Here is a 57,057-nt window from a genome sequence, read left to right as displayed (position 1 = left end):
CGAAGAAGGTGAAATTGCCATGATATTGTTTGGGAAAGATATTAAGCACGGGTATAAAATTCAGCAGCAGGTATACACATATGATCTTGCAGCTACCATTGCCTTTGCTTTTCATCTTACACCTCCCTATGCCTGGATAGGCAGGCCAATTAAACCCGCATTTGAAGGTTTTGATGAACCTGCCAATCTGTGGAAAGGAAAAGAAGTAATTGCAACACCAACAATATATCCTAAACGAAATTTATACCAGCAGGCCGGTGGCTTATATATTAATGAGTCCGCGAAAGTGAGCATGAAAACCTGGGTGGAAAACAGTGCTATACATTATACGCTGAACGGCGGTGTGCCTGATAGCAGCTCCCCGGTATACAAAGCACCATTTACCATTGACAGTACAACCGTTGTGCAGGCAAAGGCATTTGATAATAATGGCAATGAAAGTGCAGTAAGCACAGCGTATTTCAGGGTTTTGAAACCACAGGCGAATTCCGGGTTGTCGGTTGCTTTTTACAAAGGCGCCGGCTGGAAGCAATTGCCTTTGTTCAGCAAGCTGTCTCCTGCAACGCGATGGAATAGCAATGAATTTTTTATTGATACCAAACGCACCGATAGCTTATTAAGCAAAGACAATAGCTGCTTCGGGCTTGTATTTACCGGTTATATACAAATAGATGTGGCTGGTGAATATAAATTTTACACACAGTCAGACGACGGTAGTGCATTATACATTAATGATAAGAAAGTGGTGAACAATGATGGCGATCATGGTGTGAAAGAAGCCTCCGGTGAAATTACACTTGAAGCAGGTAAACACCCTATACGTATAGATTTTTTTAATGCAGACGGCGGTTACTGGCTGGATGCATTTTACAAAGGCCCCGGAATATCAAAACAGCTTATACCTGCGGATAAGTTGTTCCTGACCCGTTGAAGAAGTGTGCATTCCAAATTAACCCTGCAGGCGCGTCCGCAAAACTTGGCATATACATTTTTTAGTGCAGATGCACAGATTTTATTTGCACATCTGCGGCAATTTTCCATATTGGGGTATATATAATTTTCGCACAGAGGTACTCCTGCTACGGCAGATGCCTCGTGCCTCGGCATGACAAGCAGGAGAATGTGTGTTGAACAGTAGTACAAATATTCAGCAATAGCACTAACGCCGAACGCTGCACTGCCGTTTGTCATGCCGAGGCACGAGGCATCTGCACATGATTACCATACACGCGAACATTTGGAATGCAACGTTGAAGAACGGGCTTAATCCACTTTTCAAAAAGTACTTATCTTCGGCGTAATATTTTTGATTATGAGCAATGATATTTTTGGTTCGGTTGACAATTTTATTGACAGGCTTTTTGCACAGGAAGACGATGCACTTGTATCTGCTAAAAAAGCGATCATTGATAATGGACTTCCGCAGATAAGCATTTCGCAAAACCAGGGAAAATTTTTACATATACTGGCCAGATTGCGTAATCCTTCAAAAATTTTAGAGATCGGTACATTAGGTGGTTATAGCACTATCTGGCTTGGCAGGGCGCTTAACGCAGGAGGAAAGTTGATCTCTCTTGAAATTGATCAGCATCATGCTGATGTAGCAAAAGAAAATATTGCAAAAGCCGGTTTAGCTGAGAGCGTTGCTGTTCGCATAGGTAATGCACTGGAAGAACTGCCCAAAATAAAATCAGAAAACGCCGGCCCGTTTGATGTAATTTTTATTGATGCGGATAAAGAGCCTTATGCTGAATATTTTAAATGGGCTTTGCAATTATCGAAGCCAGGCACATTAATTATTGTTGATAATGTGGTGCGCGAAGCGAAGATTCTTGATGAGCATACAGATGACAAAGACGTAAAAGGAGTTCAAAAATTTATAAAGCTGTTATCCGAAACAACCAGTGTAACCGCAACCATTATTCAAACAGTGGGTAGTAAATACCATGATGGTATTGCATTGGTAATTGTGAATTGATAAGAATAACATAAGTTCAAAAAATAAGCCGCCCATTGAGGCGGCTTTTATGTTTTCGTTCACAAAAAATATCAGTTCTTAATATTAAATGCTTTTTCAACAGCCTGCATATCTTTCAGGTTTATATCTTTTTTCAAGGCTAACCTGGTAGCATCAATTAAAATAATTTTTGCAGAAACGGGCTGACCCGGAGGGTTAATATTAGCGCCATCTATTGCGCTCATATCTATACTTACATAACCACTACCATGAACAGCACCATAAGTAATGCCATCAAACACCTGGGGAAGCGCTTCATAATATGAGGTTCCACTGAATGAAAGATATACAAGCACCGCGCCATCCTGGTAAATTATATTATCTAATTCAGGCACATCCAGCTCTGCAGAATATGACTTACCATTATTGGTTGTTTTCCAGTCTGAAGCATTAATGGTATATACTGCGGAAAATGCCTGGTCTACCTGTTGAACTTCTGTGACTTCTTTTTTGCAGGACGAAAATATAAACACCGGGAGTGAAAGGAGTAAAAATAGCCTTTTCATAAATAATACATTTTTGGTTTTAACGTAAATGTGCAGCATTTTGTTACACATTAATTTCAGACAAATATTATTCCTGAATGTTTAAAATAAAATGTTAAGATATATTGAAAGCTGCTGGCAGAATCACTGTCTTTGTGATTCTTTGTATAAATCTTTGTGCAGCTTTGTGGTAAAAAATCCTTCTTAAATGCCGGCAATCTTGCCAAAGGTCTCATTTGCTGATAATATTTTTTCTGCATTTTTAAATATCTACTTTTACAGTATATGGCTAATAGTAAAAATACAGCAGATGTCAATGTTGCTTCTGAAATAGGAACGTTGAGAAGAGTTTTAGTACATACACCAGATGGCGGGCTCGGAAAAGTTGTTCCTTCAAAGGCACAGGACTGGCTTTTTGAAGATATTGTTCATCTTGAAACCATACGCAGGGATGAATATGATCATTATACCAAATTGCTCTTATACTTTCTTGATGAAAAAAAGATAAAAGGCCGGCTCAGCAATATTGATGATGTGAAAAACAGCAGGAACTTTTATAAGCCTGAGCATGCTGATTTTTTTAAATCGGACAAAGTAGTGGAGTGGCAAAGTTTACTTTCTGATATTTTAAATGATGATACCATTAAAGCTAAGCTTGTAGCAAGTGTGTGCGCTGTGGAAAATTGCTCCTACCTCATTCAAAAAGATCTTTTGAATTTGCAACCGCTGCAACTGGCAAAGGTTTTTATTACAGGCAGCCTGCCTGATAAAACAATGATCTTTCCACCTGTGCCCAATCTTATTTTTACCAGAGATATCGGCATTGTTGTTAAAGATCATATTATTCTAAACAAGCCAGCGAGGGCTGCGCGGATAAGGGAAGCGCTGTTAACCAAATATATTTTTTTCAATCACCCGCTTTTTGCCAGCTACCAGCATAAAGTAATTGAGCTGGCTGGTATTCACCGTCATTTTCTTATGCCCGATTCCGACGAAAGACGTGTAACGCTCGAAGGTGGTGACGTGATGGTAGTAAGTAAAAATCATTTACTGGTTGGCGTGAGTGAAAGAACCAGTATGGAAGCCGCCCAGCAGGTGATAAAAATTGTTTTTGAAAAAAATCTTATGGAAAAAGTAAGCGTGGTTAAAATTCCACGTAAGAGAGATTACATGCACATTGATACCATATTTACACAGGTAAAAAAAGATATGTGGGTGATGCTTGGAAACTTTTCCCGCAAAACCATACGGCATGAAAGCTCAGACCCGGTACAGCGTATACTTGAATTAAACGGTAAGGAAGATGGCCTGGCAATTACCCAGTTTCATAAGGATAAAATATCAGAACCCGTATATTTTGACAACCTGGAAGACCTGCTTATTGATGTAAGCAAAAATGATTTGGGCTGCAAAGGCAGGGTATCATTCATCTACTCCGGTAATAACCAGTTTCCATTTGATGTGAGGGAGCAATGGACAGATTCCTGCAACCTGCTTGCTTTAAAAGAAGGCGTGGTATTGGGATATGACCGCAACAATAAAACGGCAGAGGCCTTTAAAGAACACGGATTTACAGTAACCGGGGTTAAAGAAATAATCAATAGTATAGAAAGGGGAGATGTGATTGTTGATGACATAAAAGATACCCTGATTTTATTTCCGTCTGCTGAATTGTCGCGTGCCCGTGGCGGGTTTCATTGCATGAGCATGCCTTTGCTGCGTGATGAATTGTAATGAGTATGCCCGGATACGCTAATTTTTATAAACAACACAATTGCTGATGCAATCAACGGCTCATATACTAATGATTCAACCGGCTAACTTCAGTTTTAATGCGGAAACTGCGGTGAACAATGCTTTCCAGGTTGAAGGTAATGCTGATAATGCTCAGCAAAAAGCATTGGAAGAATTTGAAAATTTTGTATGTACACTGCGTCTTCATAATATTAATGTAACAGTTGTGAGGGATGCGCCTTTCCCTGATACACCTGATTCAATTTTTCCTAACAACTGGATATCTTTTCACGGGCATACCATTTGTCTTTATCCTATGTATGCCCATAACAGGAGGCTTGAGCGTAAGCCCGAATTGATAGAAATGCTGAAGCATAAATACAACATTGAAAGGATAATCGATCTCACGCATTATGAAGAAAAAAATAAGTTTCTTGAGGGAACGGGAAGCATGGTGCTCGACCGTGATAACAGGATAGCCTACGCCTGCTTATCACCAAGAACCGATATTGCTGTGCTGGATGATTTTTGCAGGCAAATGAGCTATTTACCGGTTGTATTTACTGCAACCGACAAAAATAATACCCCAATTTACCACACCAACGTAATGATGTGTGTGGCAGACAGGTATGTGGTGGTTTGTTTGGAAAGTATAAGAAACAAAAAGCAGGCGGATGACCTTAAAAGCACCATCAGTATGACAGGAAAAGAAATCATTGCTATTAAATTCAGCCAGGTGAAACATTTTGCTGGTAATATGCTGCAGGTGCAGAATACCAAAGGAGAGCAATTACTGGTGATGTCATCGCAGGCCTATCATTCATTAACAAAAGCACAGATAAAAAAAATAGAAAAGTTCAACCCGGTAATTCATGTGCCGCTAACCACCATCGAAACCAATGGCGGTGGCAGCGCAAGGTGTATGATGGCAGAGATATTTACTGACAGGAACCACGTTTAGTTCGTAAAAAATAATATCCGTTTTGTAAAAACCATTAAGAAGTCTAGGTACATTAAGGCTTTTACTTAATTTTCTTAATTCCTTAATGGTTTAATTTATAAGAACTAGAAGTTAAACAGTGCAGCAATACCATATACCGAGGTTTTACTTTCACTGATCGCTTTCATATAGGATAGCCTCGCTTCAATATTTTTTTGATGACTGCCTACCGCAAAACGCAGCCCTATATTAGCTGCGGGGCCGTAAGAACCGCCGTATTTCTCTTCATAGCTGATATAATCCCCGTCAATATATTTTTGCGCATAAGTACCATAATGATAACCAAATCCGCCACCCACAAAAAAACCAAATCGCTTTTCATTTTCTTTTGTTGAGCCTGCACCAACATTTAAATTAATAATAGCCGGCGCGTTGAGCATAAAATTTAGTGTATTGGTTTCAGAGCCCCCGTAATAACTATTGTAATCATAATTATAGCTGCCTGCAAAACCGATACTAAAAGGAATGCCTATAGAAACAGAAAGCGCTTCTGTTTCCACAAAATTTACCCTTGGAGAATACGTAAGTACAAAGGCAGCGTTTGCATCGGCATTTGAAGCTTTTGCAACAAATACACCCGCACCTGCGCCATGCATAAAACTTTGTGAAAAGCCAAACGTAAATGAAATAGAAAACAGGGCTAAAAGAAATATCTTTTTCATAATAATGGTTGAAACTGTAAATAAATTAAAGCAAGTAGTATAACGGAGCAAATATTATATTATTTCTCCAATGAAAAAGATAGGGGTAAATACGTATTCTGCATTTTCCGCAATAAAATCAGCTTCCCGTATATTCTATAACCATAGCGCTTGCACCACCGCCACCATTACAAATACCTGCCGCACCATATTTTGCATTATTGGCTTTAAGCACGTTTATAAGTGTAACAATTATTCTTGCTCCGCTTGCCCCCAACGGGTGACCAATGGATACCGCGCCACCATGCACATTCACTTTTGCAGGATCAAGTTTCATTCGCCTGCTGTTTTCAATGCCAACTACGGAAAATGCTTCATTCAATTCCCAGTAATCAATATCGCTCATTTTAAGTCCTGCTTTTGCAACAGCTTTTGGTACAGCAATAGCAGGCGTTGTAGTAAACCATTCCGGCGCTTGTTCCGCATCTGCATAAGAACGTATTTTGGCTATAGGCTTAATTCCTGACTGTTCAGCTTTATCCTTACTCATTAAGACCAATGCTGCAGCCCCATCATTTAAAGTAGAAGCATTGGCTGCAGTTACAGTGCCATCCTTTTGAAAGGATGGGTTAAGTGTGGGGATCTTTTCAAACTTTACATTATAAGGTTCTTCATCTTTAGCAAATACCATGGGGTCACCCTTGCGTTGTGGTATCTCCACAGGAACGATCTCATTTTCAAACAAACCTTTTTCCCATGCAGACTGACTGCGCTTATAGCTTTCAACAGCAAATTCATCCTGCTCCTTTCTGCTGATACCACATTCGCCTGCGCATAGTTCAGCGGCAAGCCCCATTGCTTTGCCGTCATACACATCCGTCAAACCATCTTTTGCCAGGCCATCTGTCAGTGTTGTATTGCCATATTTATTTCCCCATCGCACACTATCCGCATAAAAGGGAATATTGCTCATGCTTTCCATGCCGCCGGCAACTACTATATCAGCATCTCCCAGCATTATACTTTGTGCACCCAAAGCAATTGACTTCATTCCGCTTGCGCAAACTTTATTAATAGTTGTGCAAACTACTTCATTGGGTAAGCCTGCAAATTTAGCTGCCTGCCTTGCCGGGGCCTGCCCAAGATTTGCCTGTATTACGCATCCCATCAAAACCTCCTGCACATCCTCAGGTTTTATTCCTGCTTTTTCCAATGCTCCTTTTATGGCTATAGCACCAAGCCTGGTTGCGGTAACATCTTTTAAGCTTCCTCCAAAGCTCCCTATTGGCGTACGAACAGCGGATACAATTACTACTTCCTTCATATGCAAATATTATGAGTCAAATGTAAAGAAATGATGTTATAGTTACATCTTAAGATTGTCATGTGATAAACATGCATGAGAAGTGAGGGGTAGGAGATGAGATGCTCACATTTTGGTGTGTTTGTGGGCTGGTTATGTGATTTAGCCCCATCAACAACATCCTACGAAAAGAGGTATTTAAATATCCCATCATTGTTGGTGAGGCCGATGCACATTGCCTGTAATCCAACACCAACAACGGCGTTAAACGATATAAAAATATACCCAATGTATGCATTGTTGTTGCCAATTTTCAAGGCCTTTGCCTAAAATGACTGGCCCGCATATTTTGCTGGCCAATTTAATATGCTTTAAAACCTTATATTTGGAACAACTAAATCATAATGCCAACAGTTTTATTTATTTACGGATGGAGATTGTTCTTTTATTCAAATGAAGGTACAGAGCCTATACATATTCACGCCGAAAAGGCTGACATGGAATGTAAATATTGGTTATTGGTTGAAGATGTTGAAATACGGGAAGCCTTTTCACATAATTTAATGCCTTCTGCAAAAAGAGAAATAAAGAAAATCATCTATAAACATTTTGACTTAATTATTGAATCCTGGAATAGTCATTTTAAAAAATAAAATTATGATCGCGATACATAATATTGAAAAGGTAACTTTTGACGCCAATCATATTTTTTTGCTGGTGGACGGTAAAGAAGTGAAAGTTAGACTTGATAAAATTTCGCCTAAGTTAAAATCGGCTGACGAAATTCAAAGAAATATGTTTACTATTTCACCATCTGGTTACGGAATTCATTGGCCTTTAATTGACGAAGATTTGGCAATAGGCTCACTATTGACGATGGCGAAAGATTAACTCCAACTAAAACAGGCGGTAACAATCAGGCATAGTAACCAAAGCATTTAAGATAATGCGGTTTTTTTGTACAAGAAAGCGTAAGCTGTTTACTATAATATCTTTGTATTTATCAGGCACCAGCAGTTTTTTCCACTCCAGGATTGTTGCAGTAAAGAACATTGGGTATTCTGTGATGATGTTTTCCATGTTAGCATGAGGTTATAAATGTAGGCTAATGTATGCATTATCGTTCAACTATGCAATCGTTGTTGGTGAGGCCGGAGCACATTGCCCTGCGCTCAACACCAACGGCAGCAAAGAACTATTTTTATTTTTTATTGGATTTTTTTCAAAAACTCCCCGTATCCCATTGAATCGGTTGTATCGAATCGGCTATGTTCCAAAATTTCTGTTGATAGTTCACTAGGTAATTGAAGCTCCTTTTCACCAAACCACTCCAAAGCAAACGTATAGTACGTTTTGGAGCCAATGACAAGATGCGTGTATTCTATTTGGCACCCGAAAGGGATATGGTCTTTAATGGAAACCAGACTGGTTTTTCCACTTTCATCCAAAGTGAGTTTTAGCCCTATGCGGGTTTTGATTGTTTCTATCCATTCGTATTTTCCGGCCTGGATAATTTCCTTTACAAGCTCATCATCTTTGTCTGCATTGAAGCTCCACTTTACCCAGTTTTCAAAATAACCCTCTGCATTTTCACGCAGTTTACCCGGCTCCGGGCTTCCTATTCTTTGTTTGATCTCAATGTTGCCTTCGCGGAGCTTAACGGTGATGTCGTCTTTGCCCAGCCGAAGGTAATAGTCTGCTCTTGCATCCGTATTTTTAAAAGAGAGGTCTTGACCGGCAAACCAGTCGAGAATGTTCTGATCTGAATTATCTTTAAACCATCGTATTTCTCTGCTTTTGTACATATTTCTCTGATGTTATGAAAACATGGGTTTATTGGTCATCATTATTATCTGCTTTTTGAGGTATAGTAACAGAAAACTCTCCGGGCATAGCAGTAACCACGGCGCGATAAGCGGATTCTATTGACTTGACTCGTCTGGTTATATATCGAATAAGTGAAAAAATAAGCAACAAAACGCTAAAGCAGGCAAAGTGACATTTCCCTGGGTAGACAGAGAAAATGACACTTGCTATCAAAAATACCATAACAAGACTTCGGAATAGTTTCGATTCGGCAATGAAACGTTCCACTTCGTTGTATAGCTCCGGTTTATTGGCAATCAGCCACGCACAACTCCATTTGAAAGCATTTAATTCCTGAGGGGTAGTAATGCCAGTCAACTTGTCCTTGATCTTTATAACTTTTCTTTGAAGTCCATTGTGATGTTGCATATATCTTTTCATGTAGGGCTCATATACCACTTTATCCAGAAAGGAACCGAAGAAAAAAGCAAATTGTCCGGCCACATAGGAAGTTACTAAAAAGCATACTAATTCGACCTTCTTTACCTTCAATATTTCAGGTAACACAACACTATTTGTAGCTTCACGCACTTCAGGTATCTGGTAGAGTACAACGAGCAATAAAGCACCTGGTACCAACACAGCCAGAATATCAACGGTGTAGGTCTTTAATGTTTCGAGCATGGTCATACATTTATTCGTCCTGATTTTGATAATTACCTTTGCGGAGCTTTATGGAGATGTTGTCTATGTTCAGGGAGAGGTAGTAGTTTGCTCTTGGCAGGACTATCTTTAAACCATCGTATTCCTTTGCTTTTGTACATGGCGTATAATACTTCACTTGTATGCCCAAACATTCATTTGCGGCACGAGAAATTCATTGTTATTTGAAATGTTGGCACGGAGTAAGGTGCGTCAAAAGATGTGAATGGATTGGATATATTAAATGTAGAAATGTTTTTTTTAATTTGCAACGTTCCCTGGGAAATTATTTCTCACCCGCTCCTTTTCATTCCTCTTGCTGCTGCACAACGTTCCAGCCACTCTTCACTGAAAGCATCAATCTTTCCAAAGCGTTCAATACTGAAATGAGAGAAATCGAATGGGTTGGGTTTGCCTGCAGCAAGTTCGGCAAAGGCCAAACCAACGCCGCCGCATACGGAAATGCCGGCGCCAACGCAGCCGGTTGCAAGTAGCAGGTTGTTAACACCTGCAGGAATACCCATGCTCAAATTGTTATCCGGCGTGTATGCAGAAAACCCTGCGATATAGTATTTGAGACCAATGTCATATACAGCAGGAAAGAAACGGGCAAGGTTTTCTATTACTTCAGAAAGATCGTGCATGCCACGGTCGGGACTGAACGAAAAGTTGCTGATATCGGCAGGGATCTTACCGGGAGAAGCGTAAAACGATCTTTTCTCTCTTATGCCAAATAAAAGACTCCCGCTTTCCGGCCTTGCATAGGCCTGCGCATCAGGAAGTATTACGATAGGGGCGTTGCCGGGAAACATGTCATGCCGCTCTGTGATCCAGTACTGGCTTCTTACCGGCGCCATCGGTAACCCTATGCCAGCCTGCGCTGCCAGAACCGGCGCCCATGCTCCACTGGCGATGATTATTTTATCAGCGTATAATTTTCCTTCGCTGCATTCAACGCCGGTAACAGTGTTTTTGTCTGCAAGCAGGTTAAATACTTCAAGGCCCTGCTTTATAATTGCCCCCTGTTTTACTGCCGACCTGCCAAAAAAAGTGCCAAGCAGGTATGGGTCGCAGTATGCTTCACCCGGAATGAAGCCTGCTTTTTCAATCTCATCCGTTTTAAGCCAGGGTGATAATTGAGATGCCTGCGATGCTGTTATATAATCTGCCGGTTCATTAAATTCAGAAGCAGTTTGCATAAGTGCATCAAGATCGGTTACACGTTCCTGTGAGGAAGCGATATGCAGCACACCAGCATATTGCACATGCATGCTTTCACCGAATAGTTTTTCAAGCTCCGGTATTACTTTGTATGTTTCAATCGAGAGTGGGATGAAATGTTTCTTCGCTCTTATTTTGGTGATCAATGCAGCAGCTCTGCTGGTAGCGGCATTGCAAAGCTCATTGCGTTCCAGCACCAGTATTTTTTTACCGGGGTTATTTCGTGTATAGTAATAAGCGATGGCGCAGCCGAAAAGTCCGCCGCCTATAATTATTACATCTGCATCTTTACCGGATATTTGAAGCATTTGCTTTAGTTATTATTTATTACTGTTCCATAAAAATGCTGAAAATTACTCATGTTTTTTGCTGAAGCAGGTTCTGCTTCCTCTCCGAGAGCCTGCCTGCCGGAAGCTACCCTGTTGTATACACAAGTATATAAAGCAAAACCATGCAAACGTTTAAATACTCGTCACACTTTTAGATTTTTAACCTCCTCCTCACGCAATTCGTCAACCTGATTTGAATTTGGGCTCCCCTCTCCGCGCAGAGGAGAGGGGTTGGGGGTGAGGGACAATACAAGTGCAGCGCAGCCTGCATAAATAAGGTGTGTATACAGGATAGCTACCGGACAGGCAGGCAACGATGCCGGTAGTAGCAATGGCGCTGATTACATCAATGAAGGTGTTTCACGCGGCGTTTACAACGGGGCAGCGTACGCAGCGGAAATGCATTTTATCGCCGCTTCGCCGTGAGCGCTGCGTGAAATATTAAACACGAACTACCACGGCAACGAAAAAGTCTTCACGAACGTAAAACATTTCATTGCTTCAATCACGCCTTCTTTTATACCAAGTCCAGAGTCTTTTATACCGCCAAACGGGGAACTTTCAATCCTGTAGCCTGGCACTTCATTAATATTTACCGTGCCAACTTTCAGCTCTTTTATAAACCGCAGCGCATAGTTCATATTATTGGTAACAATGCCTGATGAAAGCCCGTATGCTGTGGAGTTCGACAATGCTATAGCATCATCAATGTCTTTAAAAGTAAGGATAGGAGCAAGTGGTCCGAAAGATTCATGCACTACCATATCCGCGCTTCTTGGTACATCAACAATAACAGTAGGCTCCATCAACGCGCCTTTGCGTTTTCCACCTAATACTACTTTAGCGCCCTGCTCTACTGATTTGTTTACCACGCTTTCAAGATATATGGCTGCGCCTTCATCAATCACGGTACCTACTTTTGTTTCCGGGTCGGCAGGATCGCCGCAGGTATATTCTTTTGCCTTCTCAATAAATTTCCTGGTGAACTCAGCCGCTATTTTTTCGTGCACCAAAATCCTTTTCACTGCAGTACAACGTTGACCGCTGTTGCGGAACGAGCCTTCCGCGGCAAGATATACCGCCGTATCCATATCGGCATCTTCCATTATGATAACAGGGTCATTGCCCCCCAGTTCAAGTATTACTTTTTTATAGCCTGCTGTAGCTGCAATTTTTTTGCCAACTGGCACACTGCCGGTAAACGATACTATATCCACCCGTGGATCTTTAACCAATGCTTCTGCAACTTCCGCTGTTGGTCCCAACAAGGTGCTCAGCATATAATGCGGTAATCCTGCTTCATACAATAATTCTGTGAGCAGTATGGCACTAAGCGGCGTTTTTTCTGATGGTTTTAAAATTACCGGTACGCCTACTGCTAAGGCCGGCGCCAGTTTATGTGCCACCTGGTTAAGCGGGTGGTTAAATGGTGTAATGCAAACCGCAAGCGACACGGCTTCTCTTGTTGTAAAAATTTTTCTTGCTTTACCCTGCGGAGAAATATCACAGGAAAAGATCTGTCCATCATCTTTTAAAGCTTCCATAGCGGCAAAGAACAATACATCATGTGCACGGCCAGTTTCGTAACGGGCTTCTCTTATGGCTAAGCCAGACTCAGCACTGATGGTTTGCGCAAAAATTTCTTTACGTTCTACCAGCAACTGCCTCGCTTTATCCAGGATGCTGAACCTGTCGTAACGATTCAGTTTTTTGCCTCCTTTTAAACCTGCTTCAATAGCTTCGGCAGTATGTGTGGCATTGGCCAAAGTAACGGTGCCTACTACACGATTATCGTAAGGGCTTTTTACTTCCAGCATTTTATCTGATATAACTGGTTTGCCTGCTACGTAGGATGTAAGATTCATGATAGATTTGAGATTTGAAATTTGAGATTTGAAGTGTGGCGTCATCCAGGGTTTTATGTCTCACATTTCATGTTTCACTTTCATTTTCAAGATTGATTAACGAGATATATTTAACTGATCCTACATTAATTTGTTCCGTTAATGGTAAAATCAAAGACGTCAAAATTTCTTGGGTCTCCGCTTGCTTTCATCCGGTATTTCTGATTGATGGGGTGAGAAATGATCATAGGGACCATTTCCTCGTATCTTCCGCCGTGAGAACGCAGGGTACCATCGAGCGCGGAAATATCATGGTCTTTCGGCCGGCGCCCAACCACTACATCTCTTGCGGAAAGCACTACCAGGTCGCCAATCCTGTCTTCGGGCTGTTCCAGCAGGCGGGTTGCGGTAGATCTGTCGTGCACTTCGGTTATGCCCACCTGTAAGGAAAGCCAGGTTTTCACATCTGGTATAATGTCTTTATTATTTATATGCACCACTACATATGATCCTAATGCACCATGATGTTTTACATAAGGATCAGTAATAGGACAGATCACCCTGAAGCCATCTCCAAATTTTTCTTCAAGAATTTCCTCCACAAAAATTACATTGGGAGAGCCGTCAGCTTTTACCTTCGCGTTCATGCCGTGGTCTGCAGTTGCGCCAACTATTGCGCCGGCAGCAACCAGCTCGCCAATTGCTTTATCCATTGCCTCGTAAAATGCCAGCGATTCTTCTGCTTCCGGTGCATAAGTATGCTGCATATAATCTGTAAGTGATAAATACAGGAAATCAGCCAGTCCTTTTTTGATCAATGCCACACCGGCACGCAATACAAACAAGCTTGCGTCTGCACTGTAAATAGCAGGCGTTTTATATCCAACAATATTTTCTACATCATCAATGCCATGAGTTGCCTTTTGGGCGAGATTCGCTTTTTCCGCAGAGAAAGCAATGCCATTGAGCTTATGAGAAAGAATATCACGCAGCTTTTCTTTTGCAGTAACCACTGCCACTTTTCTGCCTGCATTTGCAGCTGCAGCCAATATGGTTTCCGCACGCAGGTATTCAGATGAGTTCATCATCACTTCCTGGTCTTTGGCCGCATCATAAAAAAAGTTGCCGCTAATACCATGCACTGCCGGGGATACGCCTGTAACGATCGATGAATTATTTACATTGGTAAACGATGGCAAAGCGCCTCTTACCATACCTCTGAAACCGGTTTTGCTCATTTGCTGCAAATGAGGCAATCTGCCGTTTGCTGCAGTAATATCAAGGTACTCATCTGCTGAGCCATCAATGCATATTACAACGATTGGTTTGGCAGCAGGTGTATAGTTGATATTATTGGCTGAAAAGGGAGTGGTGGAAATAGCTGTCATCAATAAAATGTTTATAAATACTAAATTTTATATAGCAAATGTAAACATTTACCCGAAATATTACGATTAAGTTTTTGTAATGTGGAAAACCATTATCAGCGCTCTGTTATGAAGTAATAGATTACCAGCATAAGGGCGTCTTCTGTACCTACATTGGCCGGCTTGTGTGGTAACCTGCCATCAAAAAAAAGTGAATCTCCTTCGTTCAGCAAATAGCATTCATTTTCAATCTGGTATTCTACTTTTCCTTTGATCACATATTTATATTCATACGCGTCTGTTTTGATCATGTGCGTTCTTTTAGCGCCCTTTTTCAGTTCCAGCAAAATGGTATCTACAGGTCCGCCATCCATATTACGTGCAAGTATTCTTTTGTATTTAAACCCTTTGGCAGGTTCTTTTTCAAAAGCCTGGTAATCTTTTTGTGTTTTTATAATGATCTTTTGTTTGGCTTCTTTGTTATGACTGATATCTTCAAAAAAATCTTTCAGATCAATATTAAGTGCCAGTACAATATTCATAAGCACGGGCAAGGAGGGGACAGTCCGGTTGTTCTCAATTTGCGAGATCAATCCCTTGCTCACCTGCGCTTCAGTAGCTAATTCCTGCACGGTTTTTTTCTGAGCCTTCCTGCTTTCTTTTATCTTATTGCTGATCTGTATGAGTATATCATCCTGCATATGGCGAGAAGTTTTCTGAACTAAATTAATGGTTAGTGGTAAAACGGGCAAATGTTTTGGATGCATTTCAAATTTTCGCGTGTTTGGCAATTTTGTGCAGATGCCTCGTGCCTCGGCATGACAGGCAGCAGAATGTATGTTGAACAATAGTACAAATGTTCAGCAATAGCACTAACGCCGAACACTGCACCGCCGTTTGTCATGCCGAGGCACGAGGCATCTGCCGTAGCAGGAGTGCCTATATGCGAAGATTTGGAATGCACCCAATGTTTTGAATAGCACGCGGATGTTACAGAGGCTTACGGATTGTATGTTTATTTCAATATTATGATATGTACCCTCACAATATCAGGGTATATTTGCTCTCCAATATTACTATATGTCTTTACTCGTCATCATCCGCCACGGGCAATCGCAATGGAATCTTGAAAACAGGTTTACCGGTATAATGGATGTACCATTAACTGAAACCGGCATTACCGAGGCGCATGTAGCCGGGCAGAAATTAAAACATATTGTATTTGATCATGCGTTTACTTCCATGCTTTCGAGAGCGCAGCAAACACTTGATATAGTGCTGGAGGAGGCAGGCGAGACACAAATACCCGTTACAAGATCCGCGGCACTTAATGAAAGAAGCTATGGCGACCTGCAGGGCCTGAATAAAACGGAAATGGCAAAAAAATATGGCGAAGAGCAAATTGAAATATGGCGAAGAAGCTATGATATACAACCACCCGGCGGTGAAAGCCTGAAAGAAACCGCTGCAAGGGTTATTCCGTTTTACCAGCAGGAAATAGAACCGTTGCTGATTGCAGGTAAAAATGTTTTAATTGTTGCGCATGGTAATTCACTGCGGGCATTAATGATGTATCTCGAAAATGTAGATGCTGCTCATATAGCCGAAGTAAATATTCCAACGGGAGTTCCGCGGGTGTATACGCTCAGCAGTCATTTAAAGCTGGTGGATGTATTGTATTTGTAGGGCTGTCAGTAGTTAGCGATCAGCTTTCAGCTCAGTGTGTTATAAACTACAAACTATAAACCACAAACCTTCCTCACTTTCCCTCAAAATATTTCATTTCCTCTGCAAAATCGAGGTAAGGATATGCCTGGGTAAGACTTTGTATCTTATTAAGGTTTGATTGTAAGAACTGTTTATGTGCAGTGGATCCGGGATTGAACGGGCGATGCCTGAACGCGATATTTATTTTCTGGATTTCCTTCATAAGTGTATAAGCAGAAGGATCGATACAGGCTGCTGTGAATTTTTCCCAAACGTATTGTGTAGCGAAATAATTAGGATGCACCATATCTTCCGCGAAAAAGCGATAGTCGCGCAAATCATCCAGCACAAGTTCATAAGCGGGAAAGTAAAACAGCCTGTCAAATTTTTCTACAAGCTGGTGAACGCATTGGATCAATACTGCCTTGCTCTTATTGTTTTCAACAAAACCATCTCTTATGTGCCGTACAGGGCTGATCGTGAAAATGATTTTTATACCAGGATTAAAAAACGATAAACGATATATCATTTCATCAAGCCCGGCTAAAATTTCCTCAACACTCAATAACCTTTTTTTAAATTTATCCGTAGGCACTTTATGGCAATTGGCAACAATATTACTGTTCCTGTTGGCAGGATAATGGAGCTCACCTGTTTTGTCTGTCCATTCGTAACCAAAAGCAGAACCTAAGGTAATGATCAACCAGTCTGCTGTTTTGAGAAATTCGTGTGCGCCTGCCTGTGAGTTATTGATTGCTTCAAGTACCTTTTCCTTATCCGGCCCGGAAAACCTGCTGTGGTAGTCCCAGCTATGCCAGCTCTCATTGAAATAAAAAAGTGCTGCTTCGGTATAGGTCTGCTTTTCTATGTAGGATATAACCGAAGAAGTTATGCTTGAAGGGTTAAAAAGAATACCGTTGGGGTTACTCAGTATATTGAACCTGGCATCAAAAAGATAGTTGGCAATATGCTCTGTAAAGCATGAGCCTGTAAGCATAATTTTTTGATTGTGCTGAATGCGGGACACAAAAGGCTTTACATCAAATTCAAGTCTGAAATCCATGTGTTATCTGAAAATTGATTGTGCAATGGTAATGCTTTCCTGCAAAGCCTGCTGATCAAGCTGCAATGGTTTACCTGCATTTGAAAAATATGAGATCAGTTGTTCAGTGTCCATATTACCTACGAGATCATCATCCGCCATAGGGCATCCGCCAATACCCATCAGCGCTCCGTCAAAACGGGTACAACCGGCTTTAAACGCGGCATCTATTTTTGCAATGCGGTTGAATGGTGTGGAATGAAGATGCACACCGGTTTCTATACCCGGGAATTTTTCAATAACTGACTTTGTTACGCTGAAAACCTGTTCCGGTGTTGCCAGTCCAACAGTATCTGCCAGTGAAACGATCTTTATGCCGAGCGCTGTTATCTTTTCTATCCAGTGCAACACTATATCTTCATTATATACATCATCATAAGGGTTGCCGAAACCCATGGATATATATATCACCAGTTGCTTACCAATAGCAACACATCTTTCCTGTATATTGGCTACGCGGTGTAATGAATCAGCAATTGTGCTGTTGGTGTTCCGCAACTGGAATGTTTCGGAAACAGAAAAAGGAAAGCCGATCAATGAAATGATATCATGCTTAAATGCTTCATCAGCGCCACGTTCATTAGCAATAATTGCCAGCAACTTTGTTTTGCTGTTTGATATATCGAGCTTATCTGTAACCTCATGTGTATCCGCCATCTGCGGTATGGCTTTGGCTGAAACAAAGCTACCGAAGTCTATGGTGTCGAAACCAACTTTCAGTAAGGTGTTAATATACTTTACCTTGTCTTCCGTAGGAATAAAATGGGACCAACCCTGCATTGCGTCGCGGGGGCATTCAATTAACCTGATTGCAGATTTGCCGGGTTTCATATTCAATGCAAATTAAAGAAAGCGGGGCATTCTTATATTTTATTCCCATAAGGTAATTGCATATCCCTGATTTTATTTGTATTTTTTAATTTCCGAAATCGTGTTGCTATATGAATAGTATTCTTTCAGTGTTTGTATTTGCCTTATGTTTTTTTGACCTGCATCGTCCGGGACATGAGGAAGGTATTGCGCAAACACTTAAATACGACATCATCAGGTCGGGCAGAGTTGTGGGCACAATGAATGCTTCAATGATAAAAAACAGTACCAATGTGGAGTACATGACCGAGTCGAAAATAAATATGACGTTGCTGGTATCTGTTGATGTATATAACAAAGTTTCAGGATTATTTGTAGACGGCGTTTTGCAAAAAGGTGGTATTACAAGAAGGGTGAATGGCAATACAAAAGCCGATGTACATTTAACGCTGGATAAGGGCAAATATCTTATTAATGAATACGGTAATGTCAGCTCCATACAGGCCGTAATCAGGTATTCAACGGCATGCCTGATGTTTATTGAGCCGGTGAATAATAAGCAGGTTTTTTCAGAAGTATTCAAAAAATTCCTGGTAATAAAAAAAATATCAGAACATAAATACGCGCTGCAGATGCCGGATGGTTATCAGAATATTTATACCTACAAAGATGGCTATTGTATAGAGGCGGATGTCAGATCTTCCGTGGCCGATCTTACCATACGGTTAAGAAAATAAAATTTCTTCCATAAAATAATGCTGTTTTTTTCTGCATTTTAATACATTTGCACCCCTGCTTGTCTCCGTAGCTCAGTTGGTAGAGCAATTGACTCTTAATCAATGGGTCCAGAGTTCGAGTCTCTGCGGGGACACAAAAAGCTGCTGTTATGGCGGCTTTTTCTTTTACAACGCAACTATATTTTCTTAAGCGCAGATCCTTTATGTGCAGCAATATGATCAGTTTTACTGCTTTTGATCTCGTACTGCGGATCATCTTTTGTAGCGTGATGTGTATAACCTTTATAGTTGAAATCTTCTATATGGATTTTTATGATGGTTCCTGAAACTATTCCAGCTTCAGAATTCCAGCTTACTTTATCGCCTACTTTGAATTTTGTTGCCATAAATAACATGCTTTATCAGGTAAATAAATCTTCATCATAATAATACACATGGTTGCCAACAACACGTGCAGGTGAAGTGTAAGGATGTTCTTCTGCCTTGCCTCCAGCCATAATATGCAATACCTTCCAGCCTTTTGCCTTTAAATAATCCGATACCATAGAACGATGGCATCGCCACCACACCGCTTCTGAGCACATATAGGCGGTGAGTTGTTGTAATGCTATTGTTTCAAGTTTTGAGATGGCTTTTTCAAATGCTGCGGTTTCCATATAATCAGCATAGCCACGAAAGGAAATGTTTTGCCATTTATGATTTTTTGAATGCTGCTGCGCTTTTCTTCTTCCTCCCAGTTCCTCAAGATGTATATAGTTTATTCCTTTCTCTTTTAATGATCTTTCAAGATTTTCTTTATTGAACTGCGGATATTTATCAGATCCCGGAAAACGCCGTATATCTGCCAGGGTTTTAATATTGAATGATTGAAGCATAGCAACAAATGCATTTATGCTGTGGGTGGAATGCCCTATTGTGTAAATGATATTTTTGGCGGGGATATTCATATGGTCAAAGCAATTCAGTATGTGAAGTTACTTATCCCTTACTACTTATTCCCGAATCACTTTTATTCATTTACATCCTTACCATCTTTTAATTTTTGCAGCATGGCTTCCACACTTGTTTTATTTAAGCTGTCGGGAGCAAGTGGTAATGCCTGGGTGGCATATTTCAATGCCTTTTTATAATCTCCTAATGCTGAATATCCTCTTGTCAATCCAACCAATGTAGTAAACTGGTTTGGATATTTATCGTAGTTGGCTTTAAAAATAGTAAATGCTTCCTGCGGCTTTTTTTGTGCCAGTAATTGACGCCCGTATTGATGTACCTGTATAACAGTTCCCAAAGGCAATGCTTTTTTCATAACAGCCTCTGCTTCCTGGCTTCTTCCTGATTTTTCGAGCACCATTGCTTTGGTAACCCAGGGGGTAAAAACACCGTTCCCTCCAAAATTGATGCTTGTTGCGCTGTCAGTCCATAACAATGCTTCATCAAGATTGGTATTGTTTTGTACACACCATTGAGCAGCCTGGTTCCAGCTTTCCCAGATAAATCCCTTTGAGCTTCGTAACTCTTTTCTGAAAGAAGCAATCTGATCCCTGGTATAATCGGTTTCAATGATAAATGGAATAGCCAGCTTTTCCCATTGCAGCTCTACTGTTACGCTGCCGGCTGCCTGGTTTATAAATTCATACTTCAACCATTCCACATTTTTATCAAGTATTACAGGCTTTACTTTTACCCGTAATGCATCTTCTTTTTCATTGTAATAGTAATGTCCCCATGAGCTTGAGTTTTTCGAAAATATCAATGTGCATTCATCAGGCGCATAGGCTATAAAAAAGCCATAGGCACCGGCTGGTAAATGGTGTCCTTCAATTTTAACATCGTTGGAAAATGTAATGATGGTATTTTCGTTGGCGCCGGCACGCCAGGGAGCGGATTTGCTGCTCCCAAATCCAGGGTCTGTAAAGCCTGCAGGTACCAGCTGTCCCCATATTTTTCCTTCGCGGCCTTTAACCCCGGGCCTGCTATAGTTTATGGTTACGTCTGTTAAACCTACCTGTTCTGCAACAGTAGCTTTTTTATTGCCACCGCTCGGTGCAGTTGTTAATGGTATTTGTGCGTTTGTAATTTGATGAAAAAGAAGAATAGCAGAAAGGAATATCATTTGTCTCATGGCAATAGTTATTGGTTATAACAAAATACTTAACAAACCTGTTGTTTAAAGTTTATTATTACCAGCGAACAGAAGTAGTGATGAAATGCAAAAGGACAGGATGTGAGGAGTGCAGGTAATTATATATATAGCTGAATACCTCTAACCATCGAAAAGTACATGCAGATGTTGGAGATATTATATTTGTTAGGTATATTGATACTTAAGTATAACGCATGCCCCCTATTCCTATAATTGTTGTATGAAACAGTACCTGCTGCGTCAGCTTCAGGCTTGTTGCCTGTGTGTGTCGTTTATGACCTCGCTTTTTGCAAAATTGAATTTAAAGAATTTTATGTGCGGGCGACACCTAAAAAAAGAATAGCTGTTGCAGATAAGAAGATATTACAATATCAATCATTCAGATTGCCTGTAGCCGAAATTTCCTTTTTTGTAAAAAGTAAATCTAAATCATCTTTCAGATTAAATTTTAAGGATGATGTATTGAGCTCGAACCATCCACGCTGGTCTCGTTGGATTATAAAAGAACAATTGTAACTCCGGCAGGAAAACGGTCTGAAGTTTTTCGCCCGGATTTTTATTTAAAGGCCGATCATTGAACAGCGGAGGAGGATACGTCAGACTTGCTATAAAGGAAGTTGGCAAACTAAAATACTTAGACCTGATACATCTGGTACCCCTGTACTTGCCGGAGTATTTGAAAATAATAATGACCTTGTTTTTGAAATGGGTAATTTTGATAGTACCTGTTATTGGCGTTATAATTCATGGGGTTATAGTGATCGTAAAACAATAGCTTTTACATCTCCTTATTTTGATGCCAGTCAATATTATGATGTAAAACTTAGTTTTGACTATCAGTATTGGGTGAATCCGGCGTCTCTTGTAATTGACTCAGCCTATGTTTCTGCAGAAGTGTTTGATGGAGATAGATGGCATACCGTATTTAAGAAAAACAGGAGTGACATTTTCGGACCGAAAAGAATATATGATGGGATACAGGTTTGGGATACATTACCTCCACGCCTCTTTGCAAATTTAGATTCTTTCAGATCATAGGTTATGCAAATAAGATTTATAGCGGAGCTTGGAACAAATGACAGCATCAGTGGTAATCCTATGTTTTTGGCCCTGGATAATATCAGGATAGACGGGTATTCTTTGCAGGAATTGAATGAACCCCTCGTCTACAAAGCATTTTCTAATCCTGTTCAAAATGAAATTTTCCTGAATTTCAGCAGACAGATATTAACCTTGCCTGATTCCCGATCATAGATATGTCCGGTAAAGTTGTGAACCGCGGTAAAATCAGAAATGATAAAATATCTACAAACGGATTACAGAGCGGTATATATATTCTACAGTTTTTTGATGCAGGTAAGCTTATTGGTAAGCCTTTTAAATTTTATAAACATTTCTAATTGTAAAAAATTTTTCCCCTTTTTCTTATCTTGCACCATACTGCTCAACGATAAATTGTTTCTATGAAAAGAATGATCGTGTTACTTTCTCTCACTGCATATACTTCAATTTTAATGGGGCAAACAAAAAGCAGTAACATTGCATTACAGGTGAAAATTAAAGATGGTATACTTGAAGGTGTTAACTCCTCCGGTATAAAAATATTTAAAGGCGTTCCTTTTGCGCAACCGCCGGTTGGGGATCTGCGCTGGCGTGAACCTCAACCCGTAAAGCCATGGAACGGCATAAGAAAAGCGGATCATTTCGGTCCGAGAGCTATGCAGCTTCCGTTGTTCAGCGATATGAATTTTCGGTCTGACGGCGTAAGCGAAGATTGTTTATACCTGAATGTATGGACGCCGGCAAAAAAGGCTGATGATAAGCTTCCGGTGCTGGTATATTTTTATGGTGGCGGACTGGTTGCAGGTGACGGGTCTGAATATCGTTACGATGGTGAAAGTATGGCACGCAGAGGTATTATAACTGTTACCGTTAATTACAGGTTATCTGTTTTCGGTTTCTTTTCGCATCCTGAGCTCACTAAAGAGTCTCTTCATAAAGCATCCGGGAATTATGGATTTTTAGACCAGGCCGCCGCCTTAAAATGGGTGCAGCAGAATATCAGTGCTTTTGGCGGTGATCCTGGAAAAATTACAATAGCAGGGGAATCTGCAGGCTCTTATTCCGTAAGCGCTCAAATGACCTCGCCACTTTCGCGTGATATTATTGCAGGGGCAATAGGAGAGAGCGGTTCGTTGCTCGGAACAAGACCAATACTTACCTTAACGGAAGCAGAACAGCAGGGCAAACAATTTGCGGATTCGCTTGGTGTTAAAACCCTTGCCGGATTGCGTAAGCTTTCTGCTCAACAGGTATTGGATGCCACTAAGAAATTTCGTTCTGGCGGTGTCGTTATAGATGGCTATTTTTTCCCAAAATCTCCTGTGGATATTTACCTGGCCAAACAGCAATCAAAAGTGCCTTTGATGGTTGGCTGGAATTCGGAAGAGGGTAACTGGAAAAGTATTCTAGGGAAAGAAGAACCAACTAAGGATAATTATATAAAAGCTGTGCAGCAATTGTATGACGTAAAAGCGGCTGAAGTATTGAAGGTATATAATCCAGCCACAGATGAAGAGGTCAGGGCTGCCGCAACCGACCTGGCTTCAGACCGGTTTATAGCCTTCAGCACCTGGCGCTGGAGTGATATACATGCCAAAACAGGCGCAGGTAATGTTTACCGTTATTATTATGAGCGCCCTCGCCCTGCTACCAGGGAAAATCCAACTGCACCTGTAGCTACCGGAGCAGTTCACTCCGCGGAAATAGAGTATGCTATGGGTAACCTGGGTACCAACCGCGTATTTAATTGGCAGCCGGATGATTTCCTGGTATCCCAGATACTGCAATCCTATTTTGAACAGTTTATTAAAACCGGCAATCCCAATGGTTTGGGCTTACCGGAATGGAATGCGGTTGTTCCCGGCAAACCGGCAGAGGTAATGCATATTAATGCAGATACAAGATTACAGACAGAGAAATTCAGGGGCCGCTACCTGACAATGGAGAAACTGTAGGAAGGCAGGAGGAGTAAGTTGGTTTTGGTTACAGGTTACTGGTACTCCACTTAGAAGCCTATTGGTAAATAGTAAGCCCTAACCTGTAACGTGTAACCTGAAACCTGTAACTTCTAACCGAAAAAATAACTTTCTTTACAATGGACGCTCTGTTTAAAAAAATCTATCAGCATCCGCTTTTATCGGCTGATGATCTGGAAGCAATAGCAGCTATTCATCAGCAGGTTATGTTTACAAAGGGAGATATTATTCTGAAAGAAGGGCGTATAGCTAATGAATATTATATTCTGCAGAATGGATTGATCCGGGCCTTTGTATATAATTACGATGGTGATGAAATTACAACTGACTTTTTTACAGATAATGATCTTGTTATAGTGCCTACTTCATTGTTTCAGCGCAGCCCATCGCAGGAAAGCTTACAGGCATTAACTGATTGTGTTTTATGGAAAGTTGAGTTTAATGAATTTCAGCAATTGTTTCATCGTTTGCCTGGCTTTATTGAATGGGGGAGGTTATGGTTCACTACACAATTGTTTGTGCTTAAACAGCGTTCGCTGGATATAATAATGGAAACTGCTACTAACCGTTATTTAAAATTATTACAGCAAAAGCCGCAGATCATACAATACGCACCATTAAAACAAATTGCTTCTTACCTTGGGGTTACAGATACTTCACTAAGCCGCATCAGGAAAGATATTACTGCTTAATGTAAGGAAATGAAAAATATTTTTGTGATTATTGGCAGTGCACAACAGAACTCTTCTAATCTTAAACTGGCAAAATTTCTCGCAAAACATTTTTCAGGGGATTTGCATTTTGATGTATTTGATGAACTTAGAAACCTGCCGCATTTTGACGCAGTGCAAACCCTTGGTGATACGCCCGGCATTGTTCAGCAGGTGCGGAAAAAAATTGAAAATGCTGATGCCGTAATCATCTCGAGTCCTGAATATATTTTCAGTATTCCTGCCGGGCTGAAAAATTTACTGGAATGGTGTGTTGCCACAACCGTATTTTCTGAAAAACCTTTGGCAATCATCGTGGCATCTGCTGATGGCAGAAAATCATTTGAAGAAATTAAGCTGGTGATGAAAACGCTGGGTGCATCTTTTACTGATGAAGCATGCCTGCTGATTAATGGCGTTAAAGGAAAAATTGCCTCTGAAGATAGTATCGAGCCCAATACAGGGCAACAGCTCATCGGAGTAATGCAGCACCTTCGCAACCTGATATAGCTTCTTCAACCTGTCAAATGGCAAGAATAACATTTTAATAAAATCATTCAGGACAATACTTGCCAAATGGCAAGAGGAACTGGCGTATTGATGCACTATTTTTGAACTGGAACAGATGCATATCCAGAATTCCTGCTGAAACCCCAAATAAATATTTTGAATATCTGAGACCGGTTTTTCTATGCCTGCAATAGAGCGGCACAGCAATATTCTTCACATTTAAAAACAAGAGCAATGGAAAACAAAAATGGAAACCCTGTAGGCTGGTTTGAAATCTATGTGGATGATATGGACAGAGCTACTAAATTTTATGAATCTGTTTTTAAAACAAAGCTGGAGCAGATGTCAGACCCCACCGATCAATCTATGCAAATGAAATCTTTTCCCGGGAACATAGAAGGGTATGGAACGCCTGGCGCACTTGTGAAAATGGAGGGGATGAAAGCCGGTGGCAGTAATGTCATTATATATTTTGCATGCGAAGATTGCTCTGTAGAGCAAGAACGCGTGGTGGCAGCAGGAGGTAAGGTATCCAATCCTAAAATGTCTATAGGTGAATATGGATTTTGTTCTATTGTAGCCGATACAGAGGGGAATACTATCGGGCTGCACTCAATGAAATAAACCTTACGATAATGAAACCTGGTAACCTTGTAGCAACAGTTTTAGTGGGCAGGCCATTGGATATTGTCTGGAAAAATTGGATTACGCCTGAGGATATCAAAAAATGGAATATCCCTTTTAATAACTGGTGCTGCCCGGTGGTAGAGAATGAAGTAAAAGAAGGCGGCAGATTTTTTTTCAGGATGGAAACAAAGGATGGCAGGGAAGGTTTTGATCATAAAGGGAAATATGATGAAGTAATTCCATTGCAGTATATAAAATACACTCAGGATGATGGAAGAAAATCTGTAATAGAATTTCAGCAGATTGATCGGAATACTATTGTGCGGGAAAGCTTTGAGCCTGAAAAATTAGTGCCAGACGAAGTACAGCAGGAATTTTGCCAATCTGTTTTACAGCGGTTTAAAACATATGTAGAAGAAAAGGATGAGATTGCTGAGCAAATAAGTCCGGATGAGCATTGATATCTCCTGCAGCAACAAATTAATGAAGCGGCTAAAGTAGTTTTTTAATATACAAATCAAGGCAATATGGATACCCCTGTATCAAAGCAACTGAATATTGTTGTTCCGGCGTATCGTTGGCATTCTCAAACCTTTTTAAACGTGCTGGATGGCATTTCAGAACAAAATGCCTTTAAAAGAATTGATGAAAAGACCAATCATGTAGTGTGGATGGCCGGCAATTTTGTGAATACCCGGTATAGTTTGGGATGGGTACTTGGTTTGAGAGAGGAAGACCCATACAGCTCGTTATTCTTCCAGGCAAAAGCGCTGGATGAAAATTTAAGTTATCCTTCTTTGCAGCAGTTAAAAGAAAGCTTTCATAAAATTTCTCTGTTAGTATATCAAAAATTGCTGGCTGCAACTGATGAACAACTGGAGAAGAAATTTCCTATAGGCATGGATGTGCTTTTTTTTGAAGAAAATATTTTGAACTTTATAGGAATGAGTATAGGCAGGGCAGACTATTTATGTGGACAGATGGGATTGATGCGCAGGATACTTGGCTATGCGGGAGTGAAATACAATGTGGATGAAGCATTAAATTACTAATGATGCAACTTAGGGAAAGCGGCTATAAAGAAGTTAATGGCATAAACCTGTATTACGAGATATATGGTGAAGGCAAACCTTTGGTATTGATTCATGGTGGAGGAAGTGACCTGCAATTTGATTACAGGGAAGTAATTCAAAGAATGAGCGGTCAATATAAGCTTATCGGAATTGACCTGCAGAATCACGGCAGATCAGAACATCGTGAAGTGCCTGAAACTTTTGAGCAGGATGCAAAAGATATTATAGCGGTGCTGGGTCAACTCGGTATTGACAAAGCGTCATTCTGGGGATTCAGTAATGGAGCTACAACAGTATTACTGATCGCACACCTTTTCCCCGCGAAAGTTGAAAAGATCATTGCTGCCTCAGGAGTTACCAAACGCAATGGAATGATGGATGGCTTTTTTGAAGGGATGGCGCAAGCGACCATTGATCATATGCCTCAATATTTGAAAGATAATTTTCTCAAATTAAATCCTGACCCGCGAAAGCTGCAGCATATGTTTGAGAAAGATCGCCAGCGCATGATTCATTTTAAAGATTGGGACGATAGCATGCTTCGTACTATTCAATCGCCTGTTTTGTTTATTGCAGGAGATAATGATGTGATGAAAGCCAGTCATATTGCAGAGATGCATAGCTTGATCCCTGGTTCAAGGTTGATGATCTTTCCTTCAGGACACGGGAGTTATATGATGGCAAATGAAAATGGAAATGTAGATAAAGCGTTGATTGATTTTACGGTGGCGCAGGTGGAATACTTTTTGAGCAACTGATTTTTTAATTAAATCACCGCATATATGAGAAAGTATCGCATTGAAATCAAATGGGCCATTATTTTTATTATCATGTCACTATTGTGGATGCTGCTCGAAAAGTTGACCGGGCTTCATGATACGCATATTGATAAGCATATGTACCTTACTAACCTGTATGCCATTCCGGCAGTAATAGTAATGGTGCTTGCTTTAAAAGATAAAAAGAGAAATTACTACCAGGGGCAAATGACCTATATGCAGGGATTGATCTCAGGTGTGATCATTTCTGTAGTCATCGCCTTGCTCAGCCCTTTAATGCAATGGGTGATATCTTATGTTATTACGCCGGAATATTTTCCTAATGTAATTGAATATTCCCTGAAAACCGGCTATCATAAAACCAGGGAAGCGGCGGAGGCATATTTCAACTATAAAAATTATGCTGTACAAAGTACCATTGCTTCGCTTGTAATGGGTGTGGTAACAACAGCTATTGCAATGATTTTTATACGAACAAAAAAACAGGTGCCCCTTTTCCAGGGAAACGTTTAACCAGTATATTTTTTACCTAAAAAAATAAAATTATGACAACGCAAGAAGTAGCCGGTAAATTTTATGATTACATGCAGCAGGGAGCTTTCACTAAAATATATACAGAGCTCTATAGTTCTGATGCCACCAGCGAAGAAGCGCCGGGTTCTGATTGGCCAAAAGCCAGCGGTTTGAAAGAAATGGAAGAGAAAGGAAAAAAATGGAATGATATGATCAGCGAAATGCATGGCGGTACAACTGATAAGCCTGTTATTGCAGGTGATTATTTTACCTGTTTCATGACGATGGATTACACAGGCAAAGATGGAAAGCGTGTTAATATGGAGGAGATTGGATTGTATCGGGTTAAAGATGGCAAAATTATTTCTGAACAATTCTTTTATTAATCTCAAATTAATTATCATGCCAAAGTTAAATCCCTACTTAAATTTTGATGGTAAAGCTGAAGAAGCTTTCATGTTTTATAAGTCCGTATTTGGCGGCGAATTTGCGGGCGGTATTCATAAAATGGGTGACGCTCCGGGCTGTGAAAATCTGCCTGCCGACGAAAAAAACCGTGTGATGCATATTGCGCTGCCGGTTGGCGATGATCTTTTGATGGCCTCTGATATTGTTCCTTCAATGGGGCATAAACTTATTGAGGGCAATAATAATTATGTTTCCATTTTTCCTGATTCGAGGGAAGAAGCAGACAAACTATTCAAAGGATTGTCAGCGGGTGGAGCAGTAGAGATGCCATTAGCCGATCAGTTCTGGGGTGACTATTATGGAAGTTTTACAGATAAATATGGGGTGAAGTGGATGATTAATTATTCGCCCCAAAAATAGAGAAAAGGCAGAGCGATCTGCCTTTAGCCCTTTCTTATTTTCCTTTAGCTGAAGATTTTGTTTCAGTTTTTTTTCTTCCGGAATCTTTAAGTGCCTTGTCTATAAGCCATTCTATCTGCCCGTTTACGCTTCTGAATTCATCAGCAGCCCATTTTTCAAGTGCTTTATACACTTCGTCATCAATGCGTAATACAAAATTTTTTTTACCCTTCACTGGTATGGATTTTAATTAGAAGAATACCGGTATACCTCAGCATAATTTTTGCCGAGGATATTCGTCACAGTATTAATTTTTTGTGAACCCAGGAAAAACATTTTTCCATTATCAAGTGTTACTCTGAATCCTTTGTTGCCTCCCGTATTATGTACTGCTCCAAACCCTTTCCGTTTATGATATCCATATTTCAAATAGGGATATTTTAATACCTGGATTTCCCTGATACTTGTTTTACTCAGAAACCTGTATTTGCCAAACCAGGGAACCCAGCGGTAATATATGCCTTCGGTAGTTAATATGGTTTCCAGCCTGGTAAAATAAAAACATCCCAGGTTTATGAGGTTAATACCCAAAATGAGAGGTATTGTCCAAACAGGAGCAGGTGTTTGCTGCGATGCTGTAGTAATACTTGTAATCACAACAGGCGTTAATGAAAATAAAGCAGAGGAAATAAGCAATACCCATAGCCAGGTTTGCCTGAAATATTGCGTTTCCCTGAACAGTATTTCACCAGATGGTTGATTAACCCGCATGTTTATTGATATAAAGTTCCTGTATTCAAAATAGGTGTTGCAGCTTTTTCACCACACAATACAACCATCAGGTTGCTGACCATGGCTGCTTTCTTTTCTTCATCAAGATTTACAATATCTTTTTTTGAAAGCAGTTCCAATGCCATTTCAACCATACCTACGGCACCTTCCACAATTTTTGACCTGGCCGCAACAATTGCTGTGGCCTGTTGTCTTTGCAGCATAGCTCCGGCTATTTCAGCGGCATAGGCCAGGTGACTGATCCTTGCTTCTTTCACAAGTATACCTGCGGGAGAAAGCCTCTCGTTTAATTCCTGTTCAAGTATTTCGTTTACTTTATTACCGCCGTCACGCAGGGTGATTGTTGCAGTTTCATCCTCAAACTGGTCGTAGGGAAAGCTGGTTGCCAAATGTCTTACCGCGGCTTCACTCTGCACTTTTACGTAGTGATTATAATCTTCCACATCAAATGCTGCACGGTAAGTATTATTTACCTGCCAAACTATTACCGCTGCAATTTCAATGGGGTTACCCAATTTATCATTCACTTTAAGCTTTGAACTTTCCAGGTTTTCTGAGCGTAGCGATATTTTCTGTTTTTTGAAAAGAGGGTTTACAAACAATAACCCATTTTCTTTAACCGTGCCAACATATTTACCAAAAAAGGTAAGCACATTGGAGTGGTTGGGGCTGACCACTATAACGCCCATGAACAGGAAGATTGAAGCAGTAAATGAAAGTATTGCAAGGAAAACAACGACTCCTGAACCATTTGTTACTCCATAAAAAAACAGGAAACCAGCTAAAAATAGCAATATGATTGCTGATAATAAAGCAAGATAACCTGATACGGGGCGAATGATCTTTTCCATAAATAATTATTTAAAATGATATCAAAATGATATCAAATATAGAAAATGATTTTCAATTCCGGAAATGATTTTTTAAAAATGTTATGAGAGGTTGATGGTGAGAAATCGACCTGTAACGGGTGTGTTTCAATTTTTCGCATGTAAATGCTACTGTTACGGCAGATGCCTCATACCTCGGCATGAAAGGCGGTTGAATATATGCTGAACAATAGTGCAAATGCTGAACGATTGTTCTACTGCTGAACATACCCCTGCAGTTTGTCATGCCGAGGTATGAGGCATCTGCATATGATAGTCCAACACGCGAAAATTTGAAATGTGCCCCCTGTAACTTACAACCTGCAACTTTTTATACTTGCAAATGAGTAATTATTTTTTTATTTTAACACGATGTCTGGTAAACTATCTTAGTACTCCTGGTAAACTTTTAACCTGCACTACTTACTCCTTTCTTTTGGAAACCTGTATTTCTTCATTTAAATTAATAGTTATGCCACTGTTCGATTTTCATGTGCATCCCACATTAAAGAGCATGTTTTCGGAAGAAGAAACTAAAACAAGCCCATGGGTTAATATTGATGTAACAAAAATTCATTGGTTACTTCGTTGGTGTACAGAGTTTCCGTATATATTAGGTTCGCAGGCAAACCTGGTTCAATTAAGTGCTGACGGGCCTGATATTATTTGTGTAGCCATTTTTGTTCCTGAGCGGGGTATGACGAATAACAAGCTTATTTTAAAGCAGGCAGAAGGATCCCTGCAAACCTATCTTAATCCCTCCCGCTTAAAAAAAATTAACGACGAAACATTTAAACCTTATCCTGACCTTGTACAGGAAGATATACAAGTGTTATTAAATGCAGAGCGCTTCGGGATCACCGATAAGAAAGTAAAAGTGCTTTCAACACAAACGCCTTATGACCCAGAGGATAAATCTTCAATTTATATAATATTCAGTGTGGAAGGGTGTCATTCACTGTCCTCCACATTGGATAAGCATAAAATAACAAAAGATGAGATTATTCATAACCTGGATGAGATTGCGGATAAATACCCGCTTGTTTCCGTTAACGTAACGCATCTTGAGCAATATCCTTTCTGCAATCATGCTTACGGCATACAGTTTATTGCCAATGAAGATTTCAGGCCTACCGGTAATCGTATTGCTGAAGAGGGTTTAGCGATTATACGGCACTGTTATGAACGAAAGATAATGATAGATGTAAAACATCTTAGTCTTGCATCAAGAAGAATGCTGGTAGAAGACATAAGAAACCGTCCGGACTTTTTACCAATCAATCAGCCTTTGATCTGTACACACGCCGGGTTTACTGGTTTGTCGTATAAGGATATTCCTGACTATATGATGGATTTTAAAAAAGAAAGAGGAAAGGAATATAGCTATATACTTTGGGCTAAGCGGAAAATATATAATACGCTCAATGGATTAATGACGGCATTTAATCCCAGCAGTATTAATTTGTATGATGAGGATATAATGGCAATAGTCCGGTCTGGTGGTATGATAGGATTAAATCTTGATAAAAGAATTTTAGGATATACGGAAGGTGATAGCCGTCCTGCAGCTATGAATGAGTTTGCTTTTGAGGAAGAATATATTTCCAATGCTGAGAAAGACGTTTATCTTTCTAAGAGAAAAATTGGAACAAAGGTGGATGATTTTAATTGTATTACTATGCAGGATGTGCTGGAAGGGGGGGACGTTAACCCGGCTTTGGCTGATTATCATCTCTGCCATTTTATGTCGCATGTGTTGCATTTCATAAGGGTTGTTCAGGCTGCAGGCGATTACGATATTCAGCAGGCGCTTTCCCAGCTTTGCATCGGCTCTGATTTTGACGGGTTGATCAACCCGGTAAGATGCTGTATGACAGTGACGGATATCAATACATTGAAAAAGTCTTTCAGGAATAAATTCATACCATATGCCCGTGCTAACAAAGAGCTGGTATCACTTCCCCGGGACTTTGACATTGAAAGATTCACGGAGCAACTTTTTTTTGAGAACGGGAAAGATTTTATTTTGGGTAGATTACAGGCTTTGTGTTTATAATTTATTAACCTGAAACTATAATATTTGTATATTGATTACTTTATTTTAATGATGTAACTATGAAATATTTAATCCGTAGACCCCTTATGCTTTTATTGCCGGTTGTTTTATTCTTTTCCTGCCAGAAAACTTTAGACGAGCCTGATCCTGTTGTGCCAGATCCTGACCCTGATCCGGTTGTTGATTCGCCCGGCAAGTTCATTCCTGTAAAATTTATTATACAGAGCGATGGGAAAGAACACTATGATTCTTTGGTATATGATGCTGAAAATCGTCTTATTGCCGAATGGTTTCTGGATCCGGATGGTTCAGGCAAGATTGTTTATACTTATAAAAATGGTCAGCCGGCTTCCATGGAATACTATACACTTTTCCCGGAAAAGTTGTATGAAAAATCTACGTATAGTGATAAAGTAAATAATAGTGTAACAGAAACATATACTTATTTTGATGAGCAGGATGGCACGGCTTTAACTACAACCCGAACATACCTGTATAATGAAAAAGGACAATTGTATAAAGGACTGTTGAAAGACGGAACTGTTTTTGAAGAACTTGGTTGGGATGAAAAAGGCCGCCTGAATACAATGTGGTATAAAGAAAGCGCTGATTTGAGTTTCCAGTTTAAGTATGATGATAAAAAGGGTATATTCTCTTCTGTAAACGCTCCGTTTTTCTTTGATGCTTTTCTTTCCACTACCATTGCAAATTTTAATATTAATAATCTTACAGAAACTGCAGTAACATATAAAAATAGCGAAGGACAAACTATGGTAGAAAAAACCACTTATTCATATACTTATAACGATGCCGGATACCCGGTTACGCTTAGTCAGGCAGATCAATTTGGTGTGCTTTCAGCGCAGATAGAATACAAGGAGATTAAATAAAGAACAGCTTTGAACGGGATTATATAATGGCTGTTATGTAATGCCTGCAGCCTATAAGCGTTAACATTATGCATTTATCAACGATTGCAGAAAAAGAGAAGATTTAAGCGCTGTTACCTCCATAGAAAAAAAATAATCGGCGCCTAACATAATACTTTTGGAATCGGGTTGTACAGGTTGAAGTTTTTTGATGATATCTCTTTCAATTTCTATTTCCCAATGCTGTGTGCTGTTTACAAAATAGTAGCGTGCCTTTTCGGTAAGAATAATTTTACCGGCATATATTCTCAGATCACCTCCTGAGCCAATATTGGAAATTACCATGGCTATTTTTTTTCTGCATATGGATTGAAATTCATACATGATACAGGTTTTGGCTGCCGTGTGAAAAGTGTTTGTATTAAACTCTGCACTAAAAAAATGCCAGCTGTATAATTTGCTATTAATCAGTATAGTAATGGAAGATTCAGTACCCGTACCGTTCGTTTTTGATACAGTATATGTTCAAAAGTGTACATTCTATATTGTGCTTAAATCTATAGCAGGGGTTTACTAAAGCCCTTGTAAATAAGTATCAATATATGCAACTCTTTGTATGAGCCAGTTTTTAAGTTTGCCTGCATCATTCATAAAAGAACCATCCCCGGTTTTCCATTTTTTATAATCTTCATTCTTTGCAGATTCAATTTGTGTGGCATAATCTTCTACGAATTTAATAAGCGTGTTGAAGGAGTTTAATTTATAGTCAGCCCATTGTTGTTTTAACAGCACTACAAATTCAGGATCTTTTAAAAACCTGGTAAAAAATTTTGTTCCGCTTGATAGAGGATTGTTTGATGTCCAGAATAATGGCCTGGAAGCAGAATAAAAATAGGAGCCGCCCTCATATGCATAAGCCCAGTCAAAATCCCATATTGGCCCCATAACGAATTTGCCCGCAACTGTTTTATGCATATAGGTGCTTTTGGGGTGATTAGGTTCTTCATTGTCGGTTAACAAATACACTATCAGGAAACCGGCAACAGAACTGATGTCTATGTGATCTTTATAAGTGTTGTTGGGAAATGCGGCGTCATTTAATAAGGCTTCCATTGCGTTAAACTGTAATGCAACAGGATCAACATCGCTGTTGTTGCTAAGATCAGGCGCTTTGATCATTACCGGCAGGGAATAATATTGTGAACGAAATTTATACGCTTCGTCAAAATATTTATCAAGCTCTAAAAGCAAACCATCATCACCTATTGCAACCCGGTCTGAACCAACTTCTACCTGTTCGGTAAAATTGTATGAGCCAATATAGCTGCCATTAAGCGTAACATTAACAGGTATAATGTGATTGGTATATGGTATATTCAATTGCCGGCCAATTTTCATTGCTACTGCATTCAGCATTAATGTTGGATCAAGATAATTGGCCAGCAGCACCCAGTCTCTTTCTGACGAAAGCCCGAACAGGGAAGCTTTTGATGCCAGCTTTATACGATAAGGCTTTTTGGGCATTGACCATGTAGAATTGCCTCTGCCCTTTATCTGCGTAGCGCCACTATAATTTTCGTACTTCCCTTTTCCATCAATGGCAATAGTTGCATTTACATAGTTTTCCTTTGAAGTTATAGCTCCTCCATTTTCTGTATTGATGTAAATATGCGGAAGGCTGTCTAGTTGCCAGTTTACTTTGGCATAGTAATTTTTTTGCACTCCATTGGCAGATTTCAGCTTATAGGTAACCACACCGGAGAAATCGTTTTCAGTTGATCCGCTTTCCTGCTCCTGCTGTGCAACCACTATACTTACCGCATCAGTAGTAAAGGTTGCTTTCAGTTTTTTTGAAAATACATTGACGGATGTACCAATGATGGAATCGCCTTTTATGTTGAAGGTTATATCTGTAGCAAGCGCTTCATTATTTTTCTTTTCAATAGTGAATTGCTGTATGATGGGTTGTGCATTGTCAATCGGTTCCTGGCTTTTTTTGCAGGCATTTACAATTAGTGCGCAGCATGCAATCGTATAAATAGTATGCTTCCTGAAATGTATCATGTGACTCTTGAATATGATATAGGTGAAGGTAAGGAATGAGCATCACTTGTGAGCAGGCGCATAGTAAGTTAGAAAGCAGTGGCACCTGCAAAACAAGGGATATACCTATAAGTTTCGGTGACAGAATTTAGCCGCAGGGTTTCCTGTCTTCAAAAGATTCCAAAAATCAATACTTATTATTAACGCCTGTATAATTATGCGGCGTAATAGATTTTAATGTTTTCTTTAAGGCCGCTGATACTTTCAGCGTATCAATAAACCTGTGCATTGTTTTTTGATTGATACCTTCAGCACCGCGGGTCAGCTCTTTTAGTGCCTCGTATGGATTGGGATAGTTTTCTCTTCTTAAAATAGTTTGTATAGCTTCAGCTACTACTGCCCAGTTATCATCGAGGTCTTGTTTAAATTGAGCTTCGTTCAGTAATAATTTTCCTAATCCTTTGCCGATGGATTTTAACGCGAGTATTGTATGTGCAAATGGCACACCTATATTTCTTAAAACAGTTGAATCAGTGAGGTCGCGTTGCAATCTTGAGATGGGTAATTTGGCCGAAAGATGCTCAAGCAGGGCGTTGGCGATACCAAAATTTCCTTCAGCGTTTTCAAAATCAATGGGGTTTACTTTATGCGGCATGGCAGATGAACCCACTTCACCCTTCTTTACTTTCTGCTTAAAGTATTCCATTGAAACATATGTCCATATATCGCGGCAAAAATCGATGAGTATATTGTTTATTCTTTTAATGCCGTCAAAATGAGCGGCGAGGTTATCGTAATGCTCAATTTGTGTGGTGAATTGCTGACGCTGCAGGCCGAGCACATTATTGCAGAAATTATTGGCGAATGCTATCCAGTCTGTTTTAGGATAGGCAACATGGTGCGCATTAAAGTTGCCGGTGGCGCCACCGAATTTGCAGGAATAGGGAATGGTTTGCAGTAACTGCAACTGCTGGTCGAGCCTTTCTGCAAATACCATAATTTCCTTACCCAAACGGGTAGGCGAAGCCGGTTGTCCGTGCGTATGCGCCAGCATTGGAATGTCTTTCCAGTCGGTTGCCAATTTTTTTAATTGCAGTATAAGGTTGGCAATAGCCGGGTAATATTCGTTTTCCAGCGATTCTTTCCATAATAGCGGAATAGAGGTGTTATTTATATCCTGCGAGGTTAATCCGAAATGTACCCATTCTTTTATAGCAGAGAGATGGAGTGTGTCAAGCTGTTTTTTAATGTAGTACTCAACGGCTTTTACATCGTGGTTGGTGGTTTTTTCAATTTCCTTTATTTCTGCGGCTTTTTCGGGAGTAAAACCGGTATAAATAGCTTTTAATGATTTAACCTGCGGGGTTTTCAGCGCAAAGAACTTTTTATCAGCAAGCGCTATAAAATATTCAATCTCAATTAAAATCCTATACCGGATTAATGCATATTCTGAAAAATACTGGTCTAAATGCTGAACCTGGTTTCTATATCTTCCATCAACAGGGGAAATAGCGGTAAGTGCTGATAAATCCATACAATAAATATTGAATAATAATAAACGGTTGCCCTACTTTTGCGGGCAAACCTACACGAAAAAGTTGAATTTAGTGGAGGAGTGTGCGTAACACACGATTGCCTGTGTAAACAGTAGAGATAATGCAAAGAAAAATACGCCTTGGTGTAATCAATTACCTTAATGTAAAGCCTTTGTTGTACGGAATACAACATTCGCCTGTTATAAATGATATAGAGATAATAGAAACTTTTCCGGCTAAGCTTGCGCAAATGCTGGTAATGGATGAAGTGGACGCGGGAATTGTGCCTGTAGCTATAATTCCGCATCTTAAAGAGCATCATATCGTATCTGATTATTGTATAGGCTGCGATGGTCCGGTGGCTACCGTTTGCCTTTTTAGTGAAGTGCCTGTAAACAGGATACAAAAAGTATTGCTCGATTATCAATCCCGCACATCGGTTATGCTCGCTAAAATTTTGCTGAAGCGGTACTGGAATATCGAACCGGAATTTGAAGATGCAAAAGGAGAGGAGTACCGCCATCGTATTACAGGTACTACCGCAGGACTGGTGATTGGCGACCGGGCTTTTGAGCAACGCAGGCAATCAACGTATATATATGATTTGGGCGAAGCATGGAAGGATTATACCGGTTTAGGTTTTGTTTTTGCCGCATGGATTGCCAATAAAGCACTGCCGCCCGGTTTTGTTGCCGATTTTAATGCTGCTAATGCGCTGGGGCTCGAAAATATTGAGCAGATCGTTAGGGATAGCGCTTTCAATCTTTTTGACCTGCACCAGTATTATAAATACAACATTAATTATGTGATGGATGAACGGAAAAAAGCGGGATTGGAAGAGTTTTTGTTTCAGCTTAAGCAGATGGTATTGCCGGAGGATATTAATGTATAACATACTTTTTCTGACAAAAATTACTGTTGTTGATATGGCATATATATGCATGGGAAATTAATGGTAAGAGATAGAGGTGCTTATTTATTACCTTGCCTTTCACGATTAACTCAATACTATTAGCTGTTGTAGAAAATATATATACTTATAATATTATGGAATGGATAACCAACCCGGAAGCGTGGATATCTCTTTTAACACTTACGGTTTTAGAAATTGTTTTAGGGATAGATAATATTGTTTTTATTTCTATTCTTTCCGGCAAGTTGCCGAAGGAAAAGCAAAAAAGTGCCAGGCGGTGGGGACTGGGGCTTGCAATGATTACGCGCATATTACTGTTGCTTTCCATAAGTTGGATTATGACGCTGGTTGCACCGCTATTTAATATAGGCGAGTGGATTGGTATACATGAAGGCGAATGGCATGAGAAGTTGGCCATATCCGGGCGAGATATTATTTTAATTGTAGGTGGTTTGTTCCTGATTTATAAAAGCACTACTGAAATTCATGAAAAGCTGGAAGGAAACGAAGAAGAAGAAATTAAAGCCCGAAGGTCAACAACATTTGGCCGGGTTATTATTGAAATATTATTGCTGGATGTTGTGTTTTCTCTTGATTCAGTAATTACGGCTGTTGGTATGGCAGATCATATAGAGATCATGATAGCAGCGGTGGTTATTGCTGTGTTTATTATGCTGGCTTCTTCTGAAGCGATAAGTACGTTTGTAAATACGCATCCCACGGTAAAAATGTTGGCGCTATCTTTCCTTTTGCTGATAGGCGTTTCATTAATTGCGGAAGGTTTGGAGCAGCATATTCCCAAAGGCTACATATACTTTGCTATGGCGTTTTCTGTTTTTGTGGAAATGCTGAATTTACGGGCAGGGAAGAAGGGAAAGTGAGCTATCGGCAGTCAGCTATCAACCTGCAACTTCCTTACCCCTTTAAACATAATTTGCATTTTAAAGAAACACCCATTACCTTTGCACCTCTTTTTAACAGCACGGCAAAATCCGTGCGACCTTAAAACATTGATAATCATGAAGCAAGGTATCCATCCGCAAAGCTACAAGTTTGTAGTTTTCAAAGACATGAGTAACGGTACTACCTTTTTAACCCGTTCTACAGCGCATTCTAAAGAAACGATCAAGTGGGAAGACGGAAATGAGTATCCGCTGATCAAACTGGAAATTTCAAGCACTTCTCATCCGTTCTTTACCGGTCAGAAGATGTTGGTTGATACAGCAGGTCGTATTGATAAGTTCAATAAGAAATACGCCAAGAAATAATTTCTTTTCTGTTAGATTATTTGAAATCCCCGGCAACCTGCCGGGGATTTTTATTTTATATTATACCCGTTCAGATATAATTGAAGTTTGTTTAACTTACCGCCCTTATCCACTGAATCAGGTGAAAGATCAAAAAAAAATTGCCGTAATAGGAGCAGGTTTTGCAGGACTTAGTGCCGCCACCTGCCTTGCTGAAAAGGGTTTTGCTGTAACTATTTTTGAAAAGAATGATCAAACCGGCGGGAGAGCAAGAATATTGCGGGAGCAGGGATTTACATTTGATATGGGACCAAGCTGGTACTGGATGCCGGATGTGATTGAAAAATATTTCAACCGCTTTAAAAAAACGACCGCAGACTATTTTCATTTATCCCGGCTCGATCCATCTTACCAGGTGATTGTAGAAAATAATGAGGCGATCCGGATTCCTGCATCACTGCATTTACTCAAGCAAATTTTTGAAAGCATAGAAAAAGGCAGCGCCGCTAAACTCGAGAAATTTTTAGCGGAAGCAAAGTACAAATATGAAACCGGTATTAATGAGTTTGTTTACAAGCCATCTGTAAGTGTAAAAGAATATACCGACTGGCGGATGTTGAAAGCGCTGTTCCGCCTTGATATGCTCAGTGCTTTTTCTGCTCACATCAGGCAATATTTTAAACATCCGCATATACTGCAGATACTGGAGTTCCCGGTATTGTTTCTCGGTGCAATGCCGTCAAAAACTCCTGCCTTGTATAGTATGATGAACTATGCAGATATCAGCCTGGGCACATGGTATCCGCAAGGCGGTTTTCATAAACTGGTTGAAGCAATGGCTGCTCTTGCTGTTGAAAAAGGGGTAGAGATAAAATTGAATAGCCCTGTAACCGGCATAAAAACAGTAAACGGAAAAGCGATAGGCATTATTACCAGTGAAAAATTTTATGAAACGGATTATCTCATTGGAGCAGCCGACTATCATCATATAGAAGCTAAACTCCTGAAAAAAGCAGAAAGAAGTTACAGTGAAGATTACTGGCAGAAAAAAACGTTCGCGCCTTCCTGTCTGATTTTTTATATAGGCGTGAATAAAAAACTGCCCCGGCTGTTGCATCATAATCTTTTTTTTCAGCAGGATTTTAAGCAGCATGCAAAAGCTATTTATGAAACGAAACAATGGCCGGAAAATCCTTTGTTTTACGTTTGCTGTCCCTCAAAAACAGACCAAACCGTGGCTCCGGCAGGGATGGAAAACCTGTTTATACTTATTCCTGTGGCAACGGGTTTGTCATCTTCCCCGTCTGTTGAAGAAAATTATTTTGATTTTGTGATCAGCCATGTAGAGAAGTTTTGCGGTGAGGCTTTCTCAAAAAACATTATTTTTAAGAAAAGCTATAACGGCGAAGATTTTACAGCAGACTATAACGCGTACCAGGGAAACGCTTATGGGCTTGCAAATACTTTACGGCAAACTGCTTTTATGAAACCGTCTATCCGGAGTAAAAAAATAAAAAATCTTTTTTTTGCAGGGCAATTAACTGTTCCCGGGCCAGGCGTGCCGCCGGCTATTATATCGGGGCAGGTGGTTGCAGATTATATCCTGTCAAAAACCTCATAACTTATGAAAGAATTATTTGATCATGTATCAGCCCGGTGCAGTAAGATCACCACCCGAGAGTACAGTACTTCTTTCTCATTGGGCATTAAACTCCTGGCAAAAAGGTTCAGGCAACCCATATACGCTATTTACGGCTTTGTGCGTTTTGCAGATGAGATTGTGGATTCGTTTCACAATTACGATAAGACCAGTCTTTTAAAAAAGTTCAGCGCAGAAACATACGAAGCCATTGACTCCGGTATCAGTCTTAACCCTATTTTAAATAGTTTTCAGTATGCGGTAAATACATACGCTATCAACAGGGAATTGATCAATACTTTTCTCGATAGTATGGAAATGGATCTGCAGCAACATTTTTATACAAGAATATTATACGAAAAATATATCTATGGTTCCGCGGAGGCTGTTGGGCTAATGTGCCTTAAAGTTTTTTGTGAAGGAGATGAACACTTGTATAATGCCTTAACCCCGCCAGCTATGAAGCTGGGCTCTGCATTTCAGAAAATCAATTTTTTACGGGATATAAAAGCAGATAATGAACAACTGGGCAGGCTGTATTTTCCTGGTGTTGACCTGGCTAATTTTTCTAAAGAAGACAAATGGCAGATAGAGCATGAAATAGAAAAGGAATTAGCTGAAGCCCTGCAGGGAATAAAGCAATTGCCAGCCAGCTCGGGACGCGGTGTATATCTTGCATATCATTATTACCTTGTGCTCTTCAAAAAAATACAAAACCTGCCACCTGTTGAAATATTTTCTAAACGCATACGGGTGAATAATGTAAAAAAAATGGGTTTGTTGTTTAACTGCATGATCAGGCACCAGTTGAATTTGTTGTAATAAAATGTATCCAGGTGAATATATTACTTGCAATAGCTGCTTTTGTTTTTATGGAATGTGTAGCGTGGTTTACGCACAAGTATATTATGCATGGCATATTATGGAAGCTGCATAAAGACCATCACCAAAAAGATGAAGCCGGTTTCTTTGAGAAAAATGATTTTTTCTTTCTGATTTTTGCTATTCCTGCAATGTTGTTATTTATTACAGGCGGATTATTACATCTGTCATCCTTACTATGGATTGCAACAGGTATAACGCTTTACGGAGCTGCATATTTTTTAGTGCACGATGTGTTTATTCACCAGCGGTTCAAATGGTTCAGAAATACAAAAAATCCTTACATGCTTGCCATACGCAGGGCGCATAAAATGCATCATAAGCATCTCAATAAAAATGATGGTGAATGTTTTGGAATGTTGTTTGTGCCGTTTAAGTATTACAGGCTGGCGTGGCAGGCTAAAGGTGAAATGTGAGCATTCAGGTATAAGGAACATAGTCTATCTCCAGAAAATCCTCCACCTCTTTTAACCAATACTGTTGTACAAAGTAAACATGGTCAGGATGATTGTTGTATTGCTGGTACAGGGTTTCATTTTCAAACGCCATTGATATACCGAAATCAAATTTATTTTTAGGGCTTACCTGCTTCAGGCATTCAAAATTTTGTATGCCCGGTATTGATGATAGTGCATTTGCTTTTTCCAGGAATAAGGCTTCTTCCTGAGATCCTTTGTGATGTTTGAGCTTGAAGATAACAGAGTGCCTGATCATTAATAAATGTTTCAAATAAAAGATATCCTGCAATGTAATTATTTTTTTGTTGAAGATACCTCGTTGTAAGAAATGGTGAGCGCATCTTTCAACATGGCTGTTTTTACAGTCTTAAGGTTGATCATCGTCCATCCCTGTTTGCCCCATTTGTTAGGCACAGGATATAGTACCGCCGGATCAAAAGCACAAAAAACCGATTGTTCCTTTTCTGATAGTTTTATAACTGCGGTTTTTTGTTCTTCTGCTAATGTGGCGAATATTTTTTTGTTTACCCTGAATGAAGTTTTTTCAAAATGAGGTTGCTCTGTTACTGAAGGAAATGTCATGCATATTTTCCGGAAGTTATCAATACTAACCATCGCCGCAAATTTGGTTGAACTAAATTAAGCTATTTATCCGCACTAATCCGCCATATAGTATCCATAGTATCATCCGTAAGCAGCATTGAGCCGTCGTATAAAACGGTTAACCCCACAGGTCTTCCCCTTACTTCATCTTTTTCCGGATCAACAATAAAACCTGTTAGAAAATCTTCCGGTTTACCTGCAGGTATGCCGTTTTTAAATGGAACAAACACTACCTTATACCCGGCCAGTTTTGACTTATTCCACGAGCCGTGTTGCGCCACAAATGCACCACCCCGGTATTTAGCCGGAAAGCTTTTGCCTGTATAAAATACTAAACCTAATGAGGCAGTATGCGATCCCAGCGATATATCTGGTATGATGGCTGTATTGACGAGTGCCGTATCCTGCTCTTCCTTTTTTATTCTCGGATCAAAATGCTGCCCATAATAACTATAAGGCCATCCGTAAAACCCATCACGCTGCACGGAAGTGAGGTAATCAGGCACAAGCTCATCACCCAGTTCATCACGCTCGTTTACCGAAGTCCATAATGCGTTGGTGCCCGGCGCCCAGTCCATGCCAACAGGGTTTCTTAAACCACTGGCGTATATTTTTAAATCACTGCCATCAGGATTGATTTCCCAGATTCTTGCCCTGTCTCTTTCTTCTGCCAATCCGTTTTCGGCTACATTACTTCCTGAGCCTATGGCAATATAAATTTTCGTTCCTTTTTTGTTAGCTATAATATTTCTTGTCCAGTGCCGGTTGTGTTTACCTGCAGGCAGATCAATGATCTTTTTGCCTTCCCCGGTAATTGTTGTTTGCCCTTTTTTATAAGGAAACATCCATACTGCATCAGTATTAGCCACGTAGAATTTATTTTTCAACAGCAGCATACCTAGCGGCAGGTTCAGACCTTCTAAAAATATTGTGCGTATATCCGGTTTGCCATCTTTATCCGTATCACGTAGCAAGGTGATGCGGTTGGCGCTTTTGCGCATATCATTAGATTTATTAGCGCCGATAATAGCTGCGCCGACCTTTTCAAAAAATCCATGCGGTGTATTAGCTTCAGCCACCAACACATCTCCATTAGGAAGTACATACATCCAGCGTGGATTTTTAAAATCATCTGCATATTTTGTTACGATGAAACCTTCCGGCGCCACAGGGGTTTCCCCTTCTTTCCATCCTAAAACATTACTGAAATTCATGGTAGATTTTGTAGCATAGGGTGGGGGAAGCGTATCTGTTTGCGCTATACCTGTTTTGATGAATAATAAAAAAAGCACAGCGATATATATGGTGTGGTTTTGTTTCATACTATCAAACCGTTTTGTGGAGATATTGATAGTATATAAAAATTCATGCCTGTATTATAACAGGCATGATCAGGTGCAGGATTTAAATTGCAGCGGTAAATTTATGCACGTTGTGTATATATAGCCACAGTTTGAGTACTTATCAATGATCGTCGCCGCCTTGTGCATTCTTTAGTTTTGACAATACCGCGTAGGCATTTTGGGTAATGATCTTCTTGCCCTGCAAGTCATTGCTTTTGTCAACCAGTTCAACCAACCCGGAAGAAGTATTACCTGTTTCAACAGGTATAAGCCGGTATGTTGTATCGCCGGTTTCCACAATAATAAAACTTTGTTTATTATATCTAACCACAGCATTTTCGGGCACTGCAGTGGTTTTAATGTCTTCAAGATTAACAACGGCATTTAAAAACATGCCGGGCAATAATTGTTTTGGTTTTTTTTCAAAATGGCAATGTACCAAAGCGCTTCTGTCATTGTCTACATTTCTTGTCACGAGTATAACTTCACATTCGTATTGTGTTGACGGATCATCCACAAATGTTACCATCACTTTTTGCTTTGGTTTTATTTTGCTGATGTCTTTCTCAAATACCGTTAGCGCAGCGTGTATATCGTCAGGGTTTATCAATTCAAATAATACATCTGATGGGTTTACATATTTGCCGATGTTTACATTCACCTTTGAAACAAAACCATCTATAGGAGAATAGATGTGAACGTTGCGTGATAGCGTCTGGTCTGAAAGCTTATCAGGATTGATGCCTACCAGCCTTAATTTTTCTTCATAACCTCTTGCCTGCACTTTTTGTGCTGCAAAATCTGCCTGTGCCTGCTGAAATATTTTATCAGCATTCACTTTGTTTTCATTCAACATCTTTTGACGCTCAAAATCTTTTTCAAGATATTGCAACTTTGCTTTTGCCACAAGATAATCCTGCTGCAATTGAATGAGCGACTGGTCCTGCATGGTAGCAATGATCTCGCCTTTATTGATATGCATGCCTGGCAGGAGGTTGGTACTTTTTAAATATCCGCCCAAAGGAAAACTAACAGAAACAATATTCTGCGGCGGTACATCTACCAGCCCGTTTACCTTTAATTCTCTGCTCATAACATGCGTTTTGATAGTCTCTGTTTCAATGTTCGCATTTTTTATTTGTGCTTCTGTAAGCGTAATTATATCCTCAGCTTCCTCATGGTGTTCTGCTGTTTTTTCCGGTTCATGCTCTGAACAGGAAAGAAAAAATAACGTCAGGAAAATATATAGTGATGTACGCATGGTATTTATTTAGCTGTTAAGTAATTCAATTCAATGAGTGTCAGGTTATATTGTTTAATGGCTTCAATATAACCAAGCCTGATATTTACGGCATTGTTCATCAGCATTGTCCATTCCAGGTAACTGATCTCACCGTTTTTAAAACTCAGGTTAGCAGATATAATGATTTGCCCGGCTTGTTTTAAACCGGCTTTCTCATAATAATGAAGACTGTTCTGTTGTTTATTGTATTCTTCCAATAATTGATTAATTGAATGCCTTATATTCTGTTCAGTAACCTTTGTGTTTATTTTTGCTACATCTTCATTTACTTTTACTGCTTTTATCCTTGCTTTGGCTGCCCTGTTAAACAAAGGAACATCTACAGTGATATTTACAAAATGAAACCTGTGGCCTGCATCATAATGTTTTTGCGAAACTCCATCCGGACTTTGATAGCCGATAATGGATTGATTGTTGTAAGCCACAGAAAATTCAGGACTGAGTTTAGCGTTTTCCACGGCAATACCGGCTGCAGCTACCTTTTCTTCCAGTAAATTAAACGCAACCTGCGGATGCGATGATACCGTGCCGGTGTCTGGCAGCGAAGCCAGGCTCATTTTAGGAGAATCGTATTGCGGCTGGATCCAATCTTCCGTATTTAATAAAACCTGTAAGCGTTGCTGCAAAATCTTAATATCCGATGCAGTGTATTGCATCTGCAATTGTAATTGCTGCAGTTGTGCATCAGCAGTAGTTTTTTCCAATACATTACTTTCTCCTGTATTGAGCCGTAATGTTGCAGCTTGTGCAAAGCGACTATATACAGTATCTAACTCCTGTAATAATTTTTTCCGCTCCATTATATCTGTCAACTGAAAGAAAACCGTCCGTACTTCTTTTTCAATCTCTGCTTTTTTCCAATCTGCATATTTCCTTTGCAATTGCTCCTGTGCATTATAAAGATTACGATGACTCCGGTAAACAACAGGTAAAGCAAAAGCCTGTCCTGCAAATAACCTGGTATCATTCTGCATGCTGTTGATAGCGCCATATTCAGCACCAACCTGTGTTTTGGGAGGGTCAAATATGCCTGTTTGCAGTTGTTTCCAGTAATCGGCCAGCCGGGTTGCTGATTGCAGGCTGAGGTTATTTTCTTCTGCGCGTTTTAATACTTCGTCTAATGTTTGATGTTGTTGTGCAGTTGCTGTACTGCAGCATATTAATAAGCCAATAAATACAGGTGCTGCTGTTATAATATCCGGTTTGCTCTTTATTTTTTCAAACCACATATATAATACCGGTAATACTAAGAGTGTAAGCATAGTAGCAGTTATTAATCCCCCGATAACTACGGTTGCCAATGGACGTTGGACTTCTGCCCCTGCGCTCTGGCTGACTGCCATTGGCAGAAAGCCGAGAGAAGCAACGCCGGCTGTCATTAATACCGGGCGTAATCTTGTATGAGTTCCCTGCATAATAATGTGTTTAATTTCCTGTAACCCACTTTTTTTAAGCCGGTTAAATTCTGTGATCAATACGATACCATTTAATACTGCAACGCCAAAAAGCGCGATAAAACCCACGCCTGCTGATATGCTGAAAGGCATGCCTCTTATCCACAATGCGAAAATCCCACCGATGGCAGACAATGGAATGGCAGAGAAAATGAGCAGACCCTGTTTGATGGAACCCAATGCGAAATACAGCATGATCAATATCAGCAATAGTGCTGCGGGAACGGTAATGTATAAACGCTGTTTAGCTTCAACAAGATTTTGAAACTGGCCACCGTATTTGATATAATAACCGGAAGGCAACGCCAAACCTCTTCCTTCTTTATCACTCAGCTCGTTTACAACAGATTCAACATCCCTGCCTCTTACATTAAAGCCCACTATAATTCTCCGCTTTGCATCTTCACGTTGTATCTGGTTGGGACCTTCTTCAATATTGATATCTGCCACCTGGTATAGCGGCACCTGTGTACCCATAGGAGTTGGTATCAATAACTCACGGATGTCTTTTATATCTTTTCGTGCATTGTTCTGCAGGCGAACAGCGATATCATACCGCCGTTCTTCTTCATATACCAATCCTGCACTTTCTCCTGCAAACGCGGTTCGGATCAATTGATTGATTTCGGCAACTGTAAGCTGGTAATGTGCCATCGCATCCTGCTTGTATCGCACAACAATTTGTGGTAAGCCTGTTATGGCTTCCACATAAATATCCCTGGTGCCATTGATCTTCCTGGTGAGCTCGCCCAGTTTGCCGGCATAAGCAGCAAGACTGTCAAGATTTTCGCCAAAAATTTTGCATACTATATCTTGCTTGGCGCCTGATATCAATTCATTGAAACGCATCTGCACCGGAAACTGGAAGCCGCTTGTCATACCAGGTACTTCCTGCAATGCCGCGCTCATTTTATCGGCCAGTTCATCAAACGTTTTTGCTGATGTCCATTCTTTTTGAGGCTTAAGCGATATCATGATATCGGTTACTTCAATCGGCATAGGGTCTGTAGGAATTTCACTTGCGCCGATACGGGTAACAATTTTTTTCACTTCCGGAAAACGTTTCTGCAATATGTCAACACCTTTCTGTGTAGTATTAATGGTTTCCGTTAATGAGCTTCCTGCCATTAATCTTGCATCAACGGCAAAATCGCCCTCATTCAGCTCAGGGATAAATTCACCGCCTAATCGTGATACTAACAGTAATGCAACAACGAAAAGCAATAGTGCTGCTGCTACGATCATTTTTGGAAATTTGAGCGCGCCATTCAGTACAGGCGTATATACTTTTTCAATGTGTGCCATCATTTTATCAGACCATGTTTTTTTATGGCTGATCTTTTTATTCAGGCATAGCGCTGTCATCATGGGTACATACGTTAGTGAAAGCAGGAATGCGCCAATTAACGCGAAGGAAACAGCTTGCGCCATGGGTTTGAACATTTTTCCTTCAATACCTGTGAGCGTTAAAATAGGCAGGTATACCATAAGAATGATGATTTGCCCAAAGGCCGCTGATGTCATCATTCTTGAAGAAGCATTTTCCACTTCATGATCTAACTGTTGCTGCGTTAACCGGTTCAGCGAAGTCAACCCTTTGCCATGAAACAGCCTGTGTAATACGGCCTCTACTATAATTACCGCGCCATCAACAATCAGCCCAAAATCTAATGCACCAAGGCTCATCAGGTTACCGGAAACACCAAAAAGATTCATCATGATAATGGCAAAAAGCATAGCAAGCGGGATTACTGAAGCCACTATCAATCCTGCACGCATATTACCGAGAAACAATACGAGAATAAGGATCACGATCAGCGCGCCTTCCATTAAGTTGTTGCTTACTGTATGTATAGCGCTGTCTACCATTTTAGTGCGATCGTAAAATACCTCCAGTATCACACCTTCCGGTAATGTTGTTTTGATCTGCGCTATCCTGCTTTTTATATTTTTGATTACTTCAGTGGCGTTAGCACCTTTCAGCATTAATACAACAGCGCCTGCTACTTCGCCTTCGTTTTTATAGGTGATAGCACCATATCTTATTGCATGACCAATGCGAACATCCGCTACATCTTTTAAAAAGAGCGGCACGCCTGCTCCTGTATGTTTAACGAATACATTCCCGAGTTCTTCTATTGTTTTTACCATGCCTTCTGTGCGGATAAACAAAGCGTTGGGCCCTTTTTCAATATATGCGCCGCCGGAGTTCTGGTTGTTTTTTTCAATAGCAGCAAAAATGTCCGCAATGGTAATATTCATGCTTTTCAGCCTGTCTGGCTGCACCGCTACTTCATATTGTTTTAAGAAACCGCCAAAGCTGCTTACATCCGCCACGCCGGGCGTGCCCAATAATTGCCGTCTTACAATCCAATCCTGAATTGATCGTAACTCAGTGAGGTTGTATTTTTCTTCAAATCCCTTCTTAGGGCGCAGCACATATTGATATACTTCACCAATGCCCGTTGTAACCGGAGCCAGCTCAGGACTTCCGGCGCTTGCCGGTATCTGCTCTTTTGCAAGATTTAATCTTTCAGATACCTGTTGTCTTGCCCAGTATACATCAATATCATCATCAAATACTATGGTAATAACTGATAAACCAAAACGTGAAATTGATCTTATTTCTTTCAAGCCCGGGATATTGGCATTTGCCTGTTCCAGCGGGAAAGTGATGAGCCGCTCCACTTCAGGAGCCGCGAGGGTAGGCGATACCGTTATGATCTGTACCTGGTTGCTGGTAATATCCGGTAATGCATCTACAGGAAGCCTGGCAAGGTTTATTACTCCGGCGATGATCAGCGCGATAGTAAATAAACCAATGATCAGCTTATTCCTTATGGAAAAGCGAATAATGGAATTAAGCATTATATAATTATTTGTTGTTTGTCTTCCTTTTGAAAGATTGATCAAAAGGATACATTACAAAAACCTCCTTAATGGAAGTTGAAATAATAATTTGTTTTGAGAAGTAATAAGTATTGTAAAGAAGTGAGATAAGAATGTATCTCAGCAATCTTGCCTGGGAGGCTGAAAAATATCGAAAAGTGAGTGTTGTATCTTATGCGTGTCGTTGTAACTGTAAAATTTTTTCAATAATTGCTGCGGGGGATTAATATAAATAGAAGCAGGAGAATATATATAATGTGTAGTGTTGGTAGTATTACATTCCATACCTCTGAAAGGCAATTTTTCATCCTGCTGAAAATCATCTGTAATAACCGCTGCAGAGAAGTAGTGAATTTTAATGAACCTGCTGAAATTCATAGCCGGATCAGCCTGCTGGTGTTTCTGAAAATGTTTTATGAGAAATGGTATTTTCAGAAACTGGTGACATTCGCTGAATGCCATCAGGTATATACCCAGTAAAAATATAGCGGTAAGCTTTTTCACGAAGGCGAAAATAAGAATTTTTTACGCAAAGTGCAAAGGATGGGTGCCGTACAGGGATTTCGCTTTCAGAAAAAATCTAAGACAATCTCCATCCGTGGAGTTGTATGAAATTGCTTCACCCGCCGCAACATACCTTTAATTCAAAACTTCATGCGGGCGGGTTCGCAATGACACAGGCTTGTTTGTATTTTGCTATCAGTACTAAATTGAAGTGTGTGACTATTCAACCTCTTGTTCTTGTCATTGCGCCCCGCCTGAGCAAACCTGCAACCTTAACATCTTGCGCGGCAAGCAATCTCAATTCCTTTATAAAACTTCTTTTTTATTGCTTGATTAATAGACATTCATCTTTTGAGCTTAAAATATGTTTTTAAAAGTGAAATCCCTGAATGCCATACACAATCTTAGACCATTGGATGAGATTGTTTGTATGGCTCATCTCATTTTCAAATCAATACCTTTCCACTTTGGCGTAATCCACATATACATTCTTGCCAACCTTAGTGCTGTGAAGCGATAATTTATAATGGAGATTATTGATTTTAGTTTCAGTAGTTATAACATCTGTTATGGGTTTGGGTAGCTTACGAATGCCTGAAAGTAATTCTTCCATAACACGTCCATCCATTTTTTCGTACCCATCAATATTGTGTATAAACAGTAAAGTTGGTGCTATATCAACATTGGAAGTAGGAATATTACTTTCATAATTTTTTTTGAATGACGGGCCGGATACTATCAACGCTATATGTACTTCATAAGGGCTAATGCTACCATGTCCCGCAACTCCTTTTGAAAAGCCTGTTCCGGTATATCCTTTATCGTTTTTATTATCATTCCAGTTTTTGTCAACAAGTATATCTCCTGATCTTGTTGGATGGTTCCAGTGCACAGCTTCAAATGATAAAGTGCCGGGAACAGTCCCCTTCATATCTCCGTTTTTTTTCCCTTTGGTAAAAATTGCACCTACCCATTCCTGTTGTTGAAGACTTTTAACAACTGCTTCTATTGTTTTCGGGTTATGATCCTTTACATAGATAGCACCTTCCGCTACTATTATATCATCTGAGGATTTATCTTTTTTGAATTTTTGCTGAATAAGAAAATCGGTTAAGCTTTCCTTGCCGGTATATGTAACAAAGCCATGATCTGCTGAAATGATAATATTATATATCGACAAAAGATCGTGTTCTGTTAAATAATTAATAATTCTTCCAAACTGTTCATCAACTACTTTAATGGATTCAACCGCTTCGGGAGAGCCTATACCATGTTCATGTGCTGCTCCGTCGGGATCCGAATACCAAATTGCGCTTACTAATGGCCCGTTATCTGCAAATCCAAAATGGAATAAAACATCGGTAACCCATGCATGCCTGGCTCTGTTATCAGGCATATCAGCAGGCGCTTTGCCGATGGCATTCCAAACAGCTTGTTGCATTGCAGCAGGTAAAATAGTATCCGTATTAATAATGGCTCCGCCACTAATGGTATGGTTTTGTAGAAATGCCTGACCGGTAGAGCCGGAACTGAATACCATCATTTTTTCACCAGTCTTTGCCAACAACTCCCCAACAGATACTGCGGTAAGTAGTTGCCCATGTTCTGCATCCATCGCCTTCTTCATATCGGTAACACTTCCGGTATTTAAAGATTGTGTTTTATTTACGGAAGGAAAATAAACAGCATTACCTAATATACCATGTGATTTTGGATAACTGCCTGTGGCGTATGATGATGCATTTACCCTGGTAACGGTAGGGAATACACTATGATGTTTTTTGCCATAAGCGGCTGTTTGTTTAAAGGCATACAAATTAGGCATTTGCCCGGGCGTAATATAATCCGGGCGGAGGCCGTCAAAGAAGACGATCAGGGTTTTAAGTTTGTGCAGGGTATTGGTTGATTGCTGAGCGAAAATGCTGTTGCTGAAAAACAATAGTCCAATGGCAAATAAGATTTTTATGCTATTCATAAAATGTACGATTAATTCATTTATTGTGCCAGTTCGTTTAAAAGGTCATGTATATCCAGCGGATGGGTATACATGATCAGTGAACCGTCTTCATTGCGGGGCCATTTTTCTTTTGGCTTATCCCAATACAATTCCGCTCCATTACCATCGGGGTCGTCAAGGTACAGCGCTTCTGAAACACCGTGGTCACTTGCACCCGTTAATGGATACCTGGCTTCCTTTAGCCTGTTATATATAAAAGCTAAATCTTTGCGGGTAGGGTATAAGATGGCGGTATGATATAGTCCAATACTGTTTTCTGGTGCCGGTGGCAAGCCTTTGCTGTGCCATGTATTCAAACCGATATGATGATGGTATCCTCCGGCAGAAATAAAAGCCGCTTGTGTTCCATACAGGGTTGTAACTTCAAAACCCAGCAAACCACAATAAAACTCCAGTGAACGTTCAATGTCTGATACTTTTAAATGCACATGGTCTATGCGGGTTTGGGCAGGAATAATATAATCTCTATTTATGGCCATCAGCAAATTTTTACCAAATGTAATAAACAGAATGAGTGAAAGCTCTAAATGACCTGCATGTTTTACAGGGCAGGAAAATTAGTAAAATACTTGTTTACGTAAATACTGGTAGTGTCTCAGTTTGAAATTTTTAACTGTCTTTCTTTTAAAACTGTATTTAAGGCTTTTCTATATTTAATATCCCAATTTGGGCTATACTCCTGACTAATCTTCAAAAGTTGTTCGTTTGATAGTTTTCGATAATGATCTGCTAAGTCTGCAATCAACTTAAATTCGTTTTCTTTTTTTGACCCCATATGCCTAATATATAAAAAACCGCTAATTCAGCGGTTACTTTCTTTTTATAACTACTTCTTTTCTTTGCTTCCAAATACTTTAAACAACCGATTTTATAGCAATGAGATTATACCGAAATTTTTTTTGAAACCTGGGTGTGAAAGTTTGTTTCTTTCCTCATGTTTGATATAACACGGGGGAATATCTATTTTTGCGGTAAATATAAGCCTTATGAACGCCCGCAATTTGATTTTCATTTTTTTTACGATGTTCTGTATGCAGGTAAAAGCACAGATCAGCCCGCTACCGTGGAAACCAGAGCAGATGATTGTTCCTGCAAGTCTTGTTGCGGTAATAAAGAGCGATGCTCCTCAAAAACCACTCATTATTAATGTAGGCCCTTCGGGATTAATTAAAGGGGCTATAAATATAGGCCCGGCACGTGAAGAAGCAAATGCTGAAAGCCTGAAGAAGCTGCTTGCTAAAGAAAAAAAATATAAGGAGATCATTGTTTACTGCGGCTGCTGTCCGTATAAGAACTGCCCTAATATACGCCCGGCATATACTTTACTGAGCGCAATGGGATTTACCAATTTTAAGCTGCTGGATTTACCGCAAAATTTAAAGGCAGATTGGATTGACAGGGGATATCCAATGAGCAAGTGATGTTATCCCGGGGATTTTTATGTTTTTGCTACTACAAGGTAACTGCCGTAAACGCCAAAAAGCGGAAACATCTCTCCGAAAAGCCTGGTAGCCATTCCCGACCCCACTATTTTGATACAATTAAAACTATGATCAGATAATATTTTTTTTAATTGTTTTATAGAAAGAATATTCACATGGGCGGGATCTTTTAAAACCTGGTCTCTACCCATTTTTACGAGATAAGCGTTAGGGTTTGGTGTAGTAATTAAAAAAAAGCCATCTGGATTTAAAACCCTTTGTACTTCAGACAATATAATATCAAAATCTGAAGGTAGAATATGTTCAATAAATTCACCTGCAACTACTACGTCAACCGAATTATCCTGCAATGGGATTTTTGTTGCCGATCCACAGATAAGAGTATCATAGATGTTGGGATCCACTGAATCTATTCGTTCCGCTACAACATCAATACCGATGATCTTATTAGTGGGATTGCATTCTTTTAAAACTTTTCCTCCTTTTCCGCTTGCACATCCTATATCCAGAATAGTTAAGTTGTTTCCAATAATGTGTTTTGCAAATTGTTTGTAGCGGAAGATTGAATAAGGGTCATGTACAGCACTTGCCTGCTGTTTATTAATATCGCTATAATTGTAAGTAATAATGCTGATGATTTTGCTTGTATGCGAATATAATGAAAAAACAGAGGCTAAATTCGTTTTATTTAAATGGACTGCCGGAGAATCAGTTTACGATAATATCATTTTGAGCCAATGGTTGAAGCGTTAGTATAATATTACTTCTTCTTTATCCCATTCCACTTTTACCTTCTGAGAATTAATAGAGTCAATAGCTTTTCCGCAATAATCCGGTTGTATAGGTAATTCGCGACTAAAGCGACGGTCAATTAATACACATAATTCTACTTTATCGGGTCTGCCAAAAGTAAGCAGTGCATCCAAAGCTGCTCTTACTGTTCTTCCTTTATACAGTACATCATCAACAAGGATAACCGTTTTGTTTTCTATTGAGAAAGCAATATCTGTTTGGTTTGCTGTATGCAGTTCATCTCTTACATCATCTCGATAAAAGGTGATATCAAGCTTGCCGTATTTTATTTTTTCAGCTTCTGCAGGAAATTCTTTTTTGATATCATCCATAATTCTATCACTTAAAAAAATACCCCGCGGTTGTATGCCGATCAGTACAATGTCTTCCGCGTTTACGATATTTTCCAGCACCTGGTTTGCCAGTCTTTTAATGGTTATATCAAGCTGCTCTTTAGTGAGTATGGTTCTCAAACTGTTTATATTTATAAATAAAAATATCGCAAAGAACAATAACGCAAATATTATTTTTCCTGCATAAACGGATACCGGTAGTCTGTTGGAGGATTAAACGTTTCCTTAATCGTTCTTGCGCTTAACCACCTGTAAAGATTCAGCATACTGCCTGCTTTATCATTGGTTCCGCTTGCCCTTGCCCCGCCAAATGGCTGCTGACCAACAACAGCACCGGTTGGTTTATCATTAATATAAAAATTACCTGCCGCGTTGCGTAAAGCATTGGTGGCAAGTTCTACTGCTGCCCTGTCGGTAGCGATAATTGATCCGGTCAGCGCATAGTTTGAAGTGGTGTTTACAAGTTCCAGGGTTTCTTCAAATTTATTTGCCCTGTATACATATAAGGTCAGTACCGGTCCAAAAATTTCTTCACACATGGTTACATAGTGAGGGTCTTTTGCTTCAATAACCGTAGGTTGAATAAAATAACCCTTGCTGCTGTCGCATTTTCCTCCGGCAATAATTTCAGCTTTTTTATCTTTTTTAGCATTATCAATATATGCCCTGATCTTCGCGAACGCCTTTTCGTCGATAACAGCATTAATGAAATTGCTGAAATCTTCTACAGAGCCCATTTTAAAGCTTTTTATACCTGCAATGAGCTTCTTCTTTACTTCGTCCGCAATGTTATCAGGTATATATGCCCGTGAGGCTGCAGAGCATTTCTGTCCCTGGAATTCAAAAGCGCCACGTAATAATGCTGTTGCCACCACATCAGGGTTTGCGCTTTTATGTGCAATTACAAAGTCTTTTCCGCCTGTTTCGCCAACTATGCGGGGGTAGGTTCTGTAGTTTGGTATATTTTCTCCAATCGTTTTCCACATACTGTTGAATACCGCGGTTGAGCCGGTAAAATGTACGCCTGCAAAATCGCGGTGGGTAAAACAGACTTTTCCCAGTACAGGGCCATCTACATAAATAAGATTGATAACACCATCCGGCAAGCCTGCTTCTTTTAAAATGCGCATAAACATTTGTGCAGAATATACCTGTGTATAAGCCGGTTTCCATACTACCACATTACCACACATTGCCGCAGAAGTAGGAAGATTACCACCGATAGCGGTGAAGTTAAAGGGTGTTACTGCCAATATAAATCCTTCCAGCGGACGCCATTCCAAACGGTTATGTATACCCGAAGAACTGATGGGCTGCTGCTTGTATATCTCACTTAAAAAGTGAACATTAAATTTCAAGAAATCAACAATTTCACATGCGGAATCTATCTCTGCCTGGTAAGCGTTTTTGCTTTGTCCCAGCATTGTTGTACCATTCATGTATGAACGGTATTTGGTTGCTATAAGATCGGCTGCTTTTAAAAATATATTCGCCCTGTTCTCCCAACTGGTATTTGCCCATGCTTCTTTAGCAACAAGAGCGGCATCAATAGCCTGTTGTACATGCTTTTCACCGCCTTCATGAAAATAGCCAAGCACATGATCTTTTTCGTGCGGAGGACGAATGGCAATTTTCTTTCCCGTTCTTACCTCTTTATTACCGATATACATAGGTATATCAGCTTCTTGTTTTTTTAATTCGGCTAATGTTGTTTTCAGAAGGTTTTTCTCATTGCTCCCGGGTGCATAATTTAAAACCGGTTCATTTACGGGTAAAGGATAGCTGAAATAACCTAAGCTCATATATGTATGTTATAGTGACCAATAATAATTACAAAGATAAGGAGAAAGGCAGAAGACGGCTATTCATAATACGTATCAGCTATCAGCATTCAGCTTTGAGCCATCAGCTATCAGTGTCTTATGTCATGTCCTGAAAAAAGTAGACACTATTACTACTATTACCCTTTTTCTTTTTTTTGTTACTTTTTTTCTTTTTACAATCCACATTTTAATTGTGGATTATTATAAACTTATTTGATTTACAGCT

At 39.9% G+C, this 57,057-nt stretch carries 63 protein-coding genes and 1 tRNA gene (1 of these 64 only partly in view); 31 read left to right on the top strand and 33 right to left on the bottom strand.

Annotation, left to right across the window (positions count from 1 at the left end):
* Both DC498_RS09680 and DC498_RS09675 read left to right on the top strand, forming a co-directional pair.
* On the top strand, positions 1–931 hold the 3' portion of the coding sequence (locus tag DC498_RS09680) for an alkaline phosphatase family protein (RefSeq protein ID WP_116873950.1). Its footprint begins 737 nt before the window's first position; only the last 931 of its 1,668 coding nucleotides appear in the window; its start codon lies off the left edge, out of view; it ends in the stop codon at positions 929–931.
* Between the two features lie 381 nt (positions 932–1,312).
* Positions 1,313–1,978 carry an O-methyltransferase gene (locus DC498_RS09675; protein WP_116873949.1) on the top strand — a complete coding sequence of 222 codons (666 nt, stop codon included), beginning with the start codon at positions 1,313–1,315 and terminating at the stop codon, positions 1,976–1,978.
* Positions 1,979–2,049: 71 nt separating this feature from the next.
* On the opposite strand, the gene DC498_RS09670 is transcribed toward DC498_RS09675, so the two are convergent.
* Entirely contained in the window at positions 2,050–2,523 is a 474-nt protein-coding gene (locus DC498_RS09670) for a hypothetical protein (RefSeq protein ID WP_133176810.1), read from the bottom strand.
* A gap of 264 nt (positions 2,524–2,787) precedes the next feature.
* Here DC498_RS09670 and DC498_RS09660 point away from each other — a divergent pair, with 264 nt between their 5' ends.
* Together DC498_RS09660 and ctlX are read left to right on the top strand one after the other, a co-directional pair.
* The gene (locus tag DC498_RS09660) at positions 2,788–4,236 is read left to right on the top strand and encodes an arginine deiminase family protein (protein WP_116873946.1); all 1,449 of its coding nucleotides are present in this window, start codon (positions 2,788–2,790) and stop codon (positions 4,234–4,236) included.
* Positions 4,237–4,282: 46 nt separating this feature from the next.
* A complete protein-coding gene (gene ctlX / locus DC498_RS09655; protein WP_116873945.1) occupies positions 4,283–5,197 on the top strand; it encodes a citrulline utilization hydrolase CtlX in 915 nt (304 codons plus the stop codon).
* A gap of 104 nt (positions 5,198–5,301) precedes the next feature.
* Here the strand turns inward: ctlX and DC498_RS09650 are convergent, their stop codons facing one another.
* Entirely contained in the window at positions 5,302–5,898 is a 597-nt protein-coding gene (locus DC498_RS09650) for a hypothetical protein (RefSeq protein ID WP_116873944.1), read from the bottom strand.
* 118 nt (positions 5,899–6,016) lie between these two features.
* Entirely contained in the window at positions 6,017–7,201 is a 1,185-nt protein-coding gene (locus DC498_RS09645; protein ID WP_116873943.1) for an acetyl-CoA C-acyltransferase, read from the bottom strand.
* 383 nt (positions 7,202–7,584) lie between these two features.
* Here DC498_RS09645 and DC498_RS09640 point away from each other — a divergent pair, with 383 nt between their 5' ends.
* The gene (locus DC498_RS09640; protein WP_116873942.1) at positions 7,585–7,833 is read left to right on the top strand and encodes a DUF4160 domain-containing protein; all 249 of its coding nucleotides are present in this window, start codon (positions 7,585–7,587) and stop codon (positions 7,831–7,833) included.
* Between the two features lie 4 nt (positions 7,834–7,837).
* The gene (locus DC498_RS09635) at positions 7,838–8,071 is read left to right on the top strand and encodes a DUF2442 domain-containing protein (RefSeq protein ID WP_116873941.1); all 234 of its coding nucleotides are present in this window, start codon (positions 7,838–7,840) and stop codon (positions 8,069–8,071) included.
* Between the two features lie 6 nt (positions 8,072–8,077).
* Here the strand turns inward: DC498_RS09635 and DC498_RS09630 are convergent, their stop codons facing one another.
* The 7 genes from DC498_RS09630 to DC498_RS09600 all read right to left on the bottom strand — a co-directional run bounded on the left by DC498_RS09630 (position 8,078) and on the right by DC498_RS09600 (position 15,150).
* Complete coding sequence (locus DC498_RS09630; protein ID WP_206197576.1) at positions 8,078–8,260, bottom strand: hypothetical protein; 183 nt, start codon at positions 8,258–8,260, stop codon at positions 8,078–8,080.
* Positions 8,261–8,388: 128 nt separating this feature from the next.
* On the bottom strand, positions 8,389–8,985 hold the full coding sequence (locus DC498_RS09625; RefSeq protein WP_116873940.1) for a hypothetical protein: 597 nt from the start codon (positions 8,983–8,985) through the stop codon (positions 8,389–8,391).
* 28 nt (positions 8,986–9,013) lie between these two features.
* A complete protein-coding gene (locus tag DC498_RS09620) occupies positions 9,014–9,670 on the bottom strand; it encodes a hypothetical protein (protein ID WP_133176809.1) in 657 nt (218 codons plus the stop codon).
* Between the two features lie 311 nt (positions 9,671–9,981).
* Positions 9,982–11,217 carry an NAD(P)/FAD-dependent oxidoreductase gene (locus tag DC498_RS09615; protein ID WP_116873938.1) on the bottom strand — a complete coding sequence of 412 codons (1,236 nt, stop codon included), beginning with the start codon at positions 11,215–11,217 and terminating at the stop codon, positions 9,982–9,984.
* A 473-nt stretch (positions 11,218–11,690) separates the two neighbouring features.
* Positions 11,691–13,103: a phosphonoacetaldehyde dehydrogenase gene (gene phnY / locus DC498_RS09610; protein ID WP_116873937.1), complete on the bottom strand. Its 1,413-nt coding sequence runs from the start codon at positions 13,101–13,103 to the stop codon at positions 11,691–11,693.
* Between the two features lie 125 nt (positions 13,104–13,228).
* A complete protein-coding gene (phnA, locus tag DC498_RS09605; protein WP_116873936.1) occupies positions 13,229–14,470 on the bottom strand; it encodes a phosphonoacetate hydrolase in 1,242 nt (413 codons plus the stop codon).
* Positions 14,471–14,565: 95 nt separating this feature from the next.
* On the bottom strand, positions 14,566–15,150 hold the full coding sequence (locus DC498_RS09600; RefSeq protein WP_116873935.1) for a helix-turn-helix domain-containing protein: 585 nt from the start codon (positions 15,148–15,150) through the stop codon (positions 14,566–14,568).
* 379 nt (positions 15,151–15,529) lie between these two features.
* On the opposite strand from DC498_RS09600, the gene DC498_RS09595 reads away from it, so the two are divergent.
* Entirely contained in the window at positions 15,530–16,135 is a 606-nt protein-coding gene (locus tag DC498_RS09595) for a 2,3-bisphosphoglycerate-dependent phosphoglycerate mutase (RefSeq protein WP_116873934.1), read from the top strand.
* Positions 16,136–16,208: 73 nt separating this feature from the next.
* Here the strand turns inward: DC498_RS09595 and DC498_RS09590 are convergent, their stop codons facing one another.
* Both DC498_RS09590 and DC498_RS09585 read right to left on the bottom strand, forming a co-directional pair.
* On the bottom strand, positions 16,209–17,219 hold the full coding sequence (locus DC498_RS09590; protein ID WP_116873933.1) for a GSCFA domain-containing protein: 1,011 nt from the start codon (positions 17,217–17,219) through the stop codon (positions 16,209–16,211).
* Positions 17,220–17,222: 3 nt separating this feature from the next.
* Positions 17,223–18,089 (bottom strand): hydroxymethylglutaryl-CoA lyase, encoded by an 867-nt coding sequence (locus DC498_RS09585; RefSeq protein ID WP_116873932.1) that lies wholly within the window; start codon positions 18,087–18,089, stop codon positions 17,223–17,225.
* A gap of 110 nt (positions 18,090–18,199) precedes the next feature.
* Here DC498_RS09585 and DC498_RS09580 point away from each other — a divergent pair, with 110 nt between their 5' ends.
* A complete protein-coding gene (locus tag DC498_RS09580; protein ID WP_116873931.1) occupies positions 18,200–18,805 on the top strand; it encodes a DUF6134 family protein in 606 nt (201 codons plus the stop codon).
* Between the two features lie 61 nt (positions 18,806–18,866).
* Positions 18,867–18,939, top strand: a tRNA-Lys gene (locus DC498_RS09575).
* A gap of 42 nt (positions 18,940–18,981) precedes the next feature.
* Here DC498_RS09575 and DC498_RS09570 read toward each other — a convergent pair.
* The 3 genes from DC498_RS09570 to DC498_RS09560 all read right to left on the bottom strand — a co-directional run bounded on the left by DC498_RS09570 (position 18,982) and on the right by DC498_RS09560 (position 20,927).
* Complete coding sequence (locus DC498_RS09570; protein ID WP_116874089.1) at positions 18,982–19,191, bottom strand: DUF2945 domain-containing protein; 210 nt, start codon at positions 19,189–19,191, stop codon at positions 18,982–18,984.
* A gap of 15 nt (positions 19,192–19,206) precedes the next feature.
* The gene (locus DC498_RS09565) at positions 19,207–19,752 is read right to left on the bottom strand and encodes a DUF488 domain-containing protein (protein WP_116873930.1); all 546 of its coding nucleotides are present in this window, start codon (positions 19,750–19,752) and stop codon (positions 19,207–19,209) included.
* 62 nt (positions 19,753–19,814) lie between these two features.
* Positions 19,815–20,927 (bottom strand): DUF2911 domain-containing protein, encoded by a 1,113-nt coding sequence (locus DC498_RS09560; RefSeq protein WP_116873929.1) that lies wholly within the window; start codon positions 20,925–20,927, stop codon positions 19,815–19,817.
* A 726-nt stretch (positions 20,928–21,653) separates the two neighbouring features.
* On the opposite strand from DC498_RS09560, the gene DC498_RS09550 reads away from it, so the two are divergent.
* From DC498_RS09550 to DC498_RS09490, 13 genes are all read left to right on the top strand, one after another.
* Positions 21,654–21,986 (top strand): hypothetical protein, encoded by a 333-nt coding sequence (locus DC498_RS09550; RefSeq protein ID WP_116873927.1) that lies wholly within the window; start codon positions 21,654–21,656, stop codon positions 21,984–21,986.
* 3 nt (positions 21,987–21,989) lie between these two features.
* A complete protein-coding gene (locus DC498_RS09545) occupies positions 21,990–22,202 on the top strand; it encodes a hypothetical protein (RefSeq protein ID WP_116873926.1) in 213 nt (70 codons plus the stop codon).
* A gap of 2 nt (positions 22,203–22,204) precedes the next feature.
* Positions 22,205–22,348 (top strand): hypothetical protein, encoded by a 144-nt coding sequence (locus DC498_RS26765; RefSeq protein WP_116873925.1) that lies wholly within the window; start codon positions 22,205–22,207, stop codon positions 22,346–22,348.
* Between the two features lie 63 nt (positions 22,349–22,411).
* Positions 22,412–23,965, top strand: a complete 1,554-nt coding sequence (locus tag DC498_RS09535) for a carboxylesterase/lipase family protein (protein WP_116873924.1) — start codon at positions 22,412–22,414, stop codon at positions 23,963–23,965.
* A 140-nt stretch (positions 23,966–24,105) separates the two neighbouring features.
* Entirely contained in the window at positions 24,106–24,678 is a 573-nt protein-coding gene (locus DC498_RS09530) for a Crp/Fnr family transcriptional regulator (protein WP_116873923.1), read from the top strand.
* Between the two features lie 9 nt (positions 24,679–24,687).
* Positions 24,688–25,206, top strand: coding sequence for an NADPH-dependent FMN reductase (locus tag DC498_RS09525; protein ID WP_116873922.1), 519 nt, complete (start codon positions 24,688–24,690; stop codon positions 25,204–25,206).
* A gap of 234 nt (positions 25,207–25,440) precedes the next feature.
* Positions 25,441–25,830, top strand: coding sequence for a VOC family protein (locus DC498_RS09520; RefSeq protein WP_116873921.1), 390 nt, complete (start codon positions 25,441–25,443; stop codon positions 25,828–25,830).
* An 11-nt stretch (positions 25,831–25,841) separates the two neighbouring features.
* Complete coding sequence (locus DC498_RS09515) at positions 25,842–26,294, top strand: SRPBCC domain-containing protein (RefSeq protein ID WP_116873920.1); 453 nt, start codon at positions 25,842–25,844, stop codon at positions 26,292–26,294.
* A gap of 66 nt (positions 26,295–26,360) precedes the next feature.
* Complete coding sequence (locus DC498_RS09510; protein WP_116873919.1) at positions 26,361–26,885, top strand: DinB family protein; 525 nt, start codon at positions 26,361–26,363, stop codon at positions 26,883–26,885.
* 2 nt (positions 26,886–26,887) lie between these two features.
* Positions 26,888–27,664, top strand: a complete 777-nt coding sequence (locus DC498_RS09505) for an alpha/beta fold hydrolase (RefSeq protein WP_116874088.1) — start codon at positions 26,888–26,890, stop codon at positions 27,662–27,664.
* A gap of 24 nt (positions 27,665–27,688) precedes the next feature.
* A complete protein-coding gene (locus DC498_RS09500; RefSeq protein WP_116873918.1) occupies positions 27,689–28,198 on the top strand; it encodes a DUF4199 domain-containing protein in 510 nt (169 codons plus the stop codon).
* A gap of 32 nt (positions 28,199–28,230) precedes the next feature.
* On the top strand, positions 28,231–28,584 hold the full coding sequence (locus DC498_RS09495) for a nuclear transport factor 2 family protein (RefSeq protein WP_116873917.1): 354 nt from the start codon (positions 28,231–28,233) through the stop codon (positions 28,582–28,584).
* 16 nt (positions 28,585–28,600) lie between these two features.
* Positions 28,601–29,026, top strand: coding sequence for a VOC family protein (locus DC498_RS09490; protein ID WP_116874087.1), 426 nt, complete (start codon positions 28,601–28,603; stop codon positions 29,024–29,026).
* Positions 29,027–29,060: 34 nt separating this feature from the next.
* Here the strand turns inward: DC498_RS09490 and DC498_RS09485 are convergent, their stop codons facing one another.
* From DC498_RS09485 to DC498_RS09475, 3 genes are read right to left on the bottom strand one after another with little or no spacing between them, the layout of a single operon-like run.
* Positions 29,061–29,240 carry a ribbon-helix-helix domain-containing protein gene (locus DC498_RS09485; RefSeq protein ID WP_116873916.1) on the bottom strand — a complete coding sequence of 60 codons (180 nt, stop codon included), beginning with the start codon at positions 29,238–29,240 and terminating at the stop codon, positions 29,061–29,063.
* Positions 29,241–29,251: 11 nt separating this feature from the next.
* Positions 29,252–29,776 carry a hypothetical protein gene (locus DC498_RS09480; RefSeq protein WP_116873915.1) on the bottom strand — a complete coding sequence of 175 codons (525 nt, stop codon included), beginning with the start codon at positions 29,774–29,776 and terminating at the stop codon, positions 29,252–29,254.
* Between the two features lie 2 nt (positions 29,777–29,778).
* Entirely contained in the window at positions 29,779–30,648 is an 870-nt protein-coding gene (locus DC498_RS09475; protein WP_116873914.1) for an SPFH domain-containing protein, read from the bottom strand.
* Positions 30,649–31,138: 490 nt separating this feature from the next.
* Here DC498_RS09475 and DC498_RS09470 point away from each other — a divergent pair, with 490 nt between their 5' ends.
* Together DC498_RS09470 and DC498_RS09465 are read left to right on the top strand one after the other, a co-directional pair.
* Positions 31,139–32,722 carry a hypothetical protein gene (locus tag DC498_RS09470; RefSeq protein ID WP_133176808.1) on the top strand — a complete coding sequence of 528 codons (1,584 nt, stop codon included), beginning with the start codon at positions 31,139–31,141 and terminating at the stop codon, positions 32,720–32,722.
* A 59-nt stretch (positions 32,723–32,781) separates the two neighbouring features.
* Positions 32,782–33,612, top strand: a complete 831-nt coding sequence (locus DC498_RS09465; RefSeq protein WP_133176807.1) for a hypothetical protein — start codon at positions 32,782–32,784, stop codon at positions 33,610–33,612.
* Between the two features lie 66 nt (positions 33,613–33,678).
* Here the strand turns inward: DC498_RS09465 and DC498_RS09460 are convergent, their stop codons facing one another.
* The 3 genes from DC498_RS09460 to purB form a co-directional block, all read right to left on the bottom strand.
* Positions 33,679–33,975 carry a hypothetical protein gene (locus DC498_RS09460; RefSeq protein WP_116873911.1) on the bottom strand — a complete coding sequence of 99 codons (297 nt, stop codon included), beginning with the start codon at positions 33,973–33,975 and terminating at the stop codon, positions 33,679–33,681.
* Positions 33,976–34,164: 189 nt separating this feature from the next.
* Positions 34,165–35,655 carry a CotH kinase family protein gene (locus DC498_RS09455; RefSeq protein ID WP_116873910.1) on the bottom strand — a complete coding sequence of 497 codons (1,491 nt, stop codon included), beginning with the start codon at positions 35,653–35,655 and terminating at the stop codon, positions 34,165–34,167.
* A 166-nt stretch (positions 35,656–35,821) separates the two neighbouring features.
* A complete protein-coding gene (gene purB / locus DC498_RS09450) occupies positions 35,822–37,168 on the bottom strand; it encodes an adenylosuccinate lyase (protein ID WP_116873909.1) in 1,347 nt (448 codons plus the stop codon).
* Positions 37,169–37,290: 122 nt separating this feature from the next.
* Here purB and DC498_RS09445 point away from each other — a divergent pair, with 122 nt between their 5' ends.
* The 6 genes from DC498_RS09445 to DC498_RS09420 all read left to right on the top strand — a co-directional run bounded on the left by DC498_RS09445 (position 37,291) and on the right by DC498_RS09420 (position 42,266).
* Positions 37,291–38,061, top strand: a complete 771-nt coding sequence (locus tag DC498_RS09445) for a menaquinone biosynthetic enzyme MqnA/MqnD family protein (protein WP_116873908.1) — start codon at positions 37,291–37,293, stop codon at positions 38,059–38,061.
* A 155-nt stretch (positions 38,062–38,216) separates the two neighbouring features.
* Positions 38,217–38,963 (top strand): TerC family protein, encoded by a 747-nt coding sequence (locus DC498_RS09440; protein WP_116873907.1) that lies wholly within the window; start codon positions 38,217–38,219, stop codon positions 38,961–38,963.
* 138 nt (positions 38,964–39,101) lie between these two features.
* Positions 39,102–39,350 carry a type B 50S ribosomal protein L31 gene (locus tag DC498_RS09435; protein ID WP_116873906.1) on the top strand — a complete coding sequence of 83 codons (249 nt, stop codon included), beginning with the start codon at positions 39,102–39,104 and terminating at the stop codon, positions 39,348–39,350.
* 121 nt (positions 39,351–39,471) lie between these two features.
* Positions 39,472–40,950, top strand: a complete 1,479-nt coding sequence (locus DC498_RS09430) for a phytoene desaturase family protein (RefSeq protein ID WP_116874086.1) — start codon at positions 39,472–39,474, stop codon at positions 40,948–40,950.
* 3 nt (positions 40,951–40,953) lie between these two features.
* A complete protein-coding gene (locus tag DC498_RS09425; RefSeq protein ID WP_116873905.1) occupies positions 40,954–41,790 on the top strand; it encodes a phytoene/squalene synthase family protein in 837 nt (278 codons plus the stop codon).
* Positions 41,791–41,804: 14 nt separating this feature from the next.
* The gene (locus tag DC498_RS09420; RefSeq protein ID WP_116873904.1) at positions 41,805–42,266 is read left to right on the top strand and encodes a sterol desaturase family protein; all 462 of its coding nucleotides are present in this window, start codon (positions 41,805–41,807) and stop codon (positions 42,264–42,266) included.
* A gap of 4 nt (positions 42,267–42,270) precedes the next feature.
* Here DC498_RS09420 and DC498_RS09415 read toward each other — a convergent pair whose 3' ends face one another.
* From DC498_RS09415 to DC498_RS09375, 9 genes are all read right to left on the bottom strand, one after another.
* On the bottom strand, positions 42,271–42,564 hold the full coding sequence (locus tag DC498_RS09415; RefSeq protein WP_116873903.1) for a Dabb family protein: 294 nt from the start codon (positions 42,562–42,564) through the stop codon (positions 42,271–42,273).
* 38 nt (positions 42,565–42,602) lie between these two features.
* Positions 42,603–42,890 (bottom strand): MmcQ/YjbR family DNA-binding protein, encoded by a 288-nt coding sequence (locus tag DC498_RS09410; protein WP_206197574.1) that lies wholly within the window; start codon positions 42,888–42,890, stop codon positions 42,603–42,605.
* A gap of 62 nt (positions 42,891–42,952) precedes the next feature.
* Positions 42,953–44,233, bottom strand: coding sequence for a PQQ-dependent sugar dehydrogenase (locus tag DC498_RS09405; RefSeq protein ID WP_116873901.1), 1,281 nt, complete (start codon positions 44,231–44,233; stop codon positions 42,953–42,955).
* A 142-nt stretch (positions 44,234–44,375) separates the two neighbouring features.
* Positions 44,376–45,515 carry an efflux RND transporter periplasmic adaptor subunit gene (locus tag DC498_RS09400; protein ID WP_116873900.1) on the bottom strand — a complete coding sequence of 380 codons (1,140 nt, stop codon included), beginning with the start codon at positions 45,513–45,515 and terminating at the stop codon, positions 44,376–44,378.
* Positions 45,516–45,520: 5 nt separating this feature from the next.
* A complete protein-coding gene (locus DC498_RS09395) occupies positions 45,521–49,879 on the bottom strand; it encodes a CusA/CzcA family heavy metal efflux RND transporter (RefSeq protein ID WP_116873899.1) in 4,359 nt (1,452 codons plus the stop codon).
* Positions 49,880–50,020: 141 nt separating this feature from the next.
* Positions 50,021–50,404 (bottom strand): hypothetical protein, encoded by a 384-nt coding sequence (locus tag DC498_RS09390; protein WP_116873898.1) that lies wholly within the window; start codon positions 50,402–50,404, stop codon positions 50,021–50,023.
* Positions 50,405–50,855: 451 nt separating this feature from the next.
* The gene (locus DC498_RS09385) at positions 50,856–52,379 is read right to left on the bottom strand and encodes an alkaline phosphatase family protein (RefSeq protein WP_116873897.1); all 1,524 of its coding nucleotides are present in this window, start codon (positions 52,377–52,379) and stop codon (positions 50,856–50,858) included.
* A 20-nt stretch (positions 52,380–52,399) separates the two neighbouring features.
* Positions 52,400–52,900: a VOC family protein gene (locus DC498_RS09380; protein WP_116873896.1), complete on the bottom strand. Its 501-nt coding sequence runs from the start codon at positions 52,898–52,900 to the stop codon at positions 52,400–52,402.
* A gap of 116 nt (positions 52,901–53,016) precedes the next feature.
* A complete protein-coding gene (locus DC498_RS09375) occupies positions 53,017–53,196 on the bottom strand; it encodes a hypothetical protein (protein WP_116873895.1) in 180 nt (59 codons plus the stop codon).
* Positions 53,197–53,407: 211 nt separating this feature from the next.
* On the opposite strand from DC498_RS09375, the gene DC498_RS09370 reads away from it, so the two are divergent.
* Positions 53,408–53,842, top strand: coding sequence for a rhodanese-like domain-containing protein (locus tag DC498_RS09370; protein WP_116873894.1), 435 nt, complete (start codon positions 53,408–53,410; stop codon positions 53,840–53,842).
* Positions 53,843–53,859: 17 nt separating this feature from the next.
* Here DC498_RS09370 and DC498_RS09365 read toward each other — a convergent pair whose 3' ends face one another.
* The 3 genes from DC498_RS09365 to pruA form a co-directional block, all read right to left on the bottom strand.
* Positions 53,860–54,498 carry a class I SAM-dependent methyltransferase gene (locus tag DC498_RS09365; RefSeq protein WP_370443899.1) on the bottom strand — a complete coding sequence of 213 codons (639 nt, stop codon included), beginning with the start codon at positions 54,496–54,498 and terminating at the stop codon, positions 53,860–53,862.
* A 114-nt stretch (positions 54,499–54,612) separates the two neighbouring features.
* Positions 54,613–55,128: a bifunctional pyr operon transcriptional regulator/uracil phosphoribosyltransferase PyrR gene (pyrR, locus tag DC498_RS09360; RefSeq protein ID WP_116874085.1), complete on the bottom strand. Its 516-nt coding sequence runs from the start codon at positions 55,126–55,128 to the stop codon at positions 54,613–54,615.
* Between the two features lie 50 nt (positions 55,129–55,178).
* Entirely contained in the window at positions 55,179–56,810 is a 1,632-nt protein-coding gene (pruA, locus tag DC498_RS09355; protein WP_116873892.1) for an L-glutamate gamma-semialdehyde dehydrogenase, read from the bottom strand.
* Positions 56,811–57,057: the final 247 nt, after the last annotated feature.

It is taken from the genome of Terrimonas sp., assembly GCF_003075435.1.
Lineage (GTDB): Bacteria > Bacteroidota > Bacteroidia > Chitinophagales > Chitinophagaceae > Agriterribacter.
The sequence above is the reverse complement of the archived record's forward strand: the minus strand, read 5'-3'. Positions and strand labels throughout refer to the sequence as shown.

Excerpts from the sequence above, each read along its gene's own strand:
- DC498_RS09675 (WP_116873949.1), top strand. The coding sequence starts at position 1,313 with ATGAGCAATGATATTTTTGGTTCGGTTGACAATTTTATTGACAGGCTT.
- DC498_RS09670 (WP_133176810.1), bottom strand. The coding sequence starts at position 2,523 with ATGAAAAGGCTATTTTTACTCCTTTCACTCCCGGTGTTTATATTTTCG.
- DC498_RS09660 (WP_116873946.1), top strand. The coding sequence starts at position 2,788 with ATGGCTAATAGTAAAAATACAGCAGATGTCAATGTTGCTTCTGAAATA.
- ctlX (WP_116873945.1), top strand. The coding sequence starts at position 4,283 with ATGCAATCAACGGCTCATATACTAATGATTCAACCGGCTAACTTCAGT.
- DC498_RS09650 (WP_116873944.1), bottom strand. The coding sequence starts at position 5,898 with ATGAAAAAGATATTTCTTTTAGCCCTGTTTTCTATTTCATTTACGTTT.
- DC498_RS09645 (WP_116873943.1), bottom strand. The coding sequence starts at position 7,201 with ATGAAGGAAGTAGTAATTGTATCCGCTGTTCGTACGCCAATAGGGAGC.
- DC498_RS09640 (WP_116873942.1), top strand. The coding sequence starts at position 7,585 with ATGCCAACAGTTTTATTTATTTACGGATGGAGATTGTTCTTTTATTCA.
- DC498_RS09635 (WP_116873941.1), top strand. The coding sequence starts at position 7,838 with ATGATCGCGATACATAATATTGAAAAGGTAACTTTTGACGCCAATCAT.
- DC498_RS09630 (WP_206197576.1), bottom strand. The coding sequence starts at position 8,260 with ATGGAAAACATCATCACAGAATACCCAATGTTCTTTACTGCAACAATC.
- DC498_RS09625 (WP_116873940.1), bottom strand. The coding sequence starts at position 8,985 with ATGTACAAAAGCAGAGAAATACGATGGTTTAAAGATAATTCAGATCAG.
- DC498_RS09620 (WP_133176809.1), bottom strand. The coding sequence starts at position 9,670 with ATGCTCGAAACATTAAAGACCTACACCGTTGATATTCTGGCTGTGTTG.
- DC498_RS09615 (WP_116873938.1), bottom strand. The coding sequence starts at position 11,217 with ATGCTTCAAATATCCGGTAAAGATGCAGATGTAATAATTATAGGCGGC.
- phnY (WP_116873937.1), bottom strand. The coding sequence starts at position 13,103 with ATGAATCTTACATCCTACGTAGCAGGCAAACCAGTTATATCAGATAAA.
- phnA (WP_116873936.1), bottom strand. The coding sequence starts at position 14,470 with ATGACAGCTATTTCCACCACTCCCTTTTCAGCCAATAATATCAACTAT.
- DC498_RS09600 (WP_116873935.1), bottom strand. The coding sequence starts at position 15,150 with ATGCAGGATGATATACTCATACAGATCAGCAATAAGATAAAAGAAAGC.
- DC498_RS09595 (WP_116873934.1), top strand. The coding sequence starts at position 15,530 with ATGTCTTTACTCGTCATCATCCGCCACGGGCAATCGCAATGGAATCTT.
- DC498_RS09590 (WP_116873933.1), bottom strand. The coding sequence starts at position 17,219 with ATGGATTTCAGACTTGAATTTGATGTAAAGCCTTTTGTGTCCCGCATT.
- DC498_RS09585 (WP_116873932.1), bottom strand. The coding sequence starts at position 18,089 with ATGAAACCCGGCAAATCTGCAATCAGGTTAATTGAATGCCCCCGCGAC.
- DC498_RS09580 (WP_116873931.1), top strand. The coding sequence starts at position 18,200 with ATGAATAGTATTCTTTCAGTGTTTGTATTTGCCTTATGTTTTTTTGAC.
- DC498_RS09570 (WP_116874089.1), bottom strand. The coding sequence starts at position 19,191 with ATGGCAACAAAATTCAAAGTAGGCGATAAAGTAAGCTGGAATTCTGAA.
- DC498_RS09565 (WP_116873930.1), bottom strand. The coding sequence starts at position 19,752 with ATGAATATCCCCGCCAAAAATATCATTTACACAATAGGGCATTCCACC.
- DC498_RS09560 (WP_116873929.1), bottom strand. The coding sequence starts at position 20,927 with ATGAGACAAATGATATTCCTTTCTGCTATTCTTCTTTTTCATCAAATT.
- DC498_RS09550 (WP_116873927.1), top strand. The coding sequence starts at position 21,654 with ATGGGTAATTTTGATAGTACCTGTTATTGGCGTTATAATTCATGGGGT.
- DC498_RS09545 (WP_116873926.1), top strand. The coding sequence starts at position 21,990 with ATGCAAATAAGATTTATAGCGGAGCTTGGAACAAATGACAGCATCAGT.
- DC498_RS26765 (WP_116873925.1), top strand. The coding sequence starts at position 22,205 with ATGTCCGGTAAAGTTGTGAACCGCGGTAAAATCAGAAATGATAAAATA.
- DC498_RS09535 (WP_116873924.1), top strand. The coding sequence starts at position 22,412 with ATGAAAAGAATGATCGTGTTACTTTCTCTCACTGCATATACTTCAATT.
- DC498_RS09530 (WP_116873923.1), top strand. The coding sequence starts at position 24,106 with ATGGACGCTCTGTTTAAAAAAATCTATCAGCATCCGCTTTTATCGGCT.
- DC498_RS09525 (WP_116873922.1), top strand. The coding sequence starts at position 24,688 with ATGAAAAATATTTTTGTGATTATTGGCAGTGCACAACAGAACTCTTCT.
- DC498_RS09520 (WP_116873921.1), top strand. The coding sequence starts at position 25,441 with ATGGAAAACAAAAATGGAAACCCTGTAGGCTGGTTTGAAATCTATGTG.
- DC498_RS09515 (WP_116873920.1), top strand. The coding sequence starts at position 25,842 with ATGAAACCTGGTAACCTTGTAGCAACAGTTTTAGTGGGCAGGCCATTG.
- DC498_RS09510 (WP_116873919.1), top strand. The coding sequence starts at position 26,361 with ATGGATACCCCTGTATCAAAGCAACTGAATATTGTTGTTCCGGCGTAT.
- DC498_RS09505 (WP_116874088.1), top strand. The coding sequence starts at position 26,888 with ATGCAACTTAGGGAAAGCGGCTATAAAGAAGTTAATGGCATAAACCTG.
- DC498_RS09500 (WP_116873918.1), top strand. The coding sequence starts at position 27,689 with ATGAGAAAGTATCGCATTGAAATCAAATGGGCCATTATTTTTATTATC.
- DC498_RS09495 (WP_116873917.1), top strand. The coding sequence starts at position 28,231 with ATGACAACGCAAGAAGTAGCCGGTAAATTTTATGATTACATGCAGCAG.
- DC498_RS09490 (WP_116874087.1), top strand. The coding sequence starts at position 28,601 with ATGCCAAAGTTAAATCCCTACTTAAATTTTGATGGTAAAGCTGAAGAA.
- DC498_RS09480 (WP_116873915.1), bottom strand. The coding sequence starts at position 29,776 with ATGCGGGTTAATCAACCATCTGGTGAAATACTGTTCAGGGAAACGCAA.
- DC498_RS09475 (WP_116873914.1), bottom strand. The coding sequence starts at position 30,648 with ATGGAAAAGATCATTCGCCCCGTATCAGGTTATCTTGCTTTATTATCA.
- DC498_RS09470 (WP_133176808.1), top strand. The coding sequence starts at position 31,139 with ATGCCACTGTTCGATTTTCATGTGCATCCCACATTAAAGAGCATGTTT.
- DC498_RS09465 (WP_133176807.1), top strand. The coding sequence starts at position 32,782 with ATGAAATATTTAATCCGTAGACCCCTTATGCTTTTATTGCCGGTTGTT.
- DC498_RS09460 (WP_116873911.1), bottom strand. The coding sequence starts at position 33,975 with ATGTATGAATTTCAATCCATATGCAGAAAAAAAATAGCCATGGTAATT.
- DC498_RS09455 (WP_116873910.1), bottom strand. The coding sequence starts at position 35,655 with ATGATACATTTCAGGAAGCATACTATTTATACGATTGCATGCTGCGCA.
- purB (WP_116873909.1), bottom strand. The coding sequence starts at position 37,168 with ATGGATTTATCAGCACTTACCGCTATTTCCCCTGTTGATGGAAGATAT.
- DC498_RS09445 (WP_116873908.1), top strand. The coding sequence starts at position 37,291 with ATGCAAAGAAAAATACGCCTTGGTGTAATCAATTACCTTAATGTAAAG.
- DC498_RS09440 (WP_116873907.1), top strand. The coding sequence starts at position 38,217 with ATGGAATGGATAACCAACCCGGAAGCGTGGATATCTCTTTTAACACTT.
- DC498_RS09435 (WP_116873906.1), top strand. The coding sequence starts at position 39,102 with ATGAAGCAAGGTATCCATCCGCAAAGCTACAAGTTTGTAGTTTTCAAA.
- DC498_RS09425 (WP_116873905.1), top strand. The coding sequence starts at position 40,954 with ATGAAAGAATTATTTGATCATGTATCAGCCCGGTGCAGTAAGATCACC.
- DC498_RS09415 (WP_116873903.1), bottom strand. The coding sequence starts at position 42,564 with ATGATCAGGCACTCTGTTATCTTCAAGCTCAAACATCACAAAGGATCT.
- DC498_RS09410 (WP_206197574.1), bottom strand. The coding sequence starts at position 42,890 with ATGACATTTCCTTCAGTAACAGAGCAACCTCATTTTGAAAAAACTTCA.
- DC498_RS09405 (WP_116873901.1), bottom strand. The coding sequence starts at position 44,233 with ATGAAACAAAACCACACCATATATATCGCTGTGCTTTTTTTATTATTC.
- DC498_RS09400 (WP_116873900.1), bottom strand. The coding sequence starts at position 45,515 with ATGCGTACATCACTATATATTTTCCTGACGTTATTTTTTCTTTCCTGT.
- DC498_RS09395 (WP_116873899.1), bottom strand. The coding sequence starts at position 49,879 with ATGCTTAATTCCATTATTCGCTTTTCCATAAGGAATAAGCTGATCATT.
- DC498_RS09385 (WP_116873897.1), bottom strand. The coding sequence starts at position 52,379 with ATGAATAGCATAAAAATCTTATTTGCCATTGGACTATTGTTTTTCAGC.
- DC498_RS09380 (WP_116873896.1), bottom strand. The coding sequence starts at position 52,900 with ATGGCCATAAATAGAGATTATATTATTCCTGCCCAAACCCGCATAGAC.
- DC498_RS09375 (WP_116873895.1), bottom strand. The coding sequence starts at position 53,196 with ATGGGGTCAAAAAAAGAAAACGAATTTAAGTTGATTGCAGACTTAGCA.
- DC498_RS09370 (WP_116873894.1), top strand. The coding sequence starts at position 53,408 with ATGAACGCCCGCAATTTGATTTTCATTTTTTTTACGATGTTCTGTATG.
- pruA (WP_116873892.1), bottom strand. The coding sequence starts at position 56,810 with ATGAGCTTAGGTTATTTCAGCTATCCTTTACCCGTAAATGAACCGGTT.